Source organism: Aeromonas sp. 160P, assembly GCF_055193095.1.
This window is the reverse complement of the sequence record NZ_JBUXKV010000001.1, coordinates 3,140,899-3,197,886: the sequence shown is the minus strand read 5'-3', so window position 1 is coordinate 3,197,886 and position 56,988 is coordinate 3,140,899. Positions and strand designations below refer to the sequence as shown.

48 protein-coding genes and 8 tRNA genes (1 of these 56 only partly in view) are annotated in these 56,988 nt (G+C 58.7%); 22 read left to right on the top strand and 34 right to left on the bottom strand.

Features of this window, described 5'->3' with window-relative positions; genetic code table 11:
* From ACY8FN_RS14945 to ACY8FN_RS14935, 3 genes are all read left to right on the top strand, one after another.
* Window positions 1-816, top strand: partial view of an ROK family transcriptional regulator gene (locus ACY8FN_RS14945; protein WP_068979313.1) — the 3' portion only. The gene continues 396 nt to the left of window position 1, outside the view; only the last 816 of its 1,212 coding nucleotides appear in the window; its start codon lies off the left edge, out of view; the stop codon is at window positions 814-816.
* A 179-nt stretch (window positions 817-995) separates the two neighbouring features.
* Complete coding sequence (locus tag ACY8FN_RS14940) at window positions 996-1,760, top strand: tRNA-uridine aminocarboxypropyltransferase (protein ID WP_463100446.1); 765 nt, start codon at window positions 996-998, stop codon at window positions 1,758-1,760.
* Window positions 1,761-1,963: 203 nt separating this feature from the next.
* Window positions 1,964-2,740, top strand: a complete 777-nt coding sequence (locus tag ACY8FN_RS14935; RefSeq protein ID WP_463100445.1) for a TSUP family transporter — start codon at window positions 1,964-1,966, stop codon at window positions 2,738-2,740.
* 55 nt (window positions 2,741-2,795) lie between these two features.
* On the opposite strand, the gene ACY8FN_RS14930 is transcribed toward ACY8FN_RS14935, so the two are convergent.
* Window positions 2,796-3,662, bottom strand: coding sequence for a LysR family transcriptional regulator (locus tag ACY8FN_RS14930; RefSeq protein WP_463100444.1), 867 nt, complete (start codon window positions 3,660-3,662; stop codon window positions 2,796-2,798).
* A 598-nt stretch (window positions 3,663-4,260) separates the two neighbouring features.
* On the opposite strand from ACY8FN_RS14930, the gene ACY8FN_RS14925 reads away from it, so the two are divergent.
* The gene (locus tag ACY8FN_RS14925) at window positions 4,261-5,898 is read left to right on the top strand and encodes an ATP-dependent endonuclease (protein WP_463100443.1); all 1,638 of its coding nucleotides are present in this window, start codon (window positions 4,261-4,263) and stop codon (window positions 5,896-5,898) included.
* 164 nt (window positions 5,899-6,062) lie between these two features.
* Entirely contained in the window at window positions 6,063-6,782 is a 720-nt protein-coding gene (locus ACY8FN_RS14920) for a hypothetical protein (protein WP_463100442.1), read from the top strand.
* 69 nt (window positions 6,783-6,851) lie between these two features.
* Here the strand turns inward: ACY8FN_RS14920 and glgX are convergent, their stop codons facing one another.
* Complete coding sequence (glgX, locus tag ACY8FN_RS14915; protein WP_101347380.1) at window positions 6,852-8,915, bottom strand: glycogen debranching protein GlgX; 2,064 nt, start codon at window positions 8,913-8,915, stop codon at window positions 6,852-6,854.
* 197 nt (window positions 8,916-9,112) lie between these two features.
* Between glgX and ACY8FN_RS14910 the strand changes: the two genes are divergently transcribed.
* From ACY8FN_RS14910 to ACY8FN_RS14880, 7 genes are all read left to right on the top strand, one after another.
* Window positions 9,113-9,189, top strand: a tRNA-Met gene (locus ACY8FN_RS14910).
* 93 nt (window positions 9,190-9,282) lie between these two features.
* A tRNA-Met gene (locus ACY8FN_RS14905) sits at window positions 9,283-9,359 on the top strand.
* A gap of 88 nt (window positions 9,360-9,447) precedes the next feature.
* Window positions 9,448-9,524, top strand: a tRNA-Met gene (locus ACY8FN_RS14900).
* Window positions 9,525-9,625: 101 nt separating this feature from the next.
* Window positions 9,626-9,718, top strand: a tRNA-Met gene (locus ACY8FN_RS14895).
* A 196-nt stretch (window positions 9,719-9,914) separates the two neighbouring features.
* A tRNA-Met gene (locus ACY8FN_RS14890) sits at window positions 9,915-9,991 on the top strand.
* An 88-nt stretch (window positions 9,992-10,079) separates the two neighbouring features.
* A tRNA-Met gene (locus tag ACY8FN_RS14885) sits at window positions 10,080-10,156 on the top strand.
* An 88-nt stretch (window positions 10,157-10,244) separates the two neighbouring features.
* Window positions 10,245-10,321 (top strand) — tRNA-Met (locus ACY8FN_RS14880).
* Window positions 10,322-10,372: 51 nt separating this feature from the next.
* Here ACY8FN_RS14880 and ACY8FN_RS14875 read toward each other — a convergent pair.
* Window positions 10,373-10,516, bottom strand: coding sequence for a hypothetical protein (locus ACY8FN_RS14875; protein WP_157830649.1), 144 nt, complete (start codon window positions 10,514-10,516; stop codon window positions 10,373-10,375).
* On the opposite strand from ACY8FN_RS14875, the gene ACY8FN_RS14870 reads away from it, so the two are divergent.
* Both ACY8FN_RS14870 and yjjG read left to right on the top strand, forming a co-directional pair.
* Window positions 10,500-11,999 (top strand): M17 family metallopeptidase, encoded by a 1,500-nt coding sequence (locus tag ACY8FN_RS14870; protein ID WP_463100441.1) that lies wholly within the window; start codon window positions 10,500-10,502, stop codon window positions 11,997-11,999. The two genes, ACY8FN_RS14875 and ACY8FN_RS14870, sit on opposite strands and share 17 nt — an antisense overlap.
* A gap of 14 nt (window positions 12,000-12,013) precedes the next feature.
* Window positions 12,014-12,694, top strand: coding sequence for a pyrimidine 5'-nucleotidase (yjjG, locus tag ACY8FN_RS14865; RefSeq protein ID WP_463100440.1), 681 nt, complete (start codon window positions 12,014-12,016; stop codon window positions 12,692-12,694).
* Between the two features lie 139 nt (window positions 12,695-12,833).
* On the opposite strand, the gene ACY8FN_RS14860 is transcribed toward yjjG, so the two are convergent.
* The 3 genes from ACY8FN_RS14860 to hypB all read right to left on the bottom strand — a co-directional run bounded on the left by ACY8FN_RS14860 (window position 12,834) and on the right by hypB (window position 15,759).
* Window positions 12,834-13,796 carry an IS1595 family transposase gene (locus ACY8FN_RS14860; RefSeq protein ID WP_463100439.1) on the bottom strand — a complete coding sequence of 321 codons (963 nt, stop codon included), beginning with the start codon at window positions 13,794-13,796 and terminating at the stop codon, window positions 12,834-12,836.
* A 72-nt stretch (window positions 13,797-13,868) separates the two neighbouring features.
* A complete protein-coding gene (locus ACY8FN_RS14855; protein WP_463100438.1) occupies window positions 13,869-14,570 on the bottom strand; it encodes a substrate-binding periplasmic protein in 702 nt (233 codons plus the stop codon).
* Window positions 14,571-14,949: 379 nt separating this feature from the next.
* Entirely contained in the window at window positions 14,950-15,759 is an 810-nt protein-coding gene (gene hypB / locus ACY8FN_RS14850; RefSeq protein ID WP_463100437.1) for a hydrogenase nickel incorporation protein HypB, read from the bottom strand.
* Between hypB and ACY8FN_RS14845 the strand changes: the two genes are divergently transcribed.
* Window positions 15,655-16,005, top strand: coding sequence for a hypothetical protein (locus tag ACY8FN_RS14845; protein ID WP_463100436.1), 351 nt, complete (start codon window positions 15,655-15,657; stop codon window positions 16,003-16,005). The genes hypB and ACY8FN_RS14845 overlap by 105 nt on opposite strands.
* On the opposite strand, the gene hypA is transcribed toward ACY8FN_RS14845, so the two are convergent.
* The 19 genes from hypA to ACY8FN_RS14750 form a co-directional block, all read right to left on the bottom strand.
* Window positions 15,983-16,324 (bottom strand): hydrogenase maturation nickel metallochaperone HypA, encoded by a 342-nt coding sequence (gene hypA / locus ACY8FN_RS14840; RefSeq protein WP_101316454.1) that lies wholly within the window; start codon window positions 16,322-16,324, stop codon window positions 15,983-15,985. The two genes, ACY8FN_RS14845 and hypA, sit on opposite strands and share 23 nt — an antisense overlap.
* Before the next feature lie 84 nt (window positions 16,325-16,408).
* Window positions 16,409-17,413, bottom strand: a complete 1,005-nt coding sequence (hypE, locus tag ACY8FN_RS14835) for a hydrogenase expression/formation protein HypE (protein ID WP_463100435.1) — start codon at window positions 17,411-17,413, stop codon at window positions 16,409-16,411.
* Window positions 17,410-18,522, bottom strand: coding sequence for a hydrogenase formation protein HypD (gene hypD / locus ACY8FN_RS14830; protein ID WP_463100434.1), 1,113 nt, complete (start codon window positions 18,520-18,522; stop codon window positions 17,410-17,412). The genes hypE and hypD overlap by 4 nt, the downstream gene beginning before the upstream one ends.
* The gene (locus ACY8FN_RS14825) at window positions 18,516-18,767 is read right to left on the bottom strand and encodes a HypC/HybG/HupF family hydrogenase formation chaperone (RefSeq protein ID WP_042871412.1); all 252 of its coding nucleotides are present in this window, start codon (window positions 18,765-18,767) and stop codon (window positions 18,516-18,518) included. The genes hypD and ACY8FN_RS14825 overlap by 7 nt, the downstream gene beginning before the upstream one ends.
* A 5-nt stretch (window positions 18,768-18,772) precedes the next feature.
* Window positions 18,773-21,163, bottom strand: coding sequence for a carbamoyltransferase HypF (hypF, locus tag ACY8FN_RS14820; protein WP_463100433.1), 2,391 nt, complete (start codon window positions 21,161-21,163; stop codon window positions 18,773-18,775).
* Window positions 21,160-23,076, bottom strand: a complete 1,917-nt coding sequence (gene selB / locus ACY8FN_RS14815; protein WP_463100432.1) for a selenocysteine-specific translation elongation factor — start codon at window positions 23,074-23,076, stop codon at window positions 21,160-21,162. Before selB ends, hypF begins: the two co-directional genes overlap by 4 nt.
* A gap of 4 nt (window positions 23,077-23,080) precedes the next feature.
* Window positions 23,081-24,550: an L-seryl-tRNA(Sec) selenium transferase gene (gene selA, locus ACY8FN_RS14810; RefSeq protein WP_463100431.1), complete on the bottom strand. Its 1,470-nt coding sequence runs from the start codon at window positions 24,548-24,550 to the stop codon at window positions 23,081-23,083.
* A gap of 316 nt (window positions 24,551-24,866) precedes the next feature.
* Window positions 24,867-24,958: transfer RNA gene (locus tag ACY8FN_RS14805), tRNA-Sec, on the bottom strand.
* Window positions 24,959-25,171: 213 nt separating this feature from the next.
* Window positions 25,172-25,663, bottom strand: coding sequence for a hydrogenase maturation peptidase HycI (gene hycI / locus ACY8FN_RS14800; RefSeq protein WP_101316444.1), 492 nt, complete (start codon window positions 25,661-25,663; stop codon window positions 25,172-25,174).
* Complete coding sequence (locus tag ACY8FN_RS14795) at window positions 25,663-26,076, bottom strand: formate hydrogenlyase maturation HycH family protein (protein ID WP_463100430.1); 414 nt, start codon at window positions 26,074-26,076, stop codon at window positions 25,663-25,665. The genes hycI and ACY8FN_RS14795 overlap by 1 nt, the downstream gene beginning before the upstream one ends.
* The gene (locus ACY8FN_RS14790; protein WP_463100429.1) at window positions 26,069-26,884 is read right to left on the bottom strand and encodes an NADH-quinone oxidoreductase subunit B family protein; all 816 of its coding nucleotides are present in this window, start codon (window positions 26,882-26,884) and stop codon (window positions 26,069-26,071) included. The genes ACY8FN_RS14795 and ACY8FN_RS14790 overlap by 8 nt, the downstream gene beginning before the upstream one ends.
* Complete coding sequence (locus ACY8FN_RS14785; RefSeq protein ID WP_463100428.1) at window positions 26,884-27,453, bottom strand: formate hydrogenlyase complex iron-sulfur subunit; 570 nt, start codon at window positions 27,451-27,453, stop codon at window positions 26,884-26,886. Before ACY8FN_RS14785 ends, ACY8FN_RS14790 begins: the two co-directional genes overlap by 1 nt.
* A gap of 9 nt (window positions 27,454-27,462) precedes the next feature.
* Window positions 27,463-29,181: a hydrogenase large subunit gene (locus ACY8FN_RS14780; RefSeq protein ID WP_101324888.1), complete on the bottom strand. Its 1,719-nt coding sequence runs from the start codon at window positions 29,179-29,181 to the stop codon at window positions 27,463-27,465.
* Between the two features lie 65 nt (window positions 29,182-29,246).
* Complete coding sequence (locus tag ACY8FN_RS14775) at window positions 29,247-30,200, bottom strand: respiratory chain complex I subunit 1 family protein (RefSeq protein ID WP_011898650.1); 954 nt, start codon at window positions 30,198-30,200, stop codon at window positions 29,247-29,249.
* A gap of 1 nt (window position 30,201) precedes the next feature.
* Window positions 30,202-32,085, bottom strand: a complete 1,884-nt coding sequence (gene hyfB, locus ACY8FN_RS14770; RefSeq protein WP_463100427.1) for a hydrogenase 4 subunit B — start codon at window positions 32,083-32,085, stop codon at window positions 30,202-30,204.
* The gene (locus ACY8FN_RS14765; RefSeq protein WP_463100426.1) at window positions 32,085-32,765 is read right to left on the bottom strand and encodes a 4Fe-4S dicluster domain-containing protein; all 681 of its coding nucleotides are present in this window, start codon (window positions 32,763-32,765) and stop codon (window positions 32,085-32,087) included. The genes hyfB and ACY8FN_RS14765 overlap by 1 nt, the downstream gene beginning before the upstream one ends.
* A 277-nt stretch (window positions 32,766-33,042) precedes the next feature.
* Complete coding sequence (locus ACY8FN_RS14760; RefSeq protein WP_463100425.1) at window positions 33,043-33,693, bottom strand: hypothetical protein; 651 nt, start codon at window positions 33,691-33,693, stop codon at window positions 33,043-33,045.
* A gap of 105 nt (window positions 33,694-33,798) precedes the next feature.
* Window positions 33,799-34,185, bottom strand: a complete 387-nt coding sequence (locus ACY8FN_RS14755; protein ID WP_101324884.1) for an MAPEG family protein — start codon at window positions 34,183-34,185, stop codon at window positions 33,799-33,801.
* 227 nt (window positions 34,186-34,412) lie between these two features.
* Window positions 34,413-34,970, bottom strand: a complete 558-nt coding sequence (locus tag ACY8FN_RS14750) for a hypothetical protein (protein ID WP_463100424.1) — start codon at window positions 34,968-34,970, stop codon at window positions 34,413-34,415.
* A 626-nt stretch (window positions 34,971-35,596) separates the two neighbouring features.
* Here ACY8FN_RS14750 and ACY8FN_RS14745 point away from each other — a divergent pair.
* Both ACY8FN_RS14745 and ACY8FN_RS14740 read left to right on the top strand, forming a co-directional pair.
* A complete protein-coding gene (locus ACY8FN_RS14745; RefSeq protein ID WP_463100423.1) occupies window positions 35,597-36,589 on the top strand; it encodes a hypothetical protein in 993 nt (330 codons plus the stop codon).
* Window positions 36,590-36,801: 212 nt separating this feature from the next.
* Window positions 36,802-37,518, top strand: a complete 717-nt coding sequence (locus ACY8FN_RS14740) for a hypothetical protein (protein WP_167569751.1) — start codon at window positions 36,802-36,804, stop codon at window positions 37,516-37,518.
* A gap of 339 nt (window positions 37,519-37,857) precedes the next feature.
* On the opposite strand, the gene ACY8FN_RS14735 is transcribed toward ACY8FN_RS14740, so the two are convergent.
* Entirely contained in the window at window positions 37,858-39,051 is a 1,194-nt protein-coding gene (locus tag ACY8FN_RS14735; RefSeq protein ID WP_463100422.1) for an aromatic amino acid transport family protein, read from the bottom strand.
* A 645-nt stretch (window positions 39,052-39,696) separates the two neighbouring features.
* Window positions 39,697-40,695: a catabolite repressor/activator gene (cra, locus tag ACY8FN_RS14730; protein WP_463100421.1), complete on the bottom strand. Its 999-nt coding sequence runs from the start codon at window positions 40,693-40,695 to the stop codon at window positions 39,697-39,699.
* Window positions 40,696-40,991: 296 nt separating this feature from the next.
* Between cra and fruB the strand changes: the two genes are divergently transcribed.
* The 3 genes from fruB to fruA are packed head-to-tail and all read left to right on the top strand — an operon-like array spanning window position 40,992 to window position 44,829.
* A complete protein-coding gene (fruB, locus tag ACY8FN_RS14725) occupies window positions 40,992-42,107 on the top strand; it encodes a fused PTS fructose transporter subunit IIA/HPr protein (RefSeq protein ID WP_463100420.1) in 1,116 nt (371 codons plus the stop codon).
* The gene (gene pfkB, locus ACY8FN_RS14720; RefSeq protein ID WP_463100419.1) at window positions 42,107-43,096 is read left to right on the top strand and encodes a 1-phosphofructokinase; all 990 of its coding nucleotides are present in this window, start codon (window positions 42,107-42,109) and stop codon (window positions 43,094-43,096) included. Before fruB ends, pfkB begins: the two co-directional genes overlap by 1 nt.
* Window positions 43,093-44,829: a PTS fructose transporter subunit IIBC gene (gene fruA / locus ACY8FN_RS14715; RefSeq protein WP_463100418.1), complete on the top strand. Its 1,737-nt coding sequence runs from the start codon at window positions 43,093-43,095 to the stop codon at window positions 44,827-44,829. Before pfkB ends, fruA begins: the two co-directional genes overlap by 4 nt.
* A 125-nt stretch (window positions 44,830-44,954) precedes the next feature.
* Here fruA and ACY8FN_RS14710 read toward each other — a convergent pair whose 3' ends face one another.
* Complete coding sequence (locus tag ACY8FN_RS14710) at window positions 44,955-45,206, bottom strand: DUF1289 domain-containing protein (protein ID WP_101347371.1); 252 nt, start codon at window positions 45,204-45,206, stop codon at window positions 44,955-44,957.
* Window positions 45,207-45,356: 150 nt separating this feature from the next.
* On the opposite strand from ACY8FN_RS14710, the gene mltA reads away from it, so the two are divergent.
* On the top strand, window positions 45,357-46,508 hold the full coding sequence (mltA, locus tag ACY8FN_RS14705; protein ID WP_101316415.1) for a murein transglycosylase A: 1,152 nt from the start codon (window positions 45,357-45,359) through the stop codon (window positions 46,506-46,508).
* A 115-nt stretch (window positions 46,509-46,623) separates the two neighbouring features.
* Here the strand turns inward: mltA and yfaE are convergent, their stop codons facing one another.
* From yfaE to ubiG, 5 genes are all read right to left on the bottom strand, one after another.
* A complete protein-coding gene (yfaE, locus tag ACY8FN_RS14700) occupies window positions 46,624-46,944 on the bottom strand; it encodes a class I ribonucleotide reductase maintenance protein YfaE (RefSeq protein ID WP_463100417.1) in 321 nt (106 codons plus the stop codon).
* Window positions 46,941-48,074 (bottom strand): class Ia ribonucleoside-diphosphate reductase subunit beta, encoded by a 1,134-nt coding sequence (gene nrdB / locus ACY8FN_RS14695; protein WP_463100416.1) that lies wholly within the window; start codon window positions 48,072-48,074, stop codon window positions 46,941-46,943. Before nrdB ends, yfaE begins: the two co-directional genes overlap by 4 nt.
* An 81-nt stretch (window positions 48,075-48,155) precedes the next feature.
* A complete protein-coding gene (gene nrdA / locus ACY8FN_RS14690) occupies window positions 48,156-50,423 on the bottom strand; it encodes a class 1a ribonucleoside-diphosphate reductase subunit alpha (RefSeq protein ID WP_162515823.1) in 2,268 nt (755 codons plus the stop codon).
* A gap of 627 nt (window positions 50,424-51,050) precedes the next feature.
* Window positions 51,051-51,746, bottom strand: a complete 696-nt coding sequence (locus ACY8FN_RS14685) for an HAD family hydrolase (protein ID WP_303846922.1) — start codon at window positions 51,744-51,746, stop codon at window positions 51,051-51,053.
* Complete coding sequence (gene ubiG / locus ACY8FN_RS14680; RefSeq protein WP_068978912.1) at window positions 51,746-52,462, bottom strand: bifunctional 2-polyprenyl-6-hydroxyphenol methylase/3-demethylubiquinol 3-O-methyltransferase UbiG; 717 nt, start codon at window positions 52,460-52,462, stop codon at window positions 51,746-51,748. The genes ACY8FN_RS14685 and ubiG overlap by 1 nt, the downstream gene beginning before the upstream one ends.
* Window positions 52,463-52,662: 200 nt before the next feature.
* Here ubiG and gyrA point away from each other — a divergent pair, with 200 nt between their 5' ends.
* Complete coding sequence (gene gyrA, locus ACY8FN_RS14675) at window positions 52,663-55,431, top strand: DNA topoisomerase (ATP-hydrolyzing) subunit A (protein WP_463100415.1); 2,769 nt, start codon at window positions 52,663-52,665, stop codon at window positions 55,429-55,431.
* 118 nt (window positions 55,432-55,549) lie between these two features.
* Here the strand turns inward: gyrA and ACY8FN_RS14670 are convergent, their stop codons facing one another.
* Window positions 55,550-56,947 carry an alpha-amylase family protein gene (locus ACY8FN_RS14670; protein WP_463100414.1) on the bottom strand — a complete coding sequence of 466 codons (1,398 nt, stop codon included), beginning with the start codon at window positions 56,945-56,947 and terminating at the stop codon, window positions 55,550-55,552.
* Between the last annotated feature and the right edge of the window lie 41 nt (window positions 56,948-56,988).

Here is a 56,988-nt window from a genome sequence, read left to right as displayed (position 1 = left end):
TTTCTGCCGAAAAAGGCCCTCAGTCTGGCTTGTATCGCCCTCTGCCTGCCCGGCCAGGTGGAACGCCACTCCGGCATGGTCAAGCACTTTCCCTTTTACGATCTGCGCAACTGGCCCCTTGGCCCCACTCTGCAACAGGCGTTCTCGGTACCTGTGCTGGTCAGTGGTGACGTGCGAACCTGGATCCAGGCCGAACGTGAGTGGGGAGCAGCCAAAAACTGCGCCGATGCGGTGCTGGTGTTTGTTCACAACGACATCGGGGTGGGCATGGTGGTCAATGGCCAGCTGATTGAGAGTGAGAATTCACTGCTAGGGGATCTTAGCCATCTGCAGCTCGAGCCTTATGGTCAGCGTTGCTACTGCGGCGGCTTTGGTTGTGCTTGCACCCTGGTGACCAATCAGGCGCTGGAGGCGCAATACCGCGATATGCGTGAGCGGATGCAGGAGCATGATCTGCCACCCAGCGTCACCATCCGCGAGCTGTGCGAGCTGGCGCTGGCGGGTAACAGCCTCTGTCAGGATATTCTCCATCAGGCGGCGGGGCGGCTCTCCAAGGTGCTCTCCAACCTCATCTGCCTGCTCAATCCGGGCAAGCTGCTGCTCGGTGGCGAGATCACCCGCGCCGATCGCTTGCTCTTTCCCATGCTGCACCAGTCGCTGGCCAGCCAGTTGCCCGCTGAATATCTGGTGCGGCTGCAGATCGAATCCACTCACTTCTACGAAGACCCCACCAAGCCCACCTCGGTGCAGGTGCACAAGGCGCTGCGCGATGGCAGCCTGTTGCTGGAGCTGCTGCGCGGCTGTCAGGAGTCGTAAGGCAAGGGTATGTAGCCCTGTGTCTGGCGAAAGGGGCAGGGATTGCTGTTCCGCCAGCGTGTAACTGGGTACAATCTTGCGCTTTTCTGGCGGCACCCCTGTTATTGGGCTCCTTGGAGCCATGGCAGTTGGCATTATTGCCGTTTTGGCCCCTGTTTTGACTCCAGTTGTGAACCTAGATGAAGCCTGTTCCTGATCACGCCGTCAACCGCCTGCGGGCCTGGCGCAAGAGTATCTCTACCCGACCGTTCCTCGCCCGTGGCGGCACCCTGGCCCGCTGTCCGGCTTGTCAGCTGCGGGAGGATTGGTGCGCCTGCGAGTGGCGCCCCGAGCTCAAAGCCGAGGCCGGTTTCTGCCTGCTGATGTATGACAGCGAGCCGATGAAGCCCTCCAACACCGGTCGTCTGATTGCTGATGTGTTGCCGGATACCACCTGGGCCTTTCTCTGGTCGCGCACCCAGCCCCACCCCGAGTTGCTGGCCTTGCTGGCGGACCCGGTCTGGCAGCCCTATGTGGTGTTTCCTGCCTGCGAGAAGGAGCCTGCCCGCCTGACCGGGGAGGTGACGTTGGCGCCCGGCAAAAAACCGCTCTTTATCCTGCTCGACGGCACCTGGCCCGAGGCGCGCAAGATGTTCAACATGAGCCCCTATCTGGATGGCTTCCCGGTGCTTGCCATCAAGCCTGATGCGCTCTCTACCTATGGCATGCGGGTGGCCAACTGTGACGAGCACCTCTGCACTGCCGAAGTGGCTGCCTGCGTGCTGGAGGTGGCGGGGGAGTTGCAGGCCGGACAGGCGTTGCAGCTCTGGTTCAATCTTTTTAGTCGCCGTTATATGGCGGGTCGGGTCAGTCGTAGCCCAGGTGACGATGAACACCACTTGCAGCAGGCGCTGGCCTTTATCAACCAGGGTGGTCAGGACCACCTGCCGGATAGCGCTGATTAATCGTGCTGGCGGTGGGTGCTGGCAGGAACGTGACAGGGTTAATTGATGAGAATGTGGAATCAATTGACTGCCATTGTTTCGTTAGTCTCATCAACGGCCGCTCAGTAGGATAGCGGTTATCAGCTGCAGCACCTTGTAAACGCTGTTTTTATGATCCCGGTTGCCTGACCCTGTCGGGCAACTCAATCCCGTGAGGTCTATGGATGGAATTGGAACTGGTTACCCTGTTTTCCCTATTTGGTGTGGCACTGATCGCCGGCTTTATTGATGCGATCGCCGGCGGCGGTGGCCTGTTGACGGTGCCTGCGCTGCTCGCCACCGGCATGCCGCCAGCGCTGGTACTCGGCACCAACAAGCTGCAGAGCAGTTTCGGATCTTTCTCCGCCACCTGGTTCTACGCCCGCAAAGGGTTGCTGGAGTGGGCGATGATCTGGCCTGCGGTGATCTGCACTTTTATCGGTGCTGCCATCGGCACCCTGGCGGTGCAGACCATCGACGCCGCTATTTTGGAGCGCTTGCTCCCCTTCCTGCTGATGGCCTTTGCCTGCTACTTCTACTTCTCGCCGCGGGTGAGCGATGCCGAGAGCTCCCGCCGTCTCACGCCCATGCTGTTTGCGCTGCTGCTGGGGGGCGGGGTCGGCTTTTATGATGGTTTTTTCGGGCCGGGCACTGGTTCATTCTTTGCCATCGGGTTTGTGGCGCTGGCGGGCTTTGGCATGGCGCGGGCTACCGCCCACACCAAGTTGCTCAACTTCACCTCCAACATCGCCTCGCTGCTGTTTTTCGCCCTGGGTGGCAAGGTGGTGTGGAGCGTCGGTTTTTGCATGGCGCTGGGGCAGTTTATCGGTGCCCGTTTCGGCTCGAAGATGGTACTCAAGCAAGGAGTGAAGCTGATCAAGCCCTTGCTAGTGACCGTCTCCTTGCTGATGTCTGCCAAGCTGGTCTGGAGTCAGTACCCCGAGCTGTTTGCCTGGCTCTGAGATACTGAATACCATCTTCTCTCGGGGCCGCAGGGCCCCGTTTTTATAGTTGCGGCTAGCGCGGCGTGTCGCTGTAGTGGCGAAAGTGCTTGTGCAGAGCGTTCACCAGCCGGGCGATCCGCTCGCGCTTGAGACTGCTCTGTCGATAAACCAGATAGAGCGGGCGCCCTAATCCGGGCAGCGGGCATGCCATCTCTCCCTGTTCTCCCACCAACCCCAGCAGGCCTGCGGGTAACAGCACGGGCCCCATCCCCGCCTTGGCAAGCTCGATCAACGCCAAGTAGGAGTCGAGCTCCATGGCAGGTTCAAACCCGAGGGCCGCGAGTGGCTCGCGCAGGTAGCGGTTGGCGGGGTTCTCCAGATCCATGGTGAGGATCTTGCGCATTGCCCCCACAGTGGTTGGCCGCGTTGGATTCGGTTCATTACCCACCAGATAGAATGGCTCCTCCAGCAGCAGTTCTGCATCGAGTCCATGGCCCGGTGGCAGGCGACCGGCGCAGATGCCGAGCAGTGCCTCGCCACTGCGCACCCTGGTCAGGATCACCGGTGTGTGATGGGTGGAGAGGGCCAGATGGGGATCCTGACCTAGATAGTCGTGCATAAAGCGGGCAAGGTAGCCTGCCAGCAGGGTTTCGGAGCAGGCGATGGGAAGTGGGGTCTGATCGAACAGGGTCTGGCTGTCCGCCAGCACCCCCTTCATCTCGGCAAGGCTGGGCGCGAGCCGTTCCAGCAGCGCCTGCGCCTGCGGGGTGAGCCGGATCTGGCGCCCATCCGGTTCGATCAGTTTTTTGCCAAGGCGCTGCTCCAGCTGGGCAATGCGCTTGCTCACCGCCGACTGGCTGATGTAAAGGCGACTGGCTACCTTGGCCATGGTCCCTTCGCTCGCCAGCAAGCTGAGCGTCTCCAGCCCTTCCAGTAACATAGAGTCCCCTTGCCATCGTTACTTATTGAATGTGCGCTACCTTAGGGGCTGCCTGCCTCAGGAGCAAGTGCCGTTTGCTTCCTTGGGTGGCTGAACTCGCCACCCCTTGAGGGGCAACGCCAAGATCACCAAGTGACCGAGAGTGCTGATCACCAGACCCACCAAGTGGTTTGTCAGACCGATGGTGCATTGATGGTGCATTAAAGTGCAGGCCTATGATGAGCGACCGGCGTGCGTCATCTCACCTCTTGTTTTGTTAGCAACCGTTTTCGCGCAGCCGTTGGTATCACGCCGGGGCCGTGCTGTGCGCCATTGTCATCTTATTGTCACAGATAACCCTGAGACTTTGAGCAAAAGAGGTGTACTCTTGACCACTTATATTTTGAAAGGAATGCCCATTGAATTATCGCAAACGCCAGACTCGTACCCGCCATCTCTGGTTCAGCCACTGGAATGCCCCCCAAGATCGCACCGCTGTTGTCACCCCGCCCGAACCTGCAGTGCCTCACAGTTCACGTTGAAAAAGCCCAGCATCCGATAGGATTTTTCCGGTAACTTTGCCACTATTGCCCCATCACAATGATGTGGACATGGCTGGATGTTTCTGGAACGTATTGAAGTAAAAGGTTTTCGCGGGATTAATCGCCTGTCGCTCGGGCTCGATCAGACAACGGTGCTGATTGGTGAAAATACCTGGGGCAAATCAAGCCTGTTACGCGCCCTCTGGTGCCTGCTGGGGCAAAATGCCGAGCCCTACCAATTTACCGCCGAGGATTTCCATCAGCCGGAAGATCCCGAGTTAGCACCGACACGTCACTTGCAACTGGTGCTCACCTTCAGTGAGCACAGACCCCAGGTGTGTCAGCACTCCCATCGTTTGGCCCGCCTTCGCCCCTCCTGGGTGCTGCATAAAGATAAATTCCACCGTATTCACTATCGTGCCAGCGCGGAGTTGCAAGCCGATGGCTCCATTCTGACGCTCCATGATTTTCTCGACGGAACAGGTAAAATCCTGCCCATTGCCAATGCGGATGAGCTGGTCACTCTGCTGATCACCATGAACCCGGTCTTTCGTCTGCGCGACGCGCGCAGTACGCGCAACGGAGTGGAGACGGTGGCGTGGGGAGACCTGTCGGAGCAACGGTTAAGCGAATTGGCCGACAAGCTGATTGACGAGCCCCAGCGGATCGGTGAACCCGAGCTGAAGGAAGCACTGCAGGCGGTGCGTCAGCTGATGGATCACTACTTTAATGCGCTGGCGCCGATGAAAAATAAGCCACGAAGTCAGCGCGATATTGTCAATCGTCCTATGACCCTGCGCAATCCGGGTAATCTGCACACCCTGCTGCGCCATGCAGATAATCGTGCTTTGCAACTGGCCATGGCCGGGATGGCAGCGACCTTGCTGCAGGCGCGGGGCAACCGCGAGCTGGAGGAGGGGGCCCGGCCGATCCTGATCCTGGAAGATCCCGAAAGTCGGCTGCACCCGACCATGCTGGCATTGGCGTGGGGCTTGCTGGATCAATTGCCGGGCCAGAAGTTGCTCACCACCAACTCGGGGGATCTGCTCTCCTCGTTGCCGCTTAATCAGGTACGTCGCCTGGTGCGGCGCCAGCAAGATATTCTCTGCCAGCAACTGGGGGGAGAGCGCTATAGCAGCGATGACCTGCGCAAAATCGCCTTCCATGTACGGATCAATCGCCCTATGTCGCTGTTTGCGCGCTGCTGGCTGCTGGTGGAGGGCGAGACCGAGATCTGGTTGCTCTCGGAGTTGGCCCAGATCTGTGGTTACAGCTTGCGGGCCGAGGGGGTGCGGGTCATCGAGTTTGCCCAGTGTGGCCAGTCGCCACTGATCAAGGTTGCGCGGGATTTTGGTATCGAATGGCATCTTCTGACTGATGGTGATGAAGCCGGGCTCAAATATGCGGCGTCGGCCCGTTCCTTGTTAAAAGGTGATCGGGAGTGCGACAGACTGACCCAGCTACCGGCGGCAGACATCGAACATTACCTTTATCACAACGGTTTCGAGGCGGTCTTTCGCCGTGAGGCGGGGGTGGGGGGGCGCACTATGTGGAGTGCCCGTCACATCATTAACAAGGCGATCCATAAACGCAGCAAACCGGGTATGGCGCTGGCCGTCGTTGAAGAAGCCGAGCGTCTCGGTGGCGAGCATATTCCACCGGTGATCCGTCAGATGTTTGCCAAGGTGGTTGCGTTGGCGCGAGGCCAGGGCTAAGCGGACGTTAGTCCGTGCTGTCTTGTTGCCGCGCCAGGTTGCGGTGAGAGGGTGAGTGGTTCCAGTATTGCTTGCAGAGATTGGGGATAGCGGCGGGGTTGGGTATACTCCGCCTCTCTTTGGCGCCGCGTTGGCGCATTTCGAAACACTCTGCTGGAGGCGTCATGTTCGTCCAACTCCCTTTTTGGCTCTTTCCTCTTACCGGATTGATGGCGCTGGGGGCATTGATCGCCCTCGGTATCGTGTTGTGGCGCGGTGATATTTGCCCGGGACAACGGGCCAGAGTCAACCAGCAGCTTTTCTCTGTTTGGGTCATTACTGCCCTGTCGCTGATGCTGGCGATTGAAGCAAAGGCGGCCAGCTGGCTTATCTGGAGTGGCGGCGCCAGTCTGGTGCTCGGGGTGGCATTGTCGCTGCTCCAGTCGCGGTTGGAAGGCAAGCGATCCATCCCTTCGGCCCTGCTCTGGTTACCGGGTATGCCGCTGGCGCTGTATGGTGTGGGGTTGTTGCAGGTGCAGGGCTGGATCAGTGGCTTGCTGCAGATGACCATGCTGGGGGCTGCCTTTGCCCACTTGATGCTGCTGCGAGCCAGACATCGCCTCACTGCATTTAACACCTTATTGCCCCTCGCGGGGTTGGCGGGTGCCATCATCAGCCTGATCTGGTTGGCGGTGTTGGTGACATGGCAAGGCGGGGCGGCCAACCTTGATGCACTGATCCCGGCGGTACTCACTCAGGCTGGCTTGTTGGTGGTCTCTCTGTTGCTCTGGTTCAGCCCGCTCTATCTGCAGCGGGAGACGGCCCCTGTGGTGGTATCGACCACACTGTGCGGTCTGTTAATCGCCCAGATCGCCGCCACCAGCGTGTGGCACCAACTGGTCTGATCCAGATGTTTAAATGAAAAAGCCCCCCGAGCCTGGCTCGGGGGGCTTTCGTTTTTTTTCGCCAGCCTATTAATAGAAGTCGTCAGCACCACAGATAAAGAGGCAACTGCTGCGCGGCTGGGCTAGATACTCCCGGGTCAACCCTTCAAGCGGCATGCCGAAGGTGCAGATATCCTGTGGCGAGGGCAGGGCGGTATCGAGGATCCGCCGCCAATAGCCACCCACACCTTTGGGTGGGCTGGGCAGGTTGAAGGTCAGGGGCTCCCAGTAAGCGTTAAACAGCACATAGAGGGCCAGCTTGGTTTCGCTCGAGAGAGCCGACATGGCGATAGCATGGGAGTGGGGGCCAAAATCGGGCTGTCCTGCGTTGACCCCATGCCAGCAGAGCTCGCTATGGCGCAGGATCTCGGTGAGCGATAACGGCATGCTCTCCTGTTCCGGGCGCTGGAACAGATGCTTGCGGTACTGGATCAGCTCCTTCATAAAGCGGAACATCTCCTGACTGCGAGCGTTGGGCTGCCAGTCCATCCAGCAGGTGGCGTTATCCTGGCAGTAGCCATTATTGTTGCCGTGCTGGGTTCGCAACAGCTCATCTCCCATCAGCAGCATGGGGGATCCCACCGAGAGCAGGGTCGCCACCATCATGTTTTTGGATTGGCGCATCCGCAGGGCATTGATCTGCGGATCCTCGGTCACCCCTTCATGGCCATGATTCCAGCTGAAATTGTGATCGCAACCATCACGGTTATCCTCGCCATTCGCCTCATTGTGCTTGCCGTTGTAGCTGCTCCAGTCCCACAGGGTAAAACCGTCGTGGCAGGTGACGAAGTTAATGCTTTTTTCGGGATCCGCGTGGTGATAGTGGTAGATGTCGGGGCTGCCGCACAGCCGCTCGACAAAGGTGGTGACACTGTTTTCATCGCCGCGCAAAAAGCAGCGCACATCATCGCGGAACTGCCCATTCCACTCACGCCAGCGGGCGCCGGCGAGGGACCCCACCTGATAGAGCCCCCCTGCATCCCAGGCTTCGGCAATCAGTTTGATGTCAGCGATATTGGGGTCGGTGTCGATGGTGCGCAAGGTGGGCGCATTGGCCTGGGGTTGACCTGATTCATCCCGTGACAAGATCGCAGCCAGATCAAAACGGAAGCCGTCGACGTGCATCTCCTGACGCCAGAAGTGGAGGCTGTCCATGATCATCCGCAACACCACCGGGTGGGCGCCGTTAAAGGTGTTGCCGCAGCCGGAGTAGTTAGTGTCTTTCTGGTTGTTGTCGAGAATGTAGTAGGCCTCGTTGTCGATACCGCGAAACGAAAAGATAGGGCCATCATCCCCTCCTTCGGCGGTATGGTTATAAACCACATCCAGGATCACCTCGATATTGGCCCGGTGCAGCGCCTTTACCATGTCGCGAAATTCGGTCAGCGGATCATCGCCGCAGGCGTATTGTGCGTGTGGGGCGAAAAAGGACATCGGGCTATAGCCCCAATAGTTGGAGAGTCCCTTGGGCGCGTCCTGCGGGTCAAACTGGAAGATGGGGAGTAGCTCAACGGCGGTGATACCCAGCGACTGCAGATAGGGGATCTTCTCGATAAGCCCCAGATAGGTGCCGCGCAGCGCCGGGTCCACTCCCGAGCTGGGTGAATTGGTAAATCCCCCCAGATGCAGCTCATAGATCACCGAGCGGGAGAGTGAGTGGGCGGGTAACTTATCCTCTTCCCAGTCGTAATCACGGGTATCGACCACCCGATTTTTGGCACAGCAGCCGATATTGCTGCCAGGGCGCGCCGCGGCCCACCGATCGTAATTGGGGCCAAGTTCAATGCGGCGGGCATAGGGGTCAAGCAGCACTTTCTCCGCATCAAAGCGGGTGCCACAGTAGGGGCGCCACGGTCCCTGGATACGATAGGCGTAACGCTGACCTATCGGCAGCCCCTCAATATAGACATGCCAATAGTAGGCAGTCCGATTGCGGCGGGGGGATAGCAGGATCACCTCCGGGTTACTGTCATCCTCGCTGGCGAACAGCAGTAACTCAACCCGGCTTGCCAACCGGGCCCAGATCGCGAAGTTGACGCCATGGCTGTCGGGTGTGGCCCCCAACTGACGGCAATGACCGGCGGAGATGCGCATATTTTACCTACCCAGAATGAAGGAGTGATCACCTTACTGAGTGTAGTGCCGGATGCGTCGCGCAGACGCTATTGCCTGAAAAAACAGCATGATGCTGATAATGACCGCACACTCTGTCCGATTAAGCGGCGATTAAACTTATTTTGATATAATTACTTGCATTCTGTGCGCTGGCGCCTATTATTGGCCACCTCAGACGCGGGGTGGAGCAGCCCGGTAGCTCGTCGGGCTCATAACCCGAAGGTCGTCAGTTCAAATCTGGCCCCCGCAACCATCTGAGTTTCTTACTTTTTCAGACCGCTTAATGGGGATGAGAAAGAGAAAAATCGAACTGGCTACTGCTCGGCCACTTCGAGAAAAATTCGGACGCGGGGTGGAGCAGCTCGGTAGCTCGTCGGGCTCATAACCCGAAGGTCGTCAGTTCAAATCTGGCCCCCGCAACCAACTTTTTAGTCAGTATGTTGTTGTGCAAACAGCAGGATGCAGACAAACGCACTCAAGCCGCTGCTCAGCTTGAGGGTGACAATTCGGACGCGGGGTGGAGCAGCTCGGTAGCTCGTCGGGCTCATAACCCGAAGGTCGTCAGTTCAAATCTGGCCCCCGCAACCAACTTTTTAGTCAGCATGCGATTGTGTAAACAATCGAAAGCAGACAAACGCACTCAAGCTACTGCTCGGCTTGAGGGTGACAGCAGCTCGGTATTCGGATAACGCGGGGTCAGTTCAAATCTGGCCCCCGCAACTCGGTAGCTCGTCGGGCTCATAACCCGAAGGTCGTCAGTTCAAATCTGGCCCCCGCAACCAACTTTTTAGTCAGCATGCGATTGTGTAAACAATCGAAAGCAGACAAACGCACTCAAGCCGCTGCTCACTGGAGCAGCTCGGTAGCTCGTCGGGCTCATAACCCGAAGGTCGTTTTAGTCAGCATGCGATTGTGTAAACAATCGAAAGCAGACAAACGCACTCAAGCTACTGCTCAGCTTGAGGGTGACAATTCGGACGCGGGGTGGAGCAGCTCGGTAGCTCGTCGGGCTCATAACCCGAAGGTCGTCAGTTCAAATCTGGCCCCCGCAACCAACTTTTTAGTCAGCATGCGATTGTGTAAACAATCGAAAGCAGACAAACGCACTCAAGCTACTGCTCGGCTTGAGGGTGACAATTCGGACGCGGGGTGGAGCAGCTCGGTAGCTCGTCGGGCTCATAACCCGAAGGTCGTCAGTTCAAATCTGGCCCCCGCAACCAACTTTTTAGTCAGCATGCGATTGTGTAAACAATCGAAAGCAGACAAACGCACTCAAGCTACTGCTCGGCTTGAGGGTGACAATTCGGACGCGGGGTGGAGCAGCTCGGTAGCTCGTCGGGCTCATAACCCGAAGGTCGTCAGTTCAAATCTGGCCCCCGCAACCAACTTTCAGATAATTCCCTCCTTGTATTGCCACTCCCCCTGTTATTGAACAATCATCCGCAAGCATTTCGCTCTGTGGTGATTACTGCTATTTCTGACGCTTTTTCAAGACCAAAACTGGTCGTATCGGCCATTTGTTGGGTATCATCAGGTATCTCTTCATGGATGAGGCGCGCTCCTGTGATCACACCTTTCACCTATCTTCCTCCCGCTATTGAAAGCCAGGATGCCACGCTAGCTGAGGCCCTTGCCCAGGGGTTACCGTTGCAGTTGCTGCTGATCGCCGAAGAGCAAAAAGAGGCATTCTTGACGCTGCCGGTGTTTGCCGGTGTCAAAATCCAGCTTGCTCTCGGGCAAAAGGCACCCTTTTCCCTGATGCACGGCGCCACGCTGTTGCTGGTGGTATTTGTGGCCGGCAGCGTGACGCGAGACCACCGTCTCTACAAACAGGTCAAAAGCTGGATAGCACCTCTGGCAGGGCTCAACGTGGAGCGGCTCGGGCTGCATCTGGAAGGTTTTTCCCCTTCTGAACGGGTGATGCTGGCCGAATTGCTATTGTCAGCCTTGCTGGCCGCCAATATTCCGTTGCCGACCAGCAAGCGTCGCAGCGAAAGCAGCTGGAGCTATCAGCAGATCCGGGTCTCACCGGCGGTAGTGCTGGATCTGGCTCGCCTCTACAGCGAAGCGGGGGGCAATGGCTTGGCCCGCCATCTGGCGGTGTTACCGGCTTCCGAGCTGACCGCCGCAAGCTATCGCGAGTTTGTCACTCAGCTGGCGCAGGATGAGGGGTGGCAGTGTCACCACTATGATCAGGCCCAGCTGGCCGAGTTGGGGGCGGGGGCTTTTCTGGCTGTCACCCGTGGCTCGGAAGACAACCAGGGGGCCATGGTCAAGCTCAGCTACTACCCGTCCAAGCCAGTGCGCCGCATTGCGCTGGTGGGCAAGGGGATCTGCCATGACTCTGGCGGTTATAACCTCAAGGTGGCTGGCAGCATGTATGGTATGCATCTGGACATGGGGGGCAGTGCGGTGGCGCTGGGCACCCTCTACGCCATCAGTCGAGCCCAGTTACCCTACGAGGTGCACTGCTGGCTGGCGATTGCCGAGAACCATATCGGTCCTCATGCTTATCGGCCCGGTGAGGTGGTGACCGCCATCAATGGCACCACCATTGAGGTGGTTGATACCGATGCCGAAGGCCGGATGGTGTTGGCAGACGCATTGGCCATGGCGGTACAGGATACCCCTGATCTGCTGCTCGATTACGCCACCCTGACCGGGGCCTGCAAGCGGGCACTGGGCAGCCGTTACAGCGGCGTCTTTACCAACCGCATCGAGTGGTTGCCTGCGCTGGTCAAACTGGGACAGCGCAGTGGCGAGCGGATCTGGCCCTTCCCGCTCGATGATGATTTTGACGACAACATCGAGAGTGAATGGGCCGATCTGTTGCAGTGTGCGCCGGGCAGTTCGCCGGATCATATCGATGCGGCCCGTTTCCTCGCCCATTTCGTGCCCGAACAGACCCCCTGGCTGCATTTTGACCTGAGCGGTTTTCGCAACAAGGGAGGCAATGGGGTGGTCTCCAGTGAAGTGACCGGTTTTGGCGTGCGCCTCACGCTGGATCTGCTGGCCGGCCCGCTCGGTAGAGTCGGGCACCATATCTCCGATCTATCTGACTGATAACAAGGACTGCTGTGAAACAACCAAGCTATGACTGGGTGCTGTTCGATTTGGATGAAACCCTGCTCGATTTCCCGGTCGCCGCCGCGCTGACACGTACCCTTCAGCATTACGGTGTGCAAGCCGATGACGCCAGCATGGCGCAATACCATGCACTCAACCACGGGCTCTGGCTGCAATACAACGATGGGGAGATAGATGCCACTGCATTGCAGCAGACCCGTTTCGCCCTGTTTGCCAAACAGGTCGCAGCCGACCCCATGGCGATGAACAACACCTTTCTGGAGCAAATTATTGCCTTGAGCATGCCCCTTGAGGGGGTTATCGAGACCCTGCAACAGCTGCGCAGCAAGGTGCGGATGGGGATCATCACCAATGGTTTCAGCGTCCCTCAGCGGGGGAGACTCGGCAAACTGGGCTGGAGCGAATGGTTTGAGCCGCTGGTGATCTCGGACGAGATCCGGGTGACCAAGCCAGATCCGGCTATTTTCCAGCACACCCTCTCCCTGATGGGGCAGTCTGATCCGGCTCGTGTGCTGATGGTGGGTGACAACCCGAAAACCGATATCGCCGGTGCGGCGGCGCAGGGGCTAGCGACCTGCTGGTACAACCCCGAGCGGCAAGCTGGCGAGTGCGAGGCGACCCACGAGATCCACCACTTCGCCCATCTTGCCGACATTGTGCTGGGGCGCTAACAGGCACAGGTAACCCATCATGTCACGGTGGCCAAATCGTCTTGGCAAGTCGTAACGAGGGTTGTTTGAGACAGGGTAGGGTTTGCTTGAGACAGTAAGGGGAGCATCAGCTCCCCTTACTTATGAGCGTTTTCTTAGGCTATGTCCCAATTACGTGTTGCATGGGGTGCCCCAGCGCCTCATGCAAACACGCTTTGATATTCACTCCCTTCCCGTAACGCTCCAGCATCCTGCGCCAACCCAGATAATTCCTCAGATAATGAGTTGCGACGCCATGAAAGCGCACCATCCACTCTTTCAGCCGACGGTGATAGCCGTTCACATGCTGAATGTGATACGCGCCGGCCACTCGCTCACCCTGACGATTGCGCACTACTTGATGAGTCACGCCCTGCACTTTACTGAAACTGGCATACACGCCCGCGCCATCGCTACACAGCACGGCATCCGGCGAAACAAGGGGCTTCAAGACCGCGATAACTGTTTCGGCATTCATCTTTTCCAACTGAAAATCTGCATGATGGCCAGCACGGTCCTGTACCACCATCACCGGGATGTAATCCGGCCCGGTTCCCCGGGTTCGCCCTTTACCACCGCGATGCCGTGCCGGACGCGGCAGTCCCCGTTGCCCTTTGAACGACTCGAGGAAGAAGGTCTCATCGACCTCAACGATACCCTCTTCTCGTGTGGCTTGATGGGCGGCCATCGCACGCAAGAAGCGGTGGCGCCAGAGGAAGGCCGTGTTTTTGCTGACACCGCAACGCAGAGCGACCCGGCGGACAGTCAGACCTTCAATGAGGGCTTGCGCGTAGTCTTCCCAGCATTGGGCTTTACGTAATCTGGCCAAGGGGGTCTTGGTCAGCACGGTGCTGGTGCGCAGACACAGTTTGCAACGGTAGCGACGTAGTCCCCGACTCCATCCCCAGGGAGCCAACTGATTGGCATCGGCCTGACAATGTGGGCAACCACTGCATGCAGGTAACTGGGAGTTCAGAGAGGTAATGGCGTGTGGAGCAGAGAGCTCCTGCTGAGCAACACGGCGTTGGCGTAGGGTAAGCTGTGGAAAGAGAGACAACAGGTGTTGAAAGGCGGGGGTATCCATGATGGTAGACCTCAAGGTGATGGCCTACTTCAAGCTTAGCCTTTCAACACATAATTGGGACAGAGCCTTTTCTTATGGATGTAGGGATCCGAACTGGTAGCGATCGAGGATCTGCTGATAGTCGGGGCTCTGTTTCAACTGTTCGATAGCCAGATTGATCCGTTGCAGTTGCGCCTCTGTGGTGCTTTTTTTGCTCAGCATCAGGTGAACCGGTGTTAGCTCGATACGCAGCAGAATATGCAGCTCATCCCGCAACTCATCTTTATTAGTCCACTCCTGCAGCCCGTGGGGATCGAGAATAAATCCCTGGATCCGCCCCCCTTGCAACATCTTCAGCAGCTGCTCCAGTCGCAGGCGCATTTGCAGGCGGGACTGCAGCTCGGGCCGAGCCATCAACTGGCGGAAGGTATTGCCGTAATCAAAGCCCTTGAGCACCCCGATATGAAAGTCCGGGGTGTTGATCAGTTGATCCAGGGTAGTGATCCCGCGCCAGCGTTCGGCATCTTGCCGACGGATGACGATGGCCGTCTCCTCTTCCCGATAGGGGTGGCTGAAGCGGGCATATTGCTGCCGCTCGGTGGTGATATTGGCGGACATCGCCAGTTGAACCGTGCCGAATTTCAGCTCGTGTAGCACCCGAGCCCAGGGCATTTCCGTGAATGTGGCCTGATAGTTGGCCCGCTGGAAGATGGCGTTGAGCAGGTCGATGTCCAGTCCGCGGATCTGCTGCTGTTCATTGCGATAGCTGAAGGGCTGCCAGTTGACCCAGCCCACGACCAATGACTCCTGTGCCGTAGCCTGGCAACACAAACACCATAACAACAAGAGTCTGTACACAACGCACCCCTCGAACCAGCTGATACAGTTGAGTATTGGACAGGAACGACGGAGTAACCAGTGTTGAGGAGTGACTGTTGAGCACAGACACAGAGGTGCAGCCCTTACAGAGCGTGGGTGTGAAATCAGCCGGGGGTTATGTCAGAGGCTTATCCCTTCCCGGTGAGGGCTGGACTGCAGCAAGGAAAAATGAATCAAGGGAATAAAAACAGTGCCAGTCAGGTTTAACTGACTGGCACTGGCTTGATGGCTCGTTCACTCACTTGCTAGCAAGATGTGGCTGCAACTGTCATGGATGCAGTGGCATCACACCGGCTCAGGCAGTGGCCAGCCAGTTGAGCCAGGCATCCATTCCTTCGCCGGTGGTGGCGCTGACCTGGATCACCTGGATATATGGGTTGACCCGTTTGGCGTTCTCGATGCAGCGTGCCACGTCAAAGCTGACGTAGGGCAGCAGATCGATCTTGTTGATCACCATCAGCTGGGCGGCGGCAAACATGTCCGGGTATTTGAGGGGCTTCTCCTCGCCTTCGGTGACCGAGAGGATCGCCACCTTGTACTTCTCGCCGAGATCGAAGCTGGCGGGGCAGACCAGATTGCCCACGTTCTCGATAAAGAGGATGCCCCCTTCGTTGGCGGGCAGCTGGTGGCAGGCGTCGTGGACCATTTTGGCATCCAGATGGCAGCCCTTGCCGGTATTGATCTGCACGGCAGGCACGCCGGTGGCGCGGATACGGTCCGCATCGGCGCTGGTCTGCTGATCCCCTTCGATCACCGCGCAGGGGCGCTTGTCGGCCAGCTGGCGCAGGGTTTCGCACAGCAAGGTGGTCTTGCCGGAACCCGGGCTCGACACCAGATTCAGCACCAGCTGGGCAGCCTCGTCGAAGTGCTCGCGGTTGTGGGCCGCCAGCGCGTTGTTCTTGGCCAGCACATCCATCTCGATGGCGATCAGCTGACGCTGCCCCATGCCGGGGACCGACAATCCCGCTTCCCCTTTGCCGTAGTGCAGATCACCCTGCTTATGGTCATGGTCATGGTCATGATGATGCGGGTGGGCATGATCATGCTGATGGTCGTGGGGGTGATCATGGTGGTGCTCGTGAGGGTGATCATGACCCTCTGCCACCGCGGGTGCTCGTACGCCGTGGTAGTGATGATGGACATCACCCTGATGGTGATAGTGGTGGTGGATGATCAGGGTGCGCGGGGCGCTCTGCTCGTGGTCATGATGATGATCGTGCTGATGGCCATGTTCATGGTGGTGCTCATGATCGTGGGGGTGGGCATGGTCGTGATCATCTTCATGGCCGGCGATCCGCGCCTGGCCGCATCCGCATACGCTACACATATCAACTTACCTCGATGTCGGTGATGCGCAGGCTATCGCCCTGCGCGACTCGTAATTTGTATCCGCCACACCCGGGACAGGCTTGCCCGCGCTCGGTGAGGGTGACCGTCTTGTTGCAGTCGTAACACCAGGCCTCGGCCGCCTGGTGCTGAAAGTGAAGTTGGGCCCCCTCGACGACGGTGCCCTTGGCGGCGGCCTCGAAACAGAATGCAATGGTGTCCGGGTCAACGCAGGAGAAGCTGCCGACCTCGAGCCAGAGGGCGGTCACCTTGTTAAAGCCCCGCTGGGTGGCCTGTTCGGCCGCCAGATCGATGGCGGCCATGGCCAGAGACATTTCGTGCATGGTGGCTCCTTAACCGATAGGGGGAGGAGGAGTGACTCCTCCCCCTAATTGGGAAAACGGCATATGGGTGAACGGCATGGCCGATCAACAGATCCGCGGCAGCAGTTCCCCCTGCGGCAGCTCCAGATAACGGCGGCTGCCCCAGGGGTTATTGAGGATCACCTTGTGGCGCTCGCTCGCCTGCACCACGCCGATCTGGCTGGCTGCGGGGTTGAATTGCCGCAAGATGCCCAGCGCGTCCTGCGCCTGCTCGGCAGGCAGGGCCAGCACCATGGTCCCCTCGTTGGCGAGATCATGGGGCTCGAAACCGTAGAGCTCGCACAGGCCGCGCACCGGATCGCAGACCGGAATGGCGGACTCCTCCAGCTCGATGGCCACCTGGGAGGCGCTACTCCACTCATTCAGCACGGCGGCGAGGCCGCCGCGGGTGGCATCGCGCAGGGCATGGGGGGTAATACCCGCCTTCAACAGCGCTTCTACCTGCGGCCAGAGGGTGGTGCAGTCGCTTTTCAGATCAGATCCTAGCTGCAGGGCGTCGCGGGCCATCAGGATGCAGGCGCCGTGGCTGCCGATATCCCGCGACACCAGAATGGCGTCACCGGCTTTGAGGTTGCGTACCGAGATACCCCGGCTCTGCTCAGGCAGAGGAAAGGTGCCGACTCCGCTGGTGTTGATAAAGATCTTGTCGGCCGCCCCCTTGGGCACCACCTTGGTGTCGCCGCAGACGATGCGGGCGCCGCTCTTGGCCAGCTCTGCCGCCATTGACTCGACGATGCGAGTGAGATCGGCGTAGGAGAACCCCTCTTCGATGATAAAACTGCAGCTCAAATACTCGGGCTTGGCCCCCATCATGGCGAGATCATTGACCGTGCCAGCGATGGCCAGTTTGCCGATATCGCCCCCCTCGAAGAACAGCGGCGAGACGGTAAAGCTGTCTGTGGTGAAGGCGACGGGCCCGCTTACCGGCAGCAGGGCGGCATCTTCACCGCGCAGCAGGATCTCGTTGCCAAAGTGGCGAAAGAAGAGCTGGTTGATCAGCTGATTCATTTCCACACCGCCGCCGCCGTGGCTTAACTGAATTTCTCTCATTGGATCCCCATATATCGGTAGTAGGCATTGCAGGCCCCTTCGGAGCTGACCATGCAGCTGCCCATGGGCTGGGTCGGGGTGCAGCCCCGGCCAAAGACTTTGCACTGGTTGGGCTTGGCCAGCCCGCGCAGGATATCGGCGCACTGGCACGCCTTGTGGTCATCGATGGGGGTTTGATCAAGCTGGAAGTGACGCTCCGCATCGCGCTTGGCGAAGGCATCGCGCAGGCGCAGGGCGGAGGCGTTGATATCCCCCAGACCTCGCCAGCGAAAGTGCTCGCGGGTCTCGAAAAAGCGCTCGACCAGCCGCTGGGCGGCTTTATTGCCGCTGGCAGTGACGGCGCGGGTGTACTGTACCTCCAGCGCGTAGCGACCTTCCACCTTCTGGCGCACCATCATCAATAGTGCCTCCATCACATCCACCGGCTCGAAGCCGCTCACCACCACCGGCACCTGATAGCGATCGACGATGGGCAGGTAGATATCGGCGCCTGTGATCACGCTGACGTGGGAGGGGCCGATAAAGGCGTTCACCTTGGCGACCCCGTCGGCCATTACCGCGTGAATGGCGGGCGGCACCAGCACATGGTTGATATGAAACAAGAGGTTATCGACCCCTTGCTCTTCAGCTGCTGCCAACAAGGCAGCGGTCATCGGGGTGGAAGTCTCGAAACCAATGGCAAAGAAGACCACGGTTTTGTCCGGGTTCTCGCGGGCGATGCGCAGGGCATCGAGGGGGTCATAGACCGGGCGGATATCGCTCCCCTTGGCGCGCTGTTGGGCCAGCGTGCCCTTGGAGCCCGGCACCCGGATCATATCCCCCAGGGTGACCAGAATGACGTTGGGTTGGCGGGCCAGCTCGATGGCCTGATCGATCCGCTCTTTGGGCATGATGCAGACCGGGCAGCCGGGGCCGTGAACGAACTCGATGCTGGCCGGCAGCAGCTGGTGCAGGCCGTACTTCATGATGGTGTGGGTATGGCCGCCGCACACCTCCATCACCCGCAGCGGTTCGGGCAGATCTTTGGCCAGTTCGGTAATTTGTGCGGCGAGGGCGCGGATGACGTCGGGCTGACGAAAGCCCTGAAAGAGATCATTGAGTGTCAGCATGGCAAGATATCCTGATCGGGCATCAGGGCCACCATCTGGCGGAAGCTCTCGAGGCTGGCCTGCGCCTCCTCTTCATCAATCTTGCTCATCACAAAGCCGATATGGAGCAGCACATAGTCGCCAAGGTTGAGGGGCTCTTCGAGCAGCATGCAGCTGACGCGCCGCTGCACCCCCAGGGTATCGACGGTGACGCAGTTATCTTCGGGGTGCAGCTGCACCACCTGAGAGGGGATGGATAGACACATGGATTTCAGGACTCCGACAAGGTGGCACAACCGGTTGTGACAGGCTGATGCGTGGCAAGATGGTGGATGGCAAACCAGAGCTGACCGGCGGCGATGCCACCGTCATTGAGCGGCAGGGTTTCGCTGGTCAATACCTGCCGGCCAGCCGCTTCGAGAGCGGGCACCAGCAGATCCATCAGCACCTGGTTTTGAAACACGCCGCCCCCTAGCGCCACCGGATAACCGGGGAAGCGCTCGGCCAGAGCAACGACCAGAGCGCTGAGCGCGCAGATAAAACCGGCCGCCAGGCGGGCGGTGGCGGTGCCTTTTCTCTGCTCGTTGATAAGGGTATTGATGAGCTCTGCCCACTCGATCTGCAGTGGCCCCTCTGTTGATTGGCTTAGGCCAAAGGCGAGGGGGAAGGGCAATTCATCGGGGGTAAGCTGCAAGGCAGCTGCCTCCAGCAAGAGTCCCGCTTCGCCCTCGTAATCGGGGGTATCGATCACCCCCAGCAGCGCCGCGACGGCATCGAACAGGCGACCGATGGAGCTGGTGTAGGGGGCGTTGCGACCCAGCTGCCAGAGCTGGTGCAGGTTGTTGATCCGCTCTGCTGGCAGTTGCTTGATCGCCGGAATATCGAGGGCGCGGATCTGCTCCACGCTATACGACTCGAACAGCAGCCCCAACAGCTGGCGTACCGGCTCGCGAATGGCCGACTCGCCGCCGATCAGTTTGAAGGGCTTGAGGTGGGCAACCCGCATAAAGCCCTGAACGTCTGCGATCAGCAGCTCGCCACCCCAGAGGGTGCCGTCATCGCCAAGGCCGGTGCCATCGAAGGCAAAACCCAACACAGGGCCTGTGATGTCGTGCTCGGCCATCACTCCTAGCAGGTGGGCGTGATGGTGCTGCACCTCAAGGTGGGTCGCACCCTGCTCGTGGCAATAGCCCTTGGCCCACTGGTGACTGAGGTAGCCCGAGTGGCAGTCCGAGACCAGCAGCTCGGGTTTGAGATCGTAGAGATCGCTAAAGGTAGCCAGGGTCTGCTCGAAGTGACCCTGCATCGGCAGGCTGTGCAGATCGCCGATATAGGGGCTGTAGATACGCTGGCGGCCGAAGGCCAGCGCCAGCTGGTTTTTCTGCTGCGCCCCGACCGCCAGCAGCGGCACCTTGACCGCCGCTTTCAGGCTGGGGGTGCAGGGGGCATAGCCCCGGGCGAGACGTAAAGTTTGGCGCCGTCCGCCTGCCCACTGCACCAGACTGTCGTCGCAGGGATGCAGGATGGGGCGGTTGTGATCCAGAATGCCGTCAATCTCGCCCCCGAGCTCCCTGACCACCGCCCCGCACTCGATGAGGATCGGGCTGCCGCGACCATTGGCACTGGTGGCCACCAGCGGCATGGCGCAGGCGTCCAGCAGCAGCTGGTGCAGCGGGGTATAGGGGAGCATTATCCCAAGGTAGGGGATGCCGGGGGCGATCCCCTCGGCCAGCGGCGCGGTTGTCAGTAGGGATTCTGATAGCCGATCATCCTTTTTGCGCTTGCGCAGCAAGGTGATGGGTCTGGCCTGAGAGGCGAGCAGTTTCCACTCCGCCTCGCAGCCGCTCACATGCAATTTGGCCTCGGCAACGGAGCCCATCATTACCGCCAGCGGCTTGCGCTCGCGCCGCTTGAGCGTTCGCAATCTGGCAACACTCTGTTCATTACGGGCATCACATATCAGGTGATAACCCCCCATCCCCTTGACTGCAATCAGGGCGCCCGCTTGCAGGGCGCGAGCAGCTGCTTGCAGGGCACCCTCGCGCTCGGCTAGGGCATCGCCACAGCCGGAGCGCCAGCTGAGATGGGGCCCGCACTCGGGGCAGCTCACCGGCTGGGCGTGATAGCGCCGATCCAGCGGGTTTTCATAAGCCGCAGCGCAGCGCGGGCACATGGCAAAGTCGGCCATGGCGGTGTGGGGCCGGTCGTAGGGGAGGCGGCGGATGATGGTGTAGCGCGGGCCGCAGTGGGTGCAGTTGGTAAAGGGGTAGTTGTGGTGGCGATCTTTGGGGTTGGCCACGTCCGTGGCGCACCCTTCGCACATCCCCTGATCCGGCGAAATGGCGACCGTGGCGGCGCTCTGCTGCTGGCTTGCCTTGATATGAAAGGCGCCGTCGTAGTCGAGATCTGGATCTTGGGGCAGTTCCCGCTCGCTGAAGTGATCGATACGGCTGAGCGGCGGCGCCAATTCCCGCAGTTCGCTGGCAAAGGTGGTCAGCTGCTCGGGGGAGCCCTCGGCACCTATGGTGACGCCGTTGGCATCGTTTAAGACATAGCCGGTAAGGCCGTGGCGCAGCGCCAACCCATAGACGAAGGGGCGAAAGCCGACCCCCTGCACGATACCGTCGATATGAAATTCGCGGCGCAGCCGGTTGGCCGTCATGCCAGCTCCGCCTGTAGGGCATCTTGCCTTTCTGGCAAACGCAGCACCCGGCGCTCGTTCTCCTCGCGCCGTACCCAGCCATCCATCTCCATGCGCAGGCAGAACGGAATGGCGTATTTACGCGACAAGCCGGTGATCTCCTTTAAGGATGCCATGTCGATCAGATCTCCCACCTGCTGGCCCGCCAGCACGGCGGCGACCATCTGGTTGTAAAGCACGGCGTCGTAGTAGATGGGGCCATCGAGCTGCACCAGATACTTGAGTCGCGCCAGATTGCGCAGCTGCTTTTGCAACGCGCCTTTTTGTTGCAAGCCCTGCTGCAGGGCCGCGGGCAGCTTGCGGGTGATAAAGGGATCCAGCTCCACGCCGCCGGGGCCCAGTTTACCGGGCTCGTAACCCTCCTTGCCTTGATCTCGCACTACTTTGAGCACCAGCAGCGCCTCTTGCCCCAAATCATCTTCCGACTCGCCGCTGCCCGGCTGCCACTTGTCATGGTGCAGGCGAACAAGCTGCTCACCTTTGAGCTGCTGGATCAGGGCCTGAGTGACCGGCAAGGCGATACCAAAGCGGGTCGCAAGCTCGGCGGCACTGAGCGGTTCGCTGGCCAGCGTAGCGAACAGTTGGTCGCGGCTCTGGGCCAGCCAGTTGTTATCCAGCAGCCAGTCACCGAGAGGGGTGACCTGCTCGGGGCGCTGGTCAAAGCGGCTGGCCAGTACATAGCCATTGAGCCCCAACTGCAGGGTGGCGGGGTTGTAGTGTTCCAGCTCATCAGGCAGCTCGCCCAGCAGGGCGTGCAGCGTTTTGCGTCTGGCGGGGTGGATATCGCCGCACCAGACGATGCGGGCGCCGTGCAGCAGTTCGCTGCTGCCGTGGCGAATGATGGCGAGCGGCTGGCCAAAGAAGCAGGGGATGGGGCTGGTAAAGATCAGTCGTGCCAGCCGGGTCTCTTTTATTGGTACAAAGAGTGCCCGGCCATGCCAACTGCCGAGGGCCACTTCCACTTCTTGTGTGCGTAGCGCCTTGGTGCTCAGGCTCTCGCCGTTGAGCCGCACGATAAGGTGGGTCGCCGCCTCGCACTGGCCTGCGGCGCTGGTGAGGCAGTGGCCGCGAGCCACCTCCTTGTGGGGCACTTTTTTCAGGCCCACCGCTACCCGACAGACGGCGCTAATCTCATCGACGCTCTGGTGATAGGCCTGCAGGGAGCGCACCTGCACCTCCCGATCGGCGGGGTAGAGGCGCAGCTTGTCCCCCACCTTGAGGCTGCCCTGCTGCAAGGTGCCGGTGAGCACGGTACCGGTGCCGTTGGCGGTAAAGACCCGGTCAACATACAGTCGCGGTGGCGCCTCTTCACGAGAGCGACGCGGAGCGCCCTGCTCGCGAGCCGCTTGTGAAGCTGGCAGATCGGCAAGCTGGCGCACGATGGCGGCGTGCAGGGCGGCCATATTGGCGCCGGTCTTGGCGCTGACGCTGACGATATCGGGCACCATGCCGCTCTCGTCCATCACCCGCTCCAGCAGGCTCTCTTCCAACAGTAAAAGCTCGTCAGGGGAGACCAGATCGCACTTGTTGATGCAGACCAGCAGGCGCGGCACCCCCATCGCCTTGAGCAGGCGCAGGTGATCGCCGGTCATCGGCATCCACCCTTCGTCGGCGGCGATCACCAGCAGCACCAGATCCAGACTCCAGAGCCCCGCCACCATGTTGCGGATATAGCGCTCGTGGCCGGGCACATCGATGACGCCGATGGTGTTGCCCTGACCGTCGTCGAAGTGGGCAAAGCCGAGATCCTGGGTCATGCCGATGGCCTGCTCGTGGGCGCGGGCGGTGGTGATGCCGGTGAGGGCTTTGATCAGCAGGGTCTTGCCGTGATCCACGTGGCCGGCAAGGCCGATAACGGCGCGATAGGGGGTCATGGGATCAGCGCTCCTCTGTTGCATTGAACGGGGCGGGCAACAGCAGCGCGTTAAGCTGGGCGATCAACAGCTCCATCTCGGTCGGCAGCAGGGTTGCCATATTGAGCAGCACCTTCTGCTGGCGCACGGTGGCAATCACTGGCACGGGGAGTTCGCGCAGGGCATCGAGCAGCTGCTGGGCGGGGCGCGGGTCGGTGAATTCGAGCGCCGGTGCCGGATAAAACTCGTCCGGCAGGGTGCCGCCGCCCACCACCAGTTGGGCGGGGACCGGCACAAAGCAGCCGGGCAGGGCAGCCATCAGCTGATCTGCCCGTGCCTGCATGGCGGCCGGGTTGCTTAAAGTGCGCTGGGCAATGCCTTCGCCGATGGGGGATTTGTTGAGCTTGTGAATGAGCAGGCGTTCCAGCAGGGAGTAGACGATGCGGCTCGGGCGGAAGGTGCGCATCATGGGGTGTTTTTCCAGCCGCTTGATAAGGTCGCTGCGGCCGCTGATGATGCCCGATTGCGGGCCCCCCAGCAGCTTGTCGCCGGAGTAGCAGACCAGATCCGCCCCCGCCTTGATGTACTGGCGCACCGAGGTTTCGTCCGGCGCAAACTCCTCGGTGGTCAAGCCCGAGCCCTGATCCACCGCCAGCACCACGTGTTCCGGCAGGGCGCGGGCCACCTCGCCGATATCGGGGGATTCGGTAAAGCCGCGAATGGCGAAATTGGATTTGTGCACCATCAGCACTAGCGCGGTCTGATCGGTGATGGCATCGAGGTAATCTTTGGCGGTAGTGATATTGGTGGTGCCCACCTCCACCAGCTTGGCGCCGGAGAGCGCCAGAATGTCGGGAATGCGAAAGCCGCCGCCAATCTGGATCTGCTCGCCGCGCGAGACGATCACCTCGCGCCCCTTGGCTATCTCCTGCAGCAGCAAATAGAGGGAGGCGGCGTTGTTGTTGACCACCAGCGAATCCTCGGCCTGGGTGAGGCAACGGAGCAGGGGAGCGATCAGCCCCTTGCGCCCGCCGCGCTTGCCGGTGGCGAGATCCAGTTCCAGATTGTTGTAGCCGGTGTTGAGGTCGCGCACCTCGTCCCACAGCTCGTGACTGAGCGGCGAGCGCCCCAGATTGGTGTGCACCAGGGTGCCGGTGGCGTTGATCACCCGGGTCTGACGCTGGCGCAACTGCTGCTGGCAGCGCTTGGCAATCAGTGCCTCGATCTGCTCGGGGGAGATCCCATGCTGGCGAAATGCCTCGCTTTGACGCAGGTCGCTCAGGGTATCGCGCACCGCCTGGGTTACCAGCGGGCGGCTCAGTGCCTCGATAAAACAGGCGAGAAAAGGTTGCTGCAGCAGCTGTTCCACTTGCGGCAAACGGCGCGTTTGTTGCTGGCTGTGTTGTGACCGTGAATCTGGCAGTGAATCGTCGGCAGTCGGGCGTGATGCGGGCTGGCAGAGGGCTATGGCTGGCGCGTGAGACGGGTTCGGCATGGGATTACCAGGGCAGTGCGTGGGTTTGATATGCGCACCGGTTTGCCGATAGAGAGGCCGAGCTGACGGGTTATGGCACTGCTGGCGGTTTGCGGATTGCTGCAAACATGGTGCATAAGTTAGCGCGAATAAATTAATGCGTCATTTATGCTGATACATTCATTTTTGGCCAGCGTGATAACCTGTGTTCGGATTATATGGGCAAGCGGCAAGCACCTTTTACTAAGGTATTCTTTCAAACATATTGAACAAGCGATTAAAAATAGCATTCAGGCCAATAAAATCAGCGAGAGAGTATTTGTCCAATATATAAAATTGGCGGAAGAGGCAGGAATCGAACCTGCCAAAGCCTTCTCGGCTCACATCGGTTTTGAAGACCGAGGAGGCCACCAGACCCCATCAACTTCCGTAATGGCCGCCATTTTGTGGCAAATTTCTGTGACTGGCAACGCTTTTTTTGTGATAAAAAAGCGAGAGTTAGTGATTTTTTGAAAAATCCAAAGAACCTTGTTTTATATCAAGTTCAACACAATTAGCCCGATGTTTTTAATTTAACATCGGGCCGTGATCACATTACCGGAACCCTTGGTCAATAACGGTCGTTAACAACTCGATAAATAGTTATCGCTCGGCGTTGGTAATATTCCACTGGTCCAGTCGTTCTATTAACAAGCTGGTATCTTTGGCGGCATCAAGATGCTGATAAAGATAATCCATCGCCTCGCTCACCATCTCGGTCATCGGGAAGGAGAAGGCGACAATGGCCGGTTGTACCCCGACAAAAATCACCTCGGGGACAAAGGTTTTGAGCTCGTCGATCAGGAAATTGAGCGGCATATTGTGGGTCGAGAAGATAAACATCTCGGCGATGGTCTCGGGGGGGATCACCTGCAGGGTGCCCGCCTTCTCGCCGATCTCGGCGGCATCCACCAGCACCACCCGCTCCGGTTGCAGCTCCCGCACCTTGTAGACCGCATTTTCCGGCGCGATGCCGCCGTCAATATGGATCCAGCCGGGCAGGGGGGCGGCTTGCAGCTTGTCCGCCAGATAAGGGCCGGCACCGTCGTCCCCCATCATGGCATTGCCCACGGTCAACACGAGATTGCAGCCCATCAGCGGCTCCTTACCATCAGGTACATATGGGGGTCGTTATAGAGGGCGGTGAGCTGATCCATAAAGGTGTCGGTCCAGCCCAGCTCTTGCTCATCGAGCAGATTGTCGGCTTTGCGCAGCCGGTCGAAGGCACAGGCCAGCATGTGGCAGTGCTCGCGATAGATGGTGATCTCGCCAAAGGTGAGAAACCCCTCCATCTTGCGGCGCGCCTCGCTGCCGGTTGGCAGCTTGGCCACCCAGTCGCGATAACCCGTTAGCGGGCAGACCAGATCGGCACTGAGGCAGTCGACAATGCCGAGGTGGTGGCCAATGGCGAGGCTGTAGTACATCACCTCTTTCGCCTCTTCCGGCACATCGAACTGCTCATCCACAAACTTGCGCGAGAGGCGGTAGAAGAAAACCTGATCAGCCATGCACTGCCTCTCCCTTGCCTGCTACCCGGTTGAGGCAGGCGTTGGCCAGGTTGTTGACGATCTCCGACAGGCGCGGGTCGTCGTGCTGATTGAGGTAGCTCTGGATGCGAAGATCCACATCCTGCTGGGTCGCCCCTTCGAGCAGTGCCATAAACTCGTCGGCGATGATCTGTCCCTGACGGTAACCGGCCATGCGGCGCGCTTCGCGCTCGATCATCATCCGAATTTCATTGGGGATGCCGGTGTGGCGCAGCTCGACCCGCACCCCTGGTTGCACTTCGTGGCTGGTGGCGGTCAGTTTCTGCTCAAGCAGACCGAGCGCCACCGCAAAGCCATAGATGGTGGCGGCGGGAGTGGGTGGGCAGCCCGGAATATAGACATCCACCGGCACGATTTTGTCGGTGCCGCCCCAGACGCAGTAGAGGTCGTGGAAGATGCCGCCGTCACAGCCGCAGGCGCCGTAGGCGATGCAGATCTTGGGATCGGGCGCCGCTTCATAGGCGCGCAGGGCCGGTACCCGCATCGCCCGGGTCACCGCGCCGGTAAAGAGCAGGATGTCGGCGTGACGGGGGGAGGCGACCACCTTGATGCCGAAGCGCTCGGCATCGAACAGCGGGGTGATGGTGGCGAAGATCTCGATCTCGCAGGCGTTGCAGCCGCCGCAATCGACCCGATAGACATAGGCCGAGCGGCGAATGTCTTTGAGCAGGGTCTTCTTGAGTTTGGTGATCTCGGGGTCCTGTGCCAGCGGCACGGCGCGGGTATGGGCATGGCCGACAACCGGTTCTATGCCTTTGATCTTGCTCATCACATCCACTCCTGTTGTGTGGTAATCGGTGTGGTAATCGGTGCGGCAATCGGTGTGGCCAGGGCCGAGTCAGGCTGGCTCAGCATGCTCTGTTTTCGTTTGCAGTCGGGGCAGTGGTGCAGGCGCTCAGGGGTCGCCAGCGGCGTGCCCGCCTGCTTGAGGGTGTCCTCCACCAGCGCCACCAGTTTGCTGGGGGCAAAGTAGGTGCCGCACAGGGTGCAGGGGGCCAGCGCGAAGCGGGCCTCCTCATAGAGATCGGCCTTGTTGGTCACCGCCAGTTCGAACTCGGGGGAGAGAGCGATGGCACGGGTCGGGCAGACCTCTTCGCAGCGGCCGCAGAAGATGCAGCGCGCCATGGAGATCTCCCAGCGCCGCTCGCCGGTCTCCATGTCCACTTCCATCACCAGCGCGTTGGCCGGGCAGGCCTTGGTGCAGGCGGCGCAGGCGATGCACTGATCCGCCTGATATTTCGGTTTGCCGCGAAAATCCCGGTTCACCTCGTAAGGGGCGAAGGGGTACTTGGCGGTCGGTGTGCCAGCCTTGAGGATGGTCTTGAACAGCTTGATCATGATGACCCCTTACTTGAGCGGAGAGTTTTTGCGGTCGATACCGTAGCGCTCGATCTCCTTGTAGGAGACCACGGTGGACTTGCCCTTCTTGGGGTCAACCAGGGTGACCCGATCGGTACAGGAGTAGCAGGGATCCAGACTGCCGATGATCAGCGGCGCATCGGCGACGGTATTGCCGCGCAGCATGTAGCGCAGCGCAGGCCAGTTGGCGTAGGTGGCGGCGCGGCAGCGCCAGCGGAACAGCTTCTGGTTGTCGCCGGTCATGCTCCAGTGGACGTTCTCGCCACGGGGCGCTTCGGTAAAGCCCAGCGCAAACTTGCCCGGCTGATAGGTGAACCCTTCGGTCAGCAGCGGCCCTTCCGGCAGGTGCTCAAGGCCAAACTCAATCATGTCGAGGGAGTCGTAGAGCTCGTGGATGCGCACCAGCACCCGGGATTGCACGTCGCAACCGGCCAGGGTCTGGATCTCCATCGGCAATTCGCGATAGGCGGCAAAGTCGTGCACCCGACGCACGTCACGCTTGAAGCCGCTGGCCCGCACCATGGGGCCGACGCAGCTGAAATCGCGGGCCACTTGTGGGTCGAGGCGGCCAATCCCCACCAGACGGGAGGTGATGTTGGCGGTGTCGAGCAGCATGGCCACCAGCGGTTTGAGCTCATCACGGAGCTCGCGCACCAGCTGGGCACCCTTGATGCGATCTTCCTTGAAGATGTCGCGGCGCACCCCGCCAATCAGGTTGAGGCCGTAGGTCTTGCGGGCGCCGGTGAGCAGCTCGGCCAGAGTCATGGACTTTTCCCGCACCCGGAAGAACTGCATAAAGCCGGTGTCGAAACCGGTGAAGTGGCTCGACAGACCGATGTTGAGGATGTGGCTGTGCAGGCGCTCTACTTCCAGCAGCACGGCGCGGATCATCTTGGCCCGCTCGGGCACCTTAATGCCCATGGCGTTCTCCACCGAGGTGGTGTAGGCGACGCTGTGGGTAAAGCCGCAGATGCCGCAGACCCGGTCGGTCAGGAAGGCCACTTCGTTGTAGCCCATGCGGGTTTCCGCCAGTTTCTCCATGCCGCGATGGACATAGAAGAGGCGGTAGTCGGCGTCGATGATGTCTTCCCCATCGACAAACAGACGAAAGTGACCTGGCTCGTCCGAGGTGATGTGCAGCGGGCCGACCGGCACGATACGGTTGGCCTCACTGCCCAGTTCATTGACGAAGGGGTAGGTCTCGGTGTCGGTGGTGGGCATCGGGCGCTGGCGATAATCCATGGCGTCTTTGCGCAGGGGGTGGATATCTTCCGGCCAGTCATCCGGCAGCACCAGACGGCGTTCGTCCGGCAGGCCGACGGCGCGCAGGCCGTACATGTCGCGGATCTCCCGCTCGCCCCACACCGCAGCCGGAATGGTCGGGGTGATGGAGGGGTACTCCTGCTCGATGGCGTTGACCAGCACCTTGACGGTGATCCAGCTCTTGGTGTCGCCCTCCATGGAGAAAACGTGGTAAACGGCGAAGTGGCCGTTGAGGCTGCGTTCGTCATTGGCAAACGAAACCGAGAGCCAGCCGCCCTGCTTGTGGAAGATCAGGCTGGTGAGGGCCACCAGATCGGTGGGCTTGACGGTCAGGGTGGCCTGATCGGCGGTCTGCCACTGCTCGTCGATAATGGCGTGGGGCAGTTGCTGTCGCAGTTGCTGGATATAGTCGCAACCGATGCGATCCGAAATGGCGATGGTCATGCAGTTCTCACTTTAAATTCGCAAATGATGAAATCGAAAAAAGCAGCTGTGATGGCGGGCATGAGTTATACCCCGACCAGATAGGCGAGCAGCGCCAGCAGGGCCAGCCCCAAGCCATAGCGGGTGAGCTTGTGGGTGCGCACGAACTGGGTGCGGGCCATGGAGTTCTCGATAATGCCCGCAAGTCCAAAGGCCACCAGCAGCTTGCAGAGCAGGATCAGGGTTGCCAGTGCCAGTGCGGGCAGGCTCCAGTTCGCCGCCTTGCCGAAGGGGAGGAAGATCACCAAAAAGAGCTGCACCACCACCAGCTGCTTGAGGCCCATGCTGAGTTTGAGCAGGGCGAGGCCCGCACCCGAGTACTCGGTGAGCGGCCCCTCTTGCAATTCCTGCTCGGCTTCGGCGCAGTCAAAGGGCAGCTTGCCCATCTCGACAAACACCGCGAAGGCGCAGGCGGCCCCCGCCAGCAGGGTCGCGATCGGCGCGGCCAGCGGCTGGGTGGCCACATAGCTGCTGATGTTGCCCAGATCCGAACTGCCCACCATCATCGCCATGATGAAGCAGGCGAGCATCAGAATGGGCTCCACCAGAATGCCTAAGGTCAGCTCGCGGCGGGCACCAATACCTGCAAACATGCTGCCGCTGTCCAGCCCCGCCAGAGAGAAGAAGAAGCGGAAGATGGCGAACAGGTAGATGTCGGTGATGAGATCCCCGGCGATGGGAAAGGGGGACTCGTGGGTCAGGGTCGGCAGCGCCATCGCCACCAGCAACAGGGCGGCGATCAGCAGCGCTGGCATCAGGTTGAAGATGATGCCAGCAGGCTCCGGGGTCACCTCCTGGCGGCGCAGGAGCTTCCCGATATCCCGGTAATCCTGCAGCAGGCCCGGCCCCTGACGGGAGTGCATTTTGGCCCGCAGCACCCGGTTGAAACCGGTGGCCAGCGGCGCCAGCGCCAGCATGGCGATGGCCTGGGTCAGGGCGAGGGCAACCATGCCCCAGCTCGGCATTTCAAGAACAGGCATATCAGACTCCTACAGCCATCAGGATAAAGAGCGCCAGCACCAGGCCGTGCAACAGCCAGCCAGCGGCAGAGGGAGACTCGCTCACCCCGTCCAGAGCAGTGGCCAGATCAAGCTGGGGCTGTTTGCGATAGAGCGGGGCACAGAGTTGGCGCAGGGTGTGGGTGACACCACCGGAGGTGAGGCTCATGCGCTCCTCGTAGGCATAACCGCAGGCCCAAGGAGTACCGGCGTGACGACGACCCAGCTTGGGCCCCTTGAAGATGGCCACGACCAGCAGCGGGATGAGGAACAGCCCCAACAGGGCGATGGCAATCACCGGCGGGGAGAGGATCGCCTGACTGCTGTCGAGCGGCAGCAGGGTGGCGCCAGTGGCCACGCTCATCTGGCCCATGAGGTGAGTAGAGACGAGGGCCTGACCGTAGCCGCTGACAAAGGGGGCAATCCAGGGGGCGCCCAGACCCAGCACCAGACAGACCGCCGCCAGCAGCAGGGTGCCTGCCACCATGGCATTGGGTACTTCGCGGGCCTGACTCGCTTTTTCGCTACGTGGGGCGCCGCAGAAGCAGATGCCATACACCTTGACGAAACACATCACCGCCATGGCGCCGGTCACCGCCAGCATCACCACCGCCAGCGGGGCCACCACAGAGGTGCCGAGCTTGGTCATGGAAAGGAGCGCCTGATAGATAAACCATTCGCTGACAAAGCCGTTGAGGGGCGGCAGCGCCGAGATGGCCATGGCACCGATGAGGAACGCCAGCGCAGTCCAGGGCATCAGCTTGGCCAGGCCACCCATCTTGTCCATGTCACGGGTGTGCAGACGGAACATCACGGAGCCGGTGCCCATAAAGAGCAGGCTCTTGAAAATGGCGTGGTTGAGCAGGTGATAGAGCGCGCCGAGCAGCCCCAGCACCACCAGTGCCGGTTGCTGGTTGGCGATGCCGATCATGCCGATCCCCATCCCCATCAGGATGATGCCGATGTTCTCCACCGTGTGGTAGGCGAGCAGCCGCTTGAGATCGTGCTCGGCGAGCGCAAACAACACCCCGAGCACTGCCGAGCAGGCACCGAAGATCAGCACCATGTAGCCCCACCAGAGCTGGCTGGCGCCGAGAAAATCGATGCTGACTCGCAAAATGCCGAACAGACCCAGCTTCACCATCACGCCAGACATCAGCGCCGAAATATGGGAGGGGGCGACGGGCTCGGCTACTGGCAGCCAGCCGTGCAGCGGCACGAAACCGGCGCGCAGGCCAAAGCCGCAGAAGCTGAGCAGAAACACCAGAGAGGCCAAACCGCCCGCCAGATGGTGCTCACGCAGCGCGGCGAACTCCAGCGAGCCGGATTCGCGGCAGAGCAGCCAGAAGGCGACCAGTACCAGCACCATGCCGATATGGTTCATCACCAGATAGAGGCGGCTCTGCTTGGCGGCATCGGGGTTGGTCTTGACCAGCCTGTAGGTGGTGAGGGTCACCAGCTCGTAGCAGAGCAAAAAGCCCAATGCGTTGTCGGCCAGCACCATGCCCACCATGGCAAAGAGGAAGAGGTTCATCAGCACGCCAATGGCCACATCCCCCTTGCCCTGATATTCGCGAATATAGGCAAAGGAGTAGAGGGAGACGGCGACGCCCACGAGGGTGATCACCAGCAGCATCAGGGCAGCGAGCATATCCAGATGCACCGAGCCCAGCAGCCAGATCTGGCCGTCGATCGGTGCATCTTGGGCCAGCGCCTTGATAGCGGCAACAACACCGACCAGCGAGCCCAGCAGGGCGAAGCCACTATTGAGACGGTTTGCCAGCCAAGGCTGCTTTTGCAGCAGCAGACCGGCGGCAGCGCCCAGCAAAAAGAGCAGGAGCGTGCCCATAACAAGGGGGGACAACATCAGCAGGATCCCTCAGTGATTGAAGCGTCGGGTGAAACCGGCGCAGTTGTGGCGGTCGAGCAAGCAGAGGCCGAGAATGCGGGGGCACCTTCTGGGTGAGCATTGGCCGCTTGCAGGCGGCGATCGCGGGCGGCGTTGGCGCAGGCCGTGTCGTTGACCATGCTCAGCGACTGGGAGGGGCAAGCCTCGATGCAGGCGGGGCCTTCGGCGCGAAACTCGCAAAGGTCACATTTGACCGCAATGCTGCGCACGCCCGGCTCCCAGCTCAGCAAATCCTCGCCAAAGCAGCGCAGACCGGCGGAGGTGGAGGGGTTGCTGGAGCGGATGGAGCAGGGAATATAGGTGTCGTAGCTGTTGGCCATGGCCACCGGACGGCTGCCACCGCTCTGGATGGCACCAAACGGGCAGGCCACTGCGCAGAGGTTGCAGCCGATGCAGAGCGACTCGTTGAGCTGCACGCAATCGCCGGTCTGGGCAATTGCCTCGACCGGGCACACCTTGATGCAGGGGGCATCGTCACAGTGACGGCACTGAACCGGCATGGTCGCCTGCTCGTGTCGCATAACGGTTAAACGGGGGGCTTGCTGCAAACCTTGCGCCTTGTGAACCGTACTGCAGGCCGCCATACAGGTGCCACAGCCAATACAAAGCTTGGGGTCAGCGATAACGAAGCGGTTCATAGCCTACCTTGTCGTGTCGCGAACGGAGAGAATAGGGGCAGGTTGGCAAAATACGGGCCAGATTGGCTGTGGGCGAGAAAATGGATTTAAGATTATGTTTTAAAAGGGATTTAAAATTCGTGTCGCGCCGTAACGAAGAGGCCGAACGGTGTCGAAATGTGACGTTCGTCACTTGTGACGAAGGGCGGGAGAGGGATCGTCACATAGGCAGTAAACGAGTGGTCTATAGGTTTTGCGGCGATGCCAATCGGCTTGATGAAGGGCTGCGAGAATAGCGCTAGATGGCTGAAAGATACTGCTTTTGCATCGCCAGCCAGCGGCCGTTGTTGATCAACACCAGCTGCACCTTGAGCAGGGCCGCAATATCCGCGCGGTGCTTTTTATCGAGGTAGAGAAAGACCTGCTCTTTGGTGATCTTTTGCCAAGGGGTGGCCAGCGCAGGTTGATAGGCGGCGCGCATCTTGATGATCCAGTCCACTTTGCCTCTCTGTAGTTGGGCAAGGCCCTGCTTCTCATCGTTTAACCAGATGACCTGATAGTTGCCGAGGTAGCGTTCGCACCACTGGATGCCACGCAGGCAGCCAATCACGGCCCCTTTGGCAGGGGGCCAGCTCGGATTATCCCTTGGTTGGCCATAAATCGCCGCTTCCGAGATGGGGGCACCGACCTGCAGCAAGTGGGGATGGGTCTGATCAAAGCCCTTGATGCGAGCCATGTCGCCATCGACCGCATTCACCGACTCAATCAGCCTCTCGCAGCGGGCGTAAGTGCAGGGGATCAACTGAAAGTCGATACCCGCCCGGCCAAACCAGGCATGAATAAAAGGGCGCAATATCGCGGTGTGCTCGACCGCTGCCGCCAGCTTTAGCGGGGTTGCGTGGGCTACGGGGGTCAGCCCGACAAGCAGTAACCAGCCAATCCACTTCATATCGCACTCCTGAACCGGGCTTAGTTATTAAGCAGATGTGTTGCGATGACTGCCAAGAAGAATAGGGCAACCCGACCGTGCCGCCGTTTATCCGTGACGGCTGAGTCAGGGGAGCAGCGCCGTGATCAGGATATGGGCTGCGCTCACCAGGATCACCGTGAAGGTCAGCCCCATTCCCGCTACCCGATAACGAAAGTTCTCCGGCGTGCGGCTCATGCCAAAGGCGTGACAGAAGCGGCCAAGCAACAGGGCACACCCCAGTAGATGGATAAGCCAGGGGGACTGGCTGCTGGCTTCAACAAAATAGATCAGCAGCAGGGCGAGGGGGACATACTCGGCAAAATTGGCATGCACCCGCATGGCTCGCAACATGGCGGGATCATCCCCGTGTCCCAGCGCCACCTTGCGGCTATGGCGGGTACGAATGGTGCGGATGCTCAGCAACACAAACAGCAGTGCGAGCAGGGCCGCGTAAACAGGCAGAATGGTCATGGCATCTGGCTCCCGGTGTGATGATGTCGAGTGGCAGCCGTTGAGTGAAGCTAATTGCTTGGCTTCTCAATGGCTTGCCTCTGAGGGTAGCAGCAAACTGCAGCAGCACGTCCGCCATCTATTCACTCGCCATCGACCGTGCGCGAGCGCAAAACAAACAACCCTGCCGGTGTGGCAGGGCTGTTTGTTGACCGTGTTGCTGGTGCGCAGCACGCGGCGCTCCGCCATTAACCCTGGTAAGGGAGGGAGGAGTGGTGCAGCACGATGCGCACCTTGCCATCATCCCCCTTCTTGAAACCCCAGGTCTTGTCGACCGTGGTCTCCTTATTGTCGCGATCCACCAGATGCACCTTGCCCATGGTCAGCGCCATGTCGCCGTTGATATAGACAGCGGCATTATCATAGCGGTAGCTCTGCCAGTTTTTCAGGGCAAATCCTTTGTCGGTGGGGTAGGCAGTGTTGTGGCCGACAAAGTAGGCCAGCGCCCCCTCGCGGTGGGTGCGAAAGGTCTGCTCGCCACCGGCAAGGGTCGGCTTGAATAGCACCGGCCCCTGCTGGTAGCCGTAGGCGCTGTCGAGCACAGCTTCGGCAGTCGCCTTGGCGCGCTCAATCCCCCCGGCGCGGTAGTCATCGCTGATCTTGATAAGCGCCGCGCCCCAGCCATCCTGCGCGGCCTTGATCTCGGCCTCGGTAATATTGTTGTTGGTGATTTCGGCAGCGCTAAGTGCGCCGCTGGCGGCAAGCAGGACGAGGGCAAGGGTGCTCTTCTTGAGGTGCAACATCATTGTTTTTTAGCTCCTGATAGCGATAAACGAGGGTGCAGTGTAGCGAAGGGGCATGAACGGTTTTTGAACTGACTATTCAGGATTGGGTAGCAAAATGGTCGGTATATAGCTGAAGGTTTGGGTGTTGGTTAGACCGAGCAGGTGAGGGGCGCGTTGTAGGGATGGGGCCGCCAGAGGCTGATACGCGTTGTACCAGCGTATGTCACCATAGAGTTCGCCCTCGTCGTTCTCCCCATAAAGCTGATCATTATCAAAAAACTGACCGAAATCAGCACGATAGATAATTTTCTTCTCACTAATCAGGTTCGCGTTTGATACCCTGCGAACTCACACCGCAATTGAGCCAAAGGTCACCGAGGTGTAACAGGTAGTAGTTTTTCTCTATCAGGTCAAAGACAGCATGCGGGAGCTGAAACCCTGTGCGGTAGCCTTCTTGTGTGCAGACTTGTTGGTGAAAGTACATGCTAGTGAGTTTTGCCAGAGATAATAAAGGTTTCATATGTACAGTGTTGGTCAATACAATATTTTAATGTTTTTTGAATTTTAATATTGATGGTGCATTAGATTAGTACGATAAGGTAACTCTTGCATGGGATTTACCTAATTAAAAAGCTAAGGGATTGTTAATGAAAGATTCTGAAAATATAGCACTAAACTTAGTGTCTCAGGAGTATATTGCGGGAAGCCAAGAATACTCCGTTAGTCTAAATGTCACCAATGTTTCTGGTCAACCAATATCTGATTTGCAAATTATTAATACTCTCTCTGCCGGTCGAGAGTTATCAGCGAATGATGATCTTGACACAACAAATCTTACTAAGTTGGAAGATAAAAAGAGACGACTCATCAGGGAGTTAGAGAAAGGTGTAGAAAGTGCGTATGCAAGAAATAGACAAAAGAGAATGTCTTTTACAGAATCTATAGCTTTAGCTGTAGTAGAAATGGTTGATGGATATGCTTCTATTTTTTCTAAAAGAAAAACGCAACCTACAACACCATATTGGGCAGAAGAAGCCCTTAAAATAGATGAATGGGAGGATGTTGAACGACTTGAAAAAGAAGTTATAAGTTTTGAATCACCAGATTCATTTTTACCAAAAGCATATGCAATTAATAAAGACAAATTAAAAAGAATAATGGATAGGCTTGCGCGAGAGCAATATCAAGAGTTTTCTAAAGGAGTGCCTCTACCTGTAGGAAGTACAATTACTTTTCCATTTTCCTATCGAGCCCCGCACCTTTTAAAACAAAAGAAAATGGACATTTCTTTTAAGGTGTCATATAAGCTAAATGATGACGTAGTACATATAAGAACCATAACATCGCGTATTTTAATTCTTCCGTCTGCTTTTTCGGTTCCTACCGGTGGAATGGTAGGGGCGGCTGTCGGATTTTTTATAAAAAACACTCTCACAACAGCACATAATGAATCAATAATTAACTGGGGCGTATTAGCTGGCAGTATTGCTTTGGGGTTGGTATTTAGCTTGCTGGTTTCCAGAAAGCCTGAAACAACAAAAGCAATTACTGTAGAGGATTTCACCGGTGGGCTAATAATTGGTGTACTAGCAGGGGTATATTCTGATGCAATTTTAACAAAATTGCAGAGCTTGTTGTAACTGAAAAATTAGATACGCACTGGATATTTTAATCAAGTCGGTATGAAAAATGCTCACTTGGACAGAAGGTAACCTAATTGGAGCGCTCGATTTGTTCTTTCTAGCTAGACACTTTTATTAATGCACTAGCTAGTCTTGCTTTTTATTCCTGAGCCAAGAAATTTGGTGCTTGCGGCTTTAGTTATTTTCATCGATTTTTATTGGATATATACATGCTTACAAAACAAACTAACAAAGTCGAAAAAAAATTAGACCTTGCTGATTTACAACAGAAAACGTTCAAAGAAATAGAATATTTACAAACATACATAGACCATATATCAAGCTCCATTAAAGATAGAAATCAAAATATACAGGAGTTAATGAGGGCAGATATTTTAGAAAATCCAGAAGAAGAATCAGTGATTATTGATATGTATGAGGGTTATATCAGGAAGGTAATAAGTCATTTCTATCACTCTGCTATAGTTCTTATATATACAACACTAGAAAGCAACTTATCAAACATTTGTTTGCAAATAGAATCACAAACATCCTCGAAACTTCAGTTAGACCATATTAAAGATAACAACATATCCAATAAGTCGATGACATATTTATCTATAACATGTGATTTCAATACACATGAATTTAAGCATGAAACCGATAGGATTAAAAATTTTCAAAAACTGAGGAATGCTATTGTTCATCAAAACTCAACCTTTAAAAATGAAAGGGAACGAATAAGTATAACAACCATGTTCCCACAAATTGAGACTGATGAGCAGAACTTTTATATATCAAGTAATGAGCTGTTAGATGAGTTTTTGAAATGTATCATAGATTATTTTAAAGTTATTTTTATTGAATTGATGAATAAGAAGTTTCTTGTCAAAAAAACAGAGGCTGTATTTCTAGCGTCAGATATTGAGGATGAGATACCCTTTTAGATGTGCATAATTCTCAAGGGGTATGTGACGCCCTTGCAAGGTCGGAGTCTCATTTACGTTCACTTTGAGCCAACGTTCTTTTGTATCAATATCATAACCTTTTTAAGCATGCTGTAGGTTGTCTTCCTATAATTAACCATGATGAGGTTATGTGTACCAAATGTCTATCTAATTCATCTGCTCTATCTATTAATACCCTGTAGTCTTGCCTTGGTCTATGGAATATAAATAAAGTAATATCTAGAGCTGTTTTTTCATCAAAAAAAAGCCCCGCCAATCTGATTGGCGGGGCTTTTGCTCTTTTGCTATTTGAAGTGGAGCATTGAATTGCGGTAAGGATTAGAGCGCAGGCAGCATTCCGAGGCTGACGCTGACCTGTACGCCGACAATCAGCACCCCCATGGCGGCGGCCAGTCCGAGAGCCACTACGCCACCGGGGGCGCGGTAGTGGTGGGCGGGGGCCTGTTTGCGGCTCTGCCACACCAGCGCCACCGGCAGCAGTACCGCGAGGATCGCCAGCGCAATGGCGGCGTAGCCGAGCGCCATGATAAAGCCCTGCGGGAAGTAGAGGGCAAATAGCAGGGGCGGCACAAAGGTGATGAGGCCGGTCTGGGTGCGGCCCTGCCAGTTGTCCTTGCGGCGGGTCACCTTGGCCATAAAGTCGAACAGCCCCAGCGTCACCCCGAGGAAGGAGGTGGCGAGCGCCAGATCGGCAAACAGGTGCATCGCCTGATTAAACGCAGGCCAGCTCACCAGCTTGCCGATGTTGGCTAATAGGTTGTCCAGCGCTCCGCCGGTTTGCAACAGGGCTTGCTGGCCGAGCAGACCGAGGATCGCCACCTGCCACAGCACATAGAGGATCAGCGGCAGGGCAGAGCCCCAGACAAAGACCCGGCGCAGTTGCTTGGGGCAGTCACCGAGGTAGAGCATCACGCTTGGAATGGAGCCGTGAAAGCCGAACGAGGTGAAGATGACCGGCAGGCCCGCCAGCAACAAGCCCTGACCCAGCGGCATGGAGAGCAGATGCTGCCCTTCGGCGCGGGGCAGCAGCAGTGCCAACACCGCCACCATGATCACCAGTTTGACGGTGAACATCAGCCGGTTGAGGTAATCCACCGAGCGGGTACCAACGCAGACCATGCCGCCAAACAGCAGGGTAAAGGCCCAGGCGGCCTGCTCCTGACTGAGGGTCATGCCCGCATCTGCCAGCGCCTGTACCAGCAGGCTGCTGCCGCCGCTGATGTAGGCGGAGGCCAGCGAGTAGAACAGCATCAGGATGCAGAAAGAGGCGATGCGCTTGCCCCAAGGGCCGAGCAGATGATCCGCCAGCTGGTGCAGGTACCACTTGCCGGTGTTGAGGCTCGCTTCTACTTGCAGCATGGCGGTGAAGGCCATCAGGGCCCAGAGGCCGACCATCAGCATCAGGGTGGCGGGGCCGCCGAGGGAGGAGGAGGCCAGCGGCAGGGCCAGCATCCCGGCACCTATGGTGGTGCCAGCGATTAACAGGGTACAACCCAGGGTTTTGGTATTCATGTTATCCATCCGAACGTAGCGGTGTCAGTGCAAACAGGCGGTGTCAGCAGTGACGTCAACAAGAGGGGTCAATTGGCGTTATCAGCAGGCGCCTCCGGGATAAGGCCGGAGGCTAGCAATATCGGAACGGGAACATCTGTACCTAAAACCTGTCAGTTGTAAAATATGGTTGCCAAGTTAGCGGATCAAAATAGCGGAAACAACCCCTTTTATACGGATCTTGTACTGGTGTGTGGCATTAAGTGGAAATAAATGATGACAGTGGTGGCTAATCGCAGAAAAAATCACCGAAAAAACAACTGACAAAGGGGGCTCATAGATAGGGGGCTCATAGATACAGATAAGCCAGGTGGTAGCAGCACAGATAGGGGAGCGGGGAGGACGTTGTATGAACGTTGGCGTGGCGTTGAGGGGCAACAGGGATGTGGCGGCCGGTTGTTTAGTCGGTCAAACCTGTAGAGAAAGCAGAAAGCAGAAAGCAGAAAGCAGAAAGCAGAGAACAGAGAACAGAGATCGGTAGGACTGTGGGGAGAAACATAAGGCTGCCGATCCTGGCAGCCTTATGTTCGCACTGTTTTTACGAACAGTTGTCACGCACTGTTTCTTGCATGGAGTGACGGCAAACAGGGTCTGCCGCTGGGCGGGTCAGCGGCGCCGTTTGAGGGTGCGGCTCACATAGTGCAGGCCGCTCTGGTATTCGCCGTTCACCGCCTTGAGTGCCAGCTCCAGCGCCTGGCTGGCCAGGGCATCGTGTTGTTGGGGCAGGGAGTTGATGCCAAAAGGGAGGAAGTCGAGCAGCCGATCGTCCCCGAAGGTAGCCATGGCGAGCTGGCTCATATCGATCTCTTGTTCCAGCTCTAACTCCAGCAAGTAATCGAGCACCCCCTCCATCAGGATATAGGAGGTGGTGATCAGCGCCTCGGGCAGTTGACCCAGCTGCTGGTGCAGATTTTTGATCAGGCGATACCCTTCAAGGCGGGAGAAGTGATCCCCCTCACACAGGTGGCGCGCCGTGCTGTGACTGGCGACCGCCTGCTCGAAACCGGCTTTGCGCTGCGCACTGATCGTCAACAGCGGCAATGCGGTGATCAAGGCGATATGGCGCAGGCTGGGGGTGAGCAGGGAGCTGGTGAGATCAAAGCTTGCCTTCTCGTTTTCACTGGCGACGGTGACAAACTTGTCGGCGGCCATGGCCCGGTCGATGGCGAGGATCTGGCACCCTTGCGCCTGCAACTTGCCATAGAAGGGGTCGTCAGGGGGCAGGCAGCTGGCCACCAGCAGGGCGTCCACATGGCGGCTGACCAGCATCTGAGCCAGCTCTTTTTCGGTGGCGGGATCATCTTCCGAGCAGACGATCAGCAGCTGATAGCCCTGTACCCGCGCCCCCTGTTCGAGCCGTTTGGCCAGTTTGGCATAACTGGCGTTCTCAAGGTCGGGCAGGATAAAGCCCAGGGTCTTGGTCTGGCCGCCACGCAGGGAGGCGGCACGGCTGTCCGGCTGGTAGTTGTGGGCGGTGACCACCGCCATCACCTTGTCGCGGGTCGCCTGGCTGATGCGGTATTGGTCGGCCTTGCCATTGATCACATAGCTGGCCGTGGTGCGCGAGACACCGGCGAGGGCGGCGATTTCATCCAGTTTCATCATATTGGCTCTGTTTGAGTTGCAAGGCCCACGGTCACTGCCGGGTGAGGGCACCGAAAAGTGTGCGCGGGATCATATCATTGAAAAGCACTGGATACGGGCACTTGATCAATTCGCTGAAACGATTCAGTCTGAGTGTAAGTGAAACGATTCAGCCTGTCAGCAGCGGATAGATAGCCAGGCCTCAAAAGCCAACCTTGATCACAGTTAATCGCGATCAGGCCTATTGTCAGCTGGCGAGTTACCCGAATGTTCAATTGTGATGTACCGGCGTGGCCGGAACCTGATGGAGAGTCTCTATGTTGAAGTTGGCGCAGCAGCAGATCTTGCTGGGACAGTCGGTGGCAACCAAGTCGGAAGCCATTGCACTGCTGGCAGGCAAACTGACCGAAGCCGGTCTGGTGGAAGCGGGCTATGTAGATGGGATGCTGGCCCGTGAAGCGCAGCATGCCACCTACCTTGGCAGCGGCATCGCCATTCCCCATGGCACTACCGACACCCGTCATCTGGTGAAGAGCACCGGCGTCATGGTGGCCCAGTTCCCCCACGGCATCGAGTGGGATGAGGGGCTGATTGCCTATGTCGCCATCGGCATTGCTGCCAAGTCTGACGAGCATCTGGGCATTTTGCGCCAGCTCACCCATGTGCTGGGTGACGAGCAGGCGGCCGCGCAATTGAGAGAGGCCACCGACGCCGACACCATCATCAATATCCTGACCGGTGCTACTGCCGCCAAAGAGGTGCAATACCTGACCCTGGCTGACTTCCCGGCTGATGATCGTGACCAGCTGCTGCTGGGTGCGGCCGCGCGCGCCAAGTCGGCTGGCTGGGGCGATGCCGCCATGGTGAGCGCCCTGCTGGCAAGCGAACCTGCCTATCTGGGCGAGGGGATCTGGCTGGCACGGGCCAATGTTCAGCAAACAGCATCGACCCAGACCGGTTGGGTGCTGGCAACCCCGAGTAGCGCACTTATGGCAGGGGAGCAACCGGTCAGCGCCATGCTGCTGCTGTGTGCCGCCGATGCAGGCCATCTGCCGCAACTTGAGAATCTGGCCAAACTGGCTGATGCCGGTCAGCTTGCTACGCTGGCGGGCAGCGACGGGCTGGCCATGTTGCAGGCGGGGCCGGCGAGCGGTCTTGCCGAGACCTTCACCATCATCAACCCCCACGGCCTGCATGCCCGTCCGGGCGCCATGCTGGTCAAGGTGGCCAAAGAGTTTGCATCCGACATTCGGGTTGCCAATCTGGATGGCAGCGGTGAAGCGGTCTCCGCCAAGAGCCTGATGAAGGTGATTGGCCTTGGCGTCAAGTGCGGGCATCGTCTGGCATTTCGCGCCGAAGGGGCGGATGCCGAAGCGGCCCTCAAGGGGATCGGTGAGGCCATCGCCGCCGGTCTGGGCGAGGGGGCTCATTGATGAAGATTGTCACCATTACCCTCAACCCCGCCCTTGATCTCACCACCCGTCTCGAGGCGATGAGCCTTGGCGAGGTCAATCTGGTGAGCGAGGCCAACCTGCGTGCGGCGGGCAAGGGGATCAACGTCGCCATGGTGCTCAAGGATCTGGGCCGCGAGGTGGGCGTTACCGGCTGGCTTGGCGCTGACAATGAGCAGAGTTTTGTCTCCCTGTTTACGGAGCGGGCGTTGGCGGATCACTTCGTCCGTGTCGCTGGCAGCACTCGCATCAACGTCAAGATCTCTGAACAATCCGGTCGGGTCACCGATCTCAACCTGCCGGGTCTCACCATCCACCAGGGTGAAGTGAGCGCGCTGGAACAGGCCATCGACGAGCTGGCACCGCAAGCAGAGTGGTTCGTGCTGGCGGGCAGCCTGCCCAAAGGGGTCGCCCCCGATTACTGCGCCCATCTGATCCGCCTGCTCAAGGCCAAGGGCAAGCAGGTGATCTTCGATTGCAGTGGCGCGGCCTTAAGCGAAGGGATCAAGGCGGCGCCGACCCTGGTCAAACCCAATCTGGAGGAGCTGAGCCAGTGGGCGGGTCGCCCCATCAAGACCCTGAGCGAGCAGGCCGAGTGTGCCCGTGCGCTGCAAGCCACCGGGATCCCCAACGTGGTGATCTCCAACGGCGCCGATGGCCTGATCTGGTTTGCCCCGGATGCGGTCTGGCAAGCCATTCCACCACGGATGCAGGTGGTCAGCACGGTCGGTGCTGGCGACTCGCTGGTCGCCGGTCTCGCCCATGGTCTGAGCCTTGGCTGGGCGCCGGAGCAGACCTTGCGTCTGGCCACCGCCGTTTCGGCACTGGCGGTGAGTCAGGTGGCGGTTGGCTTTAGCGATATTGCGGTGCTCAACCCCTTACTTGAACAGGTGCGCGTACAGCGTCTGGATGATCTGGCACCGGTTCAATGCAATACCCCCTCAATGAAAAACTCAGGAGATGCCCAATGAAAGCAATTTTGGTTACGGCTTGCCCGGCGGGCATTGCCACCAGCTTTCTCGCTGCAAAACGGATAGAACAGCAGGCCAAACTGGCTGGCTGGGAGCTCACCCTCGATGTCGGCTCCAGCGTGCAACCCCGTCAGGTGCCGGGCAAGGAGCAGATTGCCGCCGCCGACCTGGTGCTGGTTGTCGCAAGCTGCCTGGTGGATCTCGCTGCCTATGATGGCAAGCGGGTCTATCAGGGGAGCATGGATCTGGCGCTGCAAGATCCGGCCGCCTTGCTGGAGGCCGCAACCAGCGGTGCCAGCGTCTATCGCCATCAAGCCGCGCCTGCTGCTGCCAATGCTGCCGCCAAACCGGCCGCCGCTGGCAAGCGCATCGTGGCAGTGACCGCCTGCCCAACCGGCGTGGCCCACACCTTTATGTCGGCAGAAGCGCTGGAGACCATGGCCAAGCAGCTGGGTTATCAGATCCGCGTCGAAACCCAAGGCTCGGTCGGTGCCCAGAATGCCCTGACCGCCGAGGAGATTGCCGCCGCCGATCTGGTGTTCCTCGCCACCGATATCGAGGTGGACATGGCGCGCTTTGACGGCAAGTCGGTCTATCGCACCAGCACAGGTGCGGCACTGAAGAAGACCCGCGCCGAGCTCGACAAGGCGTGGAACGAGGCGACCCTGTACCGCCACAGCGGTGCCAGCCAGCCCAAGAAAGAGGAAAAAGCAGGCCCCTACAAGCATCTGCTGACCGGCGTCTCCTTTATGCTGCCGATGGTGGTGGCGGGGGGGCTTATCATCGCGCTCTCGTTTGTGTTCGGTATCGAAGCGTTCAAGGTAGAAGGCACTCTGGCTGCTGCCCTGATGCAGATCGGCGGCGCGTCGGCCTTTGCCCTGATGATCCCGGTGCTGGCAGGTTACATTGCCTACTCCATCGCTGATCGCCCTGGCCTCGCCCCCGGCATGATCGGCGGTATGCTGGCAAGCTCGCTGGGCGCCGGTTTCCTCGGTGGCATCGTGGCCGGTTTCCTGGCTGGTTACAGCGCCAAGTACCTGAGCGACAAGGTGCGTCTGCCGAATACCCTGGAAGCGCTCAAGCCGATCCTGATCATTCCGTTAGTGGCCAGCCTGTTTACCGGTCTGGTGATGATCTACGTGGTAGGTGGCCCGGTGGCTGGCATCATGAGTGCCATGACCACCTTCCTCAACAACATGGGTTCTACCAATGCGGTGCTGCTGGGTGTCATCATCGGCGCCATGATGTGCTTCGACATGGGTGGCCCGGTCAACAAAGCTGCCTATGCCTTCGGGGTGGGTCTGCTGGCATCCAAAACCTACGCCCCGATGGCGGCGGTGATGGCGGCTGGTATGGTCCCGGCACTGGGGATGGGCATCGCCACCTTCCTGGCGCGCACCAAGTTCATCAAGACCGAGCAAGAGGCGGGTAAAGCCTCCTTCGTACTGGGCCTGTGCTTTATCTCCGAGGGGGCCATTCCGTTTGCCGCCAAGGATCCGATGCGCGTTATCCCGGCCTGTATGGTCGGCGGCGCCCTGACCGGTGCGCTCTCCATGCTGTTCGGCTGTGAGCTGATGGCCCCCCACGGCGGTCTGTTCGTACTGTTCATTCCCCACGCCATCAGTAATGTGCTGATGTATATTGTGGCGATTGCGGCAGGTTCGCTGTTGACCGGCGTCTCCTACGCCATGCTCAAGCGAGCGGAAGTGCAGGCCAAGCTGGCAACCGCCTGAGTGGTGTAACGCAATTAACCACAATCAATGACCAAGCGGCCTTCGGGCCGCTTTTTTGTGGGGGGAGAGAGGTTTTTAGGGTGGGTAGGCCATTGGCGAGAGGTTGAAGGGCGGGTGGGCCCAGCTTAAAAATCCCATCCCGGTTGATCCGGTTGCTCGGCGTGTGTGCCTTCCTGTGCCTTGCGGCGGGCTGCGTCAACCCGGGCTTTGCGGTTACGGCACAGGCGCATCACGTCCTGCTGCTGGGTCGGGGTCATGGTGAGCCAGTTGAAACGCTCGTCGCGATTGCGCAGGCACCCCTTGCAGTAGCCTTTGTTATTCACTTCGCAGACCCCGATGCAGGGGCTCTGCAGCGGGAATATTTCGAGCTGTTCCATCCATCACCTCGCGCATCCTGTCACCTTGTTATAACCCAGCGGATCCCCTTTGGAGAAATCCTGCTTCAAGTGATTGATGTCGTTTGCTTTCCCCCTGCAAATTTGGCATCTTCCCCGCCGAGCATGGCTCTTGGCGTTATATGAGGACATATGAACAAACACGCGTACTGGCTGACCGCCGCAGTGCTGGGACTGGCCGGTTGTGCGGGCAATTCTGATAAAGCAGATGTGCCCAAAAAACAGACCGATAACAGATGTTTTCTTAACTGCGAGGTGCCGGTCAATCTGGGCAAGCAGTATCTGGACGGGACCCTGCCAGAGGATCTGGTGAGGGTGGAGCGGGTTAACAGTCAGGCCAGCCGGAATTACCAAAGTTTCGCCCGGCAAAGCCAGGTGGTGATGGCCCGCTCCAGTCGGATGGCAAGCCGCTATGGCGAGCTCTATGGTCAGCTTTCCCGCTGGGTGGCCAATGGCGGCGATCCGGCGCAGCTCACTCGCTACGGCGTCAGTCTGGCGCAATATGGGGGCTCTGACCGCATGGGCAACGTGCTCTTTACCGGTTACTACTCGCCGGTGCTGGAGGTGCGTCACCGCCCCGATACCGAGTACAAGTACCCGCTTTATGCCATGCCAAAATGTGGCGGTCGCTGCCCGAGCCGGGCCGAGATCCATCAGGGGGCACTGGCTAACCGGGGGCTGGAGCTCGGTTACAGCAAGTCCCTGATCGATAACTTCCTGATGGATGTGCAGGGCTCCGGCTTTGTTCACTACGGGGATGACGATCGGCTGCAATATCTGGGTTACAGCGGCAAGAATGGCCACGGCTATGTGAGCATCGGCCGGGTGCTGATCGACCGGGGCGAAGTGGCCAAAGAGCAGATGTCGATGAAGGCCATTAAAGAGTGGGCCAATCGCCAGCCGGAAGAGAGTGTCATGGAGCTGGTGGAGCAGAACCCCTCCTATGTCTTCTTCGAGCGTCGCCCCACCAATGACGTGGTCGGCGCCGCAGGCATCCCGCTGCTGCCGCTAGCGGCGGTCGCTGCCGACAAGACCCTGTTGCCGATGGGTACGCCGATCCTGGCCGAAGTGCCTTTGCTCGACAAAGAGGGCAACTGGACCGGCAAGCACCAGTTACGCTTGTTGATCGCGCTGGATGTGGGCGGTGCGGTGAAGAAGGGCCACCTTGACCTCTATCACGGCATGGGGGAGGAGGCTGGCGTGGCCGCAGGTCACTACAAACACTTTGGCCGGGTCTGGAAGCTGGGCCTGCACCACGGGCCGACCGCTGCCCCCTGGTTGTAACCCTCGGAAGGGTTGGGCGTCTGCACAGGGCGCTCTAAACCTAGATGAAGAGACAAAAAAGCCGCCGGATTGCTCCGGCGGCTTTTTATTGTGCGCGAGTTGCCAGCTGGTGGCGTCAGCCCTTCTGGATATCCAGCCTGATTGCCCCCACCGGTTTGCAGCAGCAGGGCAGGCATTCGCCTTGAGAAACAAAGGCGAGCGGCACCGCCGGGTAGTGTACCTTGCCTGCCAGCAGGGTTGTGCGGCAGGCGCCGCAATAGCCGCTGCGGCACTGGAACTCCACATGATGGCCGTGTCGTTCCAGTGTTTCCAACACGCTCTCGCCGGGATGGGCGTGCAGCACCCCATCCCGGGTATGTACCCGCGGCGCCACGACTGCGTGCTGTGCAGCCGCCCCGTGCAGGGCCGGGGTTAGCGTGTTGGTGGCGTCACTCACAGCTCGAAGTCACCGAGATCATCGGCATGCATTTCGCTGTCAATCTGGCCCACTAGATAGGAGCTGACTTCCACTTCTTGCGGCGCGACCTGGACGTTGTCGGATGACAGCCAGGTGTTGATCCAGGGGATCGGGTTTTGCTTGGCCCCGGCAAAGGCCGGTTGCAGGCTGACGGCGGCCATGCGCAAGTTAGTGATGTACTCCACGTACTGGCAGAGAATGTCTTTGTTCAGACCGATCATGGAGCCGTCCTGGAACAGGTACTCGGCCCACTCTTTCTCCTGGATCGCCGCTTCCTTGAAGATCTCGAAGCAAGCCTGCTCACATTCAGCCGCAATCTCGGCCATCTCGGGGTCATCCTGACCGGTGCGCATCAGGTTCAGCATGTGCTGGGTGCCTGTGAGGTGCAGGGCTTCGTCGCGCGCGATCATCTTGATGATCTTGGCGTTGCCTTCCATCAGCTCACGCTCGGCGAAGGCAAAGGAGCAGGCGAAGCTGACGTAGAAGCGGATCGCCTCCAGTGCGTTGACGCTCATCAGGCACAGGTAGAGCTTCTTCTTGAGCTCACGCAGAGTGATGGTCACTTCACGGCCTGCGACTGTGTGGGTGCCGGCACCGTGCAAGTTATAGAGGGCGGTCGACTCGATCAGATCGTCGTAGAAGCAGCTGATGGAGCCAGCGCGCTTCAAGATCTGCTCGTTGGTCACGATATCGTCAAACACCTGACCCGGGTTATTGACGATATTGCGGATGATGTGGGTGTAGGAGCGAGAGTGAATGGTCTCCGAGAAGGCCCAGGTTTCAATCCAGGTTTCCAGCTCCGGGATGGAGACCAGCGGCAGCAGAGCTACGTTCGGGCTGCGGCCCTGAATAGAATCCAGCAGGGTCTGGTATTTCAGGTTGGAGATGAAAATGTGCTGCTCGTGGGGCGGCAACGCCTGATAGTCGATACGGTCGTGGGAGACATCGACCTCTTCCGGACGCCAGAAGAAGGAGAGCTGCTTTTCGATCAGCCGTTCAAAGATTTCATGTTTTTGTTGATCATAACGGGCCACATTGACCGATTGGCCAAAAAACATCGGCTCTTTGAGCTGGTCGTTTTGGGTTTGGCAGAAAGTTGAATAGGCCATGATTACCAGAATCTATTGAAGTGATGAAACGGGAGAGCGGGAGCTTCATGCTCCCGCCCGGTTATCAGATCTTGCCGTGACTTAGATTTTGCAAGCCCCGCCAGCACAGCCGTCATCTTGCATATCGGCTTGTGCATCATCGGCACCATCACGGGTGTTGTGATAGTAAAGGGTCTTGAGGCCATATTTGTAGGCGGTCAGCAGATCTTTGAGCAACTGCTTCATCGGTACCTTGTTGCCTTCGAAACGGGCCGGGTCGTAGTTGGTGTTAGCGGAGATCGCCTGATCCACAAACTTCTGCATGATACCGACCAGCTGCAGGTAGCCGTCGACGCTCGGTTGCTTCCAGAGCAGTTCGTATTGATCTTTCAGGCGATCATACTCGGGCACCACCTGCTTGAGAATACCGTCTTTGGAGGCCTTGACCGAGACCAGGCCGCGTGGCGGCTCTATGCCGTTGGTGGCGTTGGAGATCTGGCTGGAGGTCTCGCTCGGCATCAGGGCGGTCAGGGTGGAGTTGCGCAGCCCCACGGTTTTAATCTCTTCACGCAGGGATTCCCAATCCAGATGCAGCGGCTCGTTGCACAGTACATCCAGATCCTTTTTATAGGTATCGATGGGCAAAATGCCCTGGGCGTAGGTGGTCTCGCCAAACAGCGGGCAGGGGCCGAACTCGCGGGCCAGCTGCACGGAGGCTTTCAGCAGGTAGTACTGAATGGCTTCGAAGGTGCGGTGGGTCAGCGCCAGACCGGAGCCGTCAGAGTAACGGGCACCGTTTTTGGCCAGATAGTAGGCGTAGTTGATGACGCCAATGCCCAGGGTGCGGCGACCCATGCTGCCCTTTTTGGCGGCGGCAATCGGATAGTCCTGATAATCGAGCAGGGCATCAAGGGCACGGACCGCCAGCTCGGCCATCTCTTCCAGATCTTCCAGCTTCTCGATGGTACCCAGGTTGAAGGCGGAGAGGGTGCACAGTGCAATCTCGCCACTCTCGTCGTCGATGTTGTTAAGCGGCTTGGTCGGCAGCGCAATCTCGAGGCAGAGGTTGGATTGACGCACCGGCGCCACGCTCGGATCAAACGGGCTGTGGGTGTTGCAGTGATCCACGTTCTGGATATAGATGCGACCGGTACCGGCGCGCTCCTGCATCATCAGGGAGAACAGATCCACCGCTTTCAGGGTCTTCTTGCGAATGGCCGGATCCTGCTCGTACTTGACGTAGAGCGCTTCGAACTTGTCCTGATCCGCGAAGAAGGCATCGTACAGACCCGGTGCATCGGACGGGGAGAACAGGGTGATATCGCCACCCTTGATCAGGCGCTGGTACATCAGCTTGTTGATCTGTACCCCGTAGTCCATGTGACGGACCCGGTTCTCTTCCACGCCGCGGTTGTTCTTCAACACCAGCAGGCTCTCTACTTCGGTGTGCCACAGCGGGTAGAACAGGGTGGCCGCACCGCCGCGCACGCCGCCCTGGGAGCAGCACTTCACCGCAGTCTGGAAGTATTTGTAGAAGGGGATGCAACCGGTGTGGAACGCTTCGCCACCACGAATCGGGCTGCCCAGACCACGGATGCGACCGGCGTTGATGCCGATACCGGCGCGCTGGGAAACGTAACGCACGATGGAGCTGGCGGTGGCGTTGATGGAATCCAGGCTGTCATCACACTCGATCAGCACGCAGGAGCTGAACTGACGGGTCGGAGTACGCACGCCGCTCATGATCGGGGTCGGCAGGGAGATCTTGAAGGTCGAGACCGCATCATAGAAGCGCTTGATGTAGTCCAGACGGGTATCTTTCGGATACTTGGAGAAGAGGCAGGCCGCTACCAGTATGTAGAGGAATTGCGGGCTCTCGTAGATCTCGCCGGTGACGCGGTTCTGCACCAGATACTTGCCTTCCAGCTGTTTGACCGCCGCATAGGAGAAGTCCATATCGCGCCAGTGATCCAGATGGGTGTTCAACGCATCGAACTCGGCCTGGCTGTAGTCTTCCAGCAGGTGCTTGTCATATTTGCCCATGTCCACCAGACGGGCGACGTGCTGGTAGAGGTGGGGCGGCTCGAACTGGCCATAGGCCTTCTTGCGCAGGTGGAAGATGGCCAGACGGGCTGCCATGTACTGGTAGTCCGGGGTCTGCTCGGAGATGAGGTCTGCCGTCGCCTTGATGATGGTTTCGTGAATGTCGGCGGTACGGATACCGTCATAGAACTGGATGTGGGATTTGAGCTCAACCTGAGAGACCGACACGTTGTCGAGCCCTTCGGCGGCCCAGTCCAGCACGCGGTGAATTTTATCCAGATCGATGGGTTCTTTGTGTCCGTTACGCTTCGTCACAAACAAATTCATTGGCTGATGACCTTCAGTTGATTCCCGAAAAACCATCGCACAATGCCACTTCCCACGCCCCGGCAGTGTGCGGGAGTTGGGTAGAGATTGTGCGATGAATCACAAGATGTAGTGTTATTTTGATTTCGAGCTACAAGATAGTGAGGTCGGCCGCTCATTGCAATGTGTGGATAACCTGCTTGCTGTGGATAAATTGTGAGTCTTGCGCCCTGTGTTAGTGACCGCTCACAGTGAGCGGGTTTTCATGCGTCTGCTCCGCTAAATGCAAGTCTCTCGATCGAAGATGGAAAATTTAAATAAGTTTTTTTGCTTGCGAAAAGAGGGTCTTTTTACTAGCAAAGCTGTGCTGATTATCCCTTGTGCAACAAGGGTCAAAAGCTGTCCAGTTGTGGCATTGACGTAGCGAAGTCGGCCACAAGGTGGGTACTGTCTCTGCAATATTCATGATGGTTATGCAACATTCGAAAATTCCTCGTATGAGTACCTATCATCGATAAAGCTGTATGCGCCATCCATCAATGCGCTCACCGCGACGACGTCGTGACCAGATGATGACGTGACCAGATAACAGCCCATCACAGTGTGAGGAAAAAGGGTGGCTGGCGATAACCACCCTTGGCCGGATCCTCAGGCACTGGTCGTCAACTCATAGCGCAGCCAGTGGTGCAGGGCCTGCACTGTGTCGAACTGCAGATCCGCCCCCCACTCGGCGGGATCCTCGTCATCACCGAGATAACCCCAACCGGCCACGGCGGTGCGCATGCCCGCGTTGCGGCCTGCCTCGATGTCCCGCACATGATCCCCCACATAGAGGCAGTGTGCCGCCTCAATTCCCAGCTTGTCGCAGGCAAAGTACATGGGGGCGGGGTCAGGCTTGCGCACCGGCAGGGTATCGGCACTGACCGTCACCCCGCAGCTGGCCAGCGCCGGCAGGGCGGCCAGCAGGGGCTCGGTGAGAAAGCCCGGCTTGTTGGTGACTATGCCCCAGGGCAGCTGTTTTTCGTCCAGCCACTCGATGAGATCGATCATTCCCTCGTAGGGGCGGGTACCGACGCAAAGATTGGCCGCGTAGTAATCGAGCAGGGCGGTGCGAAGCCGGTGACTGCCCAGCTCTTCGAGCAGCTCGTTGCCAAGACCGGCTTTGAGCAGCCCGAGCGCTCCGTTGGAGGTGGTCTGGCGGATGATGGCGTCAGAGAGCGGGGCAAAGCCTTCGCTTACCAGCACATGGTTGACCGCAGCCCCCAGATCGGGGGCCGTGTCGAGCAGGGTGCCGTCGAGATCAAACAGCACGCAGCGAAGGGGCATGGGGTGAGGGGCGCTCATCAACCGTGCTCCGGGCGGACAAACTCCACCATATAGTTGACGTCGACGTTCTTGCCGAGCTTGAACTGGTTGCTGAGGGGGGCGAAATGGACACCGCTCATATCCCGCACCAACAGGCCCGCCGCTTCACCCATGCGACAGAGTTCGGCAGGGGTGATGAATTTTTTATGATCGTGAGTCCCCTTGGGCACCATCTTCATCAGGTATTCGGCCCCGATGATCATCATCAGATAGGCTTTCGGGTTGCGGTTGATGGTGGAGACAAACACCCGGCCACCGGGACGTACCAGGGTGGCGATGGCGCGCAGCACGGAGGCCGGATCCGGCACATGTTCCAGCATCTCCATGCAGGTCACCACGTCATACTGACCTGGCAACTCACTGGCATGCTGCTCGGCGGTCATCTGCTGATACTCGAGCTCGACCCCCTGTTCCAGGGCGTGCAGACGGGCCACTCCGAGCGGCTCCTTGCCCATGTCGATGCCAGTCACCTTGGCGCCACGACGGGCCATGCTCTCGGAAAGAATGCCGCCACCACACCCGATGTCGAGGATGCGTTTGCCAAACAGGCCACCACTTTTGTCAGTGATCCAGTCAAGGCGCACCGGATTGAGTTGATGCAGGGGTTTGAATTCCCCTTCCATGTCCCACCAGCGAGAGGCGATGGCTTCAAATTTGGCGATTTCTGTCAGATCGACATTGGCATCACTGTTCATTTTTCATTGATCCTGTGGCAGGGCGCGCAGGTCGCAAAACGTGGGCGCAATCTATTGTCCTGGCGGGCATTATAACCAACGGACTTGGTCAAACCAGCCCGAGTTTCTGCCCGGATTTGTGGCTTAAGATATTTTGCTCGCTGTGTTACCATGTCGCGCTGTTTAAGCCAAAGAACAACTAATTAGGGATAAGGCTTTCTATGAGCGATCTGGCCAGAGAGATCACGCCGATCAACATCGAAGAAGAGCTCAAGAGTTCCTATCTTGATTACGCCATGAGCGTGATCGTAGGACGAGCTCTGCCGGATGTGCGTGATGGCTTGAAACCGGTTCACCGCCGCGTTCTGTTTGCTATGAACGAGTTGGGGAACGACTGGAACAAGCCCTATAAAAAATCGGCCCGTGTGGTCGGTGACGTAATTGGTAAATATCACCCGCACGGCGATATCGCTGTGTATGACACCATTGTCCGGATGGCGCAGGATTTCTCCATGCGTTACATGCTGGTCGATGGTCAGGGCAACTTCGGTTCCGTCGACGGCGATAGCGCCGCGGCGATGCGTTATACCGAAGTGCGGATGGCTCGCATCTCCCACGAGTTGCTGGCTGATCTGGACAAAGAGACCGTGGATTGGGTGCCGAACTATGACGGCACCGAGATGATCCCGGCGGTCATGCCGACCAAGGTGCCCAACTTGCTGGTCAACGGCTCCTCCGGTATTGCGGTGGGCATGGCGACCAACATTCCTCCTCACAACCTCACCGAGATAGTCAATGGCTGTCTGGCGCTGATTGAGAATGGCAATCTCACCATCGATGAGTTGATGACCTACATCACCGGGCCTGATTTCCCCACCGGCGCTATCATCAACGGTCGTGCCGGCATAGTGCAGGCCTACCGTACCGGTCGTGGCTCTGTCTATGTGCGGGCCAAGGCCGAAGTGGAGGTGGACGACAAGACCCATCGCGAGACCATCATCGTTCACGAGCTGCCTTATCAGGTGAACAAAGCGCGGTTGATCGAGAAGATCGCCGAGCTGGTCAAAGAGAAGAAGGTTGAGGGCATCAGTGCCCTGCGTGATGAGTCCGACAAGGACGGCATGCGCATCGTTATCGAGATCAAACGCGGCGAGTCTGGCGAGATTGTGCTGAACAATCTCTACAAGCACACCCAGTTGCAGACCACCTTTGGTATCAACATGGTGGCGCTTGATAACAATCAGCCCAAGTTGATGAACCTTAAAGACATTCTGGATGCGTTCCTGCTGCACCGCCGTGAAGTGGTGACTCGCCGGACCGTGTTCGAACTGCGCAAAGCGCGGGATCGGGCGCACATCCTGGAAGGTCTGGCGGTCGCACTGGCCAACATTGACCCGATCATCGAGCTGATCCGTCACTCCGACACCGCTGCCGACGCCAAAGCCAAGCTTGTAGCTCGGGGATGGGATCTTGGCAACGTAGCCGCCATGCTGGAAAAAGCAGGCGACGACGCGGCCCGTCCGGAGTGGCTGGAGCCAGAGTTCGGCATTCGCGAAGGAAGTTACTTCCTGACCGAACAGCAAGCTCAGGCCATCCTTGACCTGCGTCTGCACAAGCTGACCGGTCTCGAGCACGGCAAGATCCTGGAAGAGTATCAATCTCTGCTGGATCTGATCGCCGAGCTGCTGTTCATTCTGGCAAGCCCGGAACGGCTGATGGAAGTGATCCGCGATGAACTGCTGGCGGTGCGCGAGCAGTATGGCGACGAGCGTCGCACAGAGATCAACTTCTCTAGCATCGAGCTCAATACCAAGGATCTGATCACCCCGGAAGACGTGGTGGTGACCCTGTCTCACCAGGGTTATGTGAAGTATCAGCCGATCACCGACTACGAGGCCCAGCGCCGCGGTGGTCGTGGCAAGTCGGCCACCCGGATCAAGGAAGAGGACTTTGTGGAGCGTCTGCTGGTGGCCAACACCCACGACACCATTTTGTGCTTCTCCACCCGTGGCAAGGTCTATTGGCTTGAGGTGTATCAGCTGCCGGAAGCGTCCCGTGGCGCCCGTGGCCGTCCGATCATCAACTTGCTGCCGCTGGAAGAGGGTGAGCGCATCACCGCCATTCTGCCGGTCAAAGAGTATGCTGACGACAAGTATGTGTTCTTCGCTACCGCTGACGGTACCGTGAAGAAGACCAGCCTGTCTGCGTTCAGCCGTCCGCTCTCCTCCGGGATCCGTGCCATCAACCTCAAAGAGGGCGATGAGCTGATCGGAGTGGATATCACCGATGGCAGCAACGAGATCATGTTGTTCTCCGATGCGGGCAAGGTGGTTCGCTTCGCGGAAGGCAGTGGTCGCGCAGATGCCGCCGATGCCGATGTCAGCGATGATGTTGAGGCCGATGACGATAGCGCCATTGACGCTGGCAACGACGACGATGCCGGCGAAGGCAACGACAACACCGAAAGCAAGGGCACCTTCAAGGGCGTACGCCCGATGGGTCGCACTGCGGGTGGTGTTCGTGGTATCCGTCTGCTCAACGGTGACAAGGTGGTTTCCCTGATCGTCCCCCGTGGCGAGGGTGCCATCCTGACCGCCACCGAGAACGGTTACGGCAAGCGTACCGCGCTGACCGAGTACCCGACCAAGAGCCGTGGTACCCAGGGCGTTCGCTCCATCAAGGTGGACGAGCGTAATGGCAAGGTGATCGATGCGATCCAGGTCGACGATACCGACCAGATCATGCTGATCACCAACGGCGGCACCTTGGTGCGTACCCGTGTTGCCGAGGTGAGCATCATCGGCCGTAACACCGGCGGTGTGCGTCTGATCCGTACCGGTGAAGACGAGACCGTGGTGGGCCTGCAGCGTATCGCCGAGAGCGACGAAGACGAGAACGACGTGGTGGCGGTTGACGGTGAGGTGTCTGAAGGCACTGATATCGCGCCAGAAGTCGGCTCTGCCGATGCTGAGGAAGCTGGGGACGAGTAATCACCCCAGATTTCCTGGTCAAACGACCTGAGCAAAAAGAGCGACCCTGGTGGTCGCTCTTTTTATTTGTCTGCTTTTTATGGCGGTCAGCTGATAGCACGGCAGGGTGCTGGCCTGATCACTCCTGCAGCCACATTCTGGCGCTGCGGGCGGGAATGGCGACCCGTACCCACTGACTCTGCACCTTGATTACGCCGCCTTGGTCGAGCACGTCCCGGTAGTTGCGATACCAGTTCATCTCGAACTTGGCGGTATCGAGCCAGTACTCCTGCTCATAGTCGCACTTGTTGATGCCGACCAGCCCCTGCTTGCCCCGTTTGAACAGCACGAAGCAGTCGCCACTGCCGACCAGCTGCATCGGCTGACCCTGCACTGCATTGTGGAAGCGGATCATCCCCGTGAGATCGGCGCGCTGGTAGTAATCCTGCCAGCGCAGCCCGTCCTTGGCCCGGGTTTCGCCGTGATCGGAATAGACCAGCGGTGAGCCGCCATCGCGGCCAAGCAGGTAGGCATAGGCCAGCTTCTCGTCAGTTTGGCTGAGGATCTGATAGCGGAAGCCATCGTTGGTGGGGATGTCGTGGGTCACGGCGAAGGTGACGGCGCGGCTGCCCGGCAGCGCCTGACCATAGGCCCCTGGATCTGCCAGCAGGTTCATGCTGCCGCCATAGCCCAGCGCACCGCGCAGGGAGGCAAACAGCGGAAAGTCATAGGCACCTTGGCCGCTGCTGTCGAGATAGGGCTTGAGGAAGCGTTCGTAATCGGTGCTGCCAGCGCCGCCAGTGGTGATCACCTCGCCGAAGACATGCATCCCCTGTTTGATCTCGGGGGTGAACACGGCATTGATCTGGTAATCGCTCATGTGTTTGACCGCATCGACCCGAAAGCCTGTGATCCCCATCCCTTTGAGCGCCTTGAGATAGGCCTGCTGCTGGCTCACCACCCAGTTGTTTGGATCAAGATCTGGCAGCCCCTTGTCACCGGCACCGCCACAGAGCCGCCAGTACTGGACATGGCCCGGATCGCTCCAGTCGCTGATGCACCCTTCGGGATGAAAATCGGCGGCGGCCAGCAGGTTTTGCCCCAGATCGCCAAACAGCTTCTGGCGCTCGAAATAGGCCGGGTTGGCGGCGTATTGGTCGAGCAATTCGTTGCCGGGGTAGTTGAGGTCCTGGCGCTTCCAGCTTTCGTTGGCCATATGGTTGAGCACCACGTCGGCATAGACAGCGATGCCCCGCGCCTTCATGGCGGCGATCAGCTGTTCGAGATCCTGCTTGTTGCCAAGAGGGGTGTCGATAAGGCGCAGATCCTGCGGCTGGTAACGGGCCCACCACTCGTTGCCCGAGGACTTAAGTGGCGGTGAGATCAGCACCTGTTTGTAACCGGCCGACTTAATAAGGTCGGCTTTGGCCGTCACTTCACTGTACTGCCAGTTGAAGGCGTGCAGTATGACGTCGGCGTGTGCCAAGGGAGCGATCAGCATGCCTGCGATCGCCCATATTCCCGCTGTGTGTTTCATTATTGTGTCCCTGTTTTTATAGATGCCTGAATGGGCAAGCC

What these genes read in the sequence shown, in the direction of transcription:
- ACY8FN_RS14940 (WP_463100446.1), top strand. Translation starts at nt 996, where the DNA reads ATGAAGCCTGTTCCTGATCACGCCGTCAACCGCCTGCGGGCCTGGCGC.
- ACY8FN_RS14935 (WP_463100445.1), top strand. Translation starts at nt 1,964, where the DNA reads ATGGAATTGGAACTGGTTACCCTGTTTTCCCTATTTGGTGTGGCACTG.
- ACY8FN_RS14930 (WP_463100444.1), bottom strand. Translation starts at nt 3,662, where the DNA reads ATGTTACTGGAAGGGCTGGAGACGCTCAGCTTGCTGGCGAGCGAAGGG.
- ACY8FN_RS14925 (WP_463100443.1), top strand. Translation starts at nt 4,261, where the DNA reads ATGTTTCTGGAACGTATTGAAGTAAAAGGTTTTCGCGGGATTAATCGC.
- ACY8FN_RS14920 (WP_463100442.1), top strand. Translation starts at nt 6,063, where the DNA reads ATGTTCGTCCAACTCCCTTTTTGGCTCTTTCCTCTTACCGGATTGATG.
- glgX (WP_101347380.1), bottom strand. Translation starts at nt 8,915, where the DNA reads ATGCGCATCTCCGCCGGTCATTGCCGTCAGTTGGGGGCCACACCCGAC.
- ACY8FN_RS14860 (WP_463100439.1), bottom strand. Translation starts at nt 13,796, where the DNA reads ATGGATACCCCCGCCTTTCAACACCTGTTGTCTCTCTTTCCACAGCTT.
- ACY8FN_RS14845 (WP_463100436.1), top strand. Translation starts at nt 15,655, where the DNA reads ATGGTCATGGTCATGGTCATGATGATGCGGGTGGGCATGATCATGCTG.
- hypA (WP_101316454.1), bottom strand. Translation starts at nt 16,324, where the DNA reads ATGCACGAAATGTCTCTGGCCATGGCCGCCATCGATCTGGCGGCCGAA.
- hypE (WP_463100435.1), bottom strand. Translation starts at nt 17,413, where the DNA reads ATGAGAGAAATTCAGTTAAGCCACGGCGGCGGCGGTGTGGAAATGAAT.
- hypD (WP_463100434.1), bottom strand. Translation starts at nt 18,522, where the DNA reads ATGCTGACACTCAATGATCTCTTTCAGGGCTTTCGTCAGCCCGACGTC.
- ACY8FN_RS14825 (WP_042871412.1), bottom strand. Translation starts at nt 18,767, where the DNA reads ATGTGTCTATCCATCCCCTCTCAGGTGGTGCAGCTGCACCCCGAAGAT.
- hypF (WP_463100433.1), bottom strand. Translation starts at nt 21,163, where the DNA reads ATGACGGCCAACCGGCTGCGCCGCGAATTTCATATCGACGGTATCGTG.
- selB (WP_463100432.1), bottom strand. Translation starts at nt 23,076, where the DNA reads ATGACCCCCTATCGCGCCGTTATCGGCCTTGCCGGCCACGTGGATCAC.
- selA (WP_463100431.1), bottom strand. Translation starts at nt 24,550, where the DNA reads ATGCCGAACCCGTCTCACGCGCCAGCCATAGCCCTCTGCCAGCCCGCA.
- hycI (WP_101316444.1), bottom strand. Translation starts at nt 25,663, where the DNA reads ATGGGCTGCAATCTCGTGTTGACCGTGGGCAATGCCATGATGGGGGAC.
- ACY8FN_RS14795 (WP_463100430.1), bottom strand. Translation starts at nt 26,076, where the DNA reads ATGGCTGATCAGGTTTTCTTCTACCGCCTCTCGCGCAAGTTTGTGGAT.
- ACY8FN_RS14790 (WP_463100429.1), bottom strand. Translation starts at nt 26,884, where the DNA reads ATGAGCAAGATCAAAGGCATAGAACCGGTTGTCGGCCATGCCCATACC.
- ACY8FN_RS14785 (WP_463100428.1), bottom strand. Translation starts at nt 27,453, where the DNA reads ATGATCAAGCTGTTCAAGACCATCCTCAAGGCTGGCACACCGACCGCC.
- ACY8FN_RS14780 (WP_101324888.1), bottom strand. Translation starts at nt 29,181, where the DNA reads ATGACCATCGCCATTTCGGATCGCATCGGTTGCGACTATATCCAGCAA.
- ACY8FN_RS14775 (WP_011898650.1), bottom strand. Translation starts at nt 30,200, where the DNA reads ATGCCTGTTCTTGAAATGCCGAGCTGGGGCATGGTTGCCCTCGCCCTG.
- hyfB (WP_463100427.1), bottom strand. Translation starts at nt 32,085, where the DNA reads ATGTTGTCCCCCCTTGTTATGGGCACGCTCCTGCTCTTTTTGCTGGGC.
- ACY8FN_RS14765 (WP_463100426.1), bottom strand. Translation starts at nt 32,765, where the DNA reads ATGAACCGCTTCGTTATCGCTGACCCCAAGCTTTGTATTGGCTGTGGC.
- ACY8FN_RS14760 (WP_463100425.1), bottom strand. Translation starts at nt 33,693, where the DNA reads ATGAAGTGGATTGGCTGGTTACTGCTTGTCGGGCTGACCCCCGTAGCC.
- ACY8FN_RS14755 (WP_101324884.1), bottom strand. Translation starts at nt 34,185, where the DNA reads ATGACCATTCTGCCTGTTTACGCGGCCCTGCTCGCACTGCTGTTTGTG.
- ACY8FN_RS14750 (WP_463100424.1), bottom strand. Translation starts at nt 34,970, where the DNA reads ATGATGTTGCACCTCAAGAAGAGCACCCTTGCCCTCGTCCTGCTTGCC.
- ACY8FN_RS14745 (WP_463100423.1), top strand. Translation starts at nt 35,597, where the DNA reads ATGAAAGATTCTGAAAATATAGCACTAAACTTAGTGTCTCAGGAGTAT.
- ACY8FN_RS14740 (WP_167569751.1), top strand. Translation starts at nt 36,802, where the DNA reads ATGCTTACAAAACAAACTAACAAAGTCGAAAAAAAATTAGACCTTGCT.
- ACY8FN_RS14735 (WP_463100422.1), bottom strand. Translation starts at nt 39,051, where the DNA reads ATGAATACCAAAACCCTGGGTTGTACCCTGTTAATCGCTGGCACCACC.
- cra (WP_463100421.1), bottom strand. Translation starts at nt 40,695, where the DNA reads ATGATGAAACTGGATGAAATCGCCGCCCTCGCCGGTGTCTCGCGCACC.
- fruB (WP_463100420.1), top strand. Translation starts at nt 40,992, where the DNA reads ATGTTGAAGTTGGCGCAGCAGCAGATCTTGCTGGGACAGTCGGTGGCA.
- pfkB (WP_463100419.1), top strand. Translation starts at nt 42,107, where the DNA reads ATGAAGATTGTCACCATTACCCTCAACCCCGCCCTTGATCTCACCACC.
- fruA (WP_463100418.1), top strand. Translation starts at nt 43,093, where the DNA reads ATGAAAGCAATTTTGGTTACGGCTTGCCCGGCGGGCATTGCCACCAGC.
- ACY8FN_RS14710 (WP_101347371.1), bottom strand. Translation starts at nt 45,206, where the DNA reads ATGGAACAGCTCGAAATATTCCCGCTGCAGAGCCCCTGCATCGGGGTC.
- mltA (WP_101316415.1), top strand. Translation starts at nt 45,357, where the DNA reads ATGAACAAACACGCGTACTGGCTGACCGCCGCAGTGCTGGGACTGGCC.
- nrdB (WP_463100416.1), bottom strand. Translation starts at nt 48,074, where the DNA reads ATGGCCTATTCAACTTTCTGCCAAACCCAAAACGACCAGCTCAAAGAG.
- nrdA (WP_162515823.1), bottom strand. Translation starts at nt 50,423, where the DNA reads ATGAATTTGTTTGTGACGAAGCGTAACGGACACAAAGAACCCATCGAT.
- ACY8FN_RS14685 (WP_303846922.1), bottom strand. Translation starts at nt 51,746, where the DNA reads ATGAGCGCCCCTCACCCCATGCCCCTTCGCTGCGTGCTGTTTGATCTC.
- ubiG (WP_068978912.1), bottom strand. Translation starts at nt 52,462, where the DNA reads ATGAACAGTGATGCCAATGTCGATCTGACAGAAATCGCCAAATTTGAA.
- gyrA (WP_463100415.1), top strand. Translation starts at nt 52,663, where the DNA reads ATGAGCGATCTGGCCAGAGAGATCACGCCGATCAACATCGAAGAAGAG.
- ACY8FN_RS14670 (WP_463100414.1), bottom strand. Translation starts at nt 56,947, where the DNA reads ATGAAACACACAGCGGGAATATGGGCGATCGCAGGCATGCTGATCGCT.